At 69.5% G+C, this 57671-nt stretch carries 39 protein-coding genes, 1 tRNA gene and 2 pseudogenes (1 of these 42 running past the window's edge); 24 read left to right on the forward strand and 18 right to left on the reverse strand.

Annotation, left to right across the window (positions count from 1 at the left end):
- The first annotated feature begins 58 nt into the window (after nt 1-58).
- Nucleotides 59-535: a hypothetical protein gene (locus GCU69_RS11375; RefSeq protein ID WP_156205863.1), complete on the forward strand. Its 477-nt coding sequence runs from the start codon at nt 59-61 to the stop codon at nt 533-535.
- Between the two features lie 430 nt (nt 536-965).
- Here the strand turns inward: GCU69_RS11375 and GCU69_RS11380 are convergent, their stop codons facing one another.
- A complete protein-coding gene (locus tag GCU69_RS11380; protein WP_156205865.1) occupies nt 966-4058 on the reverse strand; it encodes an FG-GAP-like repeat-containing protein in 3093 nt (1030 codons plus the stop codon).
- A 698-nt stretch (nt 4059-4756) separates the two neighbouring features.
- Here GCU69_RS11380 and GCU69_RS11385 point away from each other — a divergent pair.
- The 6 genes from GCU69_RS11385 to GCU69_RS11410 all read left to right on the forward strand — a co-directional run bounded on the left by GCU69_RS11385 (nt 4757) and on the right by GCU69_RS11410 (nt 15187).
- Nucleotides 4757-10828, forward strand: coding sequence for an RHS repeat domain-containing protein (locus GCU69_RS11385; protein ID WP_235978410.1), 6072 nt, complete (start codon nt 4757-4759; stop codon nt 10826-10828).
- 1571 nt (nt 10829-12399) lie between these two features.
- Complete coding sequence (locus GCU69_RS11390) at nt 12400-12639, forward strand: hypothetical protein (RefSeq protein WP_156205869.1); 240 nt, start codon at nt 12400-12402, stop codon at nt 12637-12639.
- A gap of 507 nt (nt 12640-13146) precedes the next feature.
- Nucleotides 13147-13353, forward strand: a complete 207-nt coding sequence (locus GCU69_RS11395; RefSeq protein ID WP_156205870.1) for a hypothetical protein — start codon at nt 13147-13149, stop codon at nt 13351-13353.
- Nucleotides 13354-13593: 240 nt separating this feature from the next.
- Complete coding sequence (locus tag GCU69_RS11400) at nt 13594-14049, forward strand: hypothetical protein (protein ID WP_156205872.1); 456 nt, start codon at nt 13594-13596, stop codon at nt 14047-14049.
- 320 nt (nt 14050-14369) lie between these two features.
- A complete protein-coding gene (locus GCU69_RS11405; RefSeq protein WP_156205873.1) occupies nt 14370-14813 on the forward strand; it encodes a hypothetical protein in 444 nt (147 codons plus the stop codon).
- 104 nt (nt 14814-14917) lie between these two features.
- Nucleotides 14918-15187: a hypothetical protein gene (locus GCU69_RS11410; RefSeq protein WP_156205875.1), complete on the forward strand. Its 270-nt coding sequence runs from the start codon at nt 14918-14920 to the stop codon at nt 15185-15187.
- Nucleotides 15188-15300: 113 nt separating this feature from the next.
- Here GCU69_RS11410 and GCU69_RS11415 read toward each other — a convergent pair whose 3' ends face one another.
- From GCU69_RS11415 to GCU69_RS11465, 11 genes are all read right to left on the reverse strand, one after another.
- On the reverse strand, nt 15301-15603 hold the full coding sequence (locus tag GCU69_RS11415; protein ID WP_156205876.1) for a hypothetical protein: 303 nt from the start codon (nt 15601-15603) through the stop codon (nt 15301-15303).
- Nucleotides 15604-15819: 216 nt separating this feature from the next.
- Entirely contained in the window at nt 15820-16686 is an 867-nt protein-coding gene (locus GCU69_RS11420; RefSeq protein WP_170315826.1) for a MarR family transcriptional regulator, read from the reverse strand.
- Between the two features lie 384 nt (nt 16687-17070).
- Complete coding sequence (locus GCU69_RS11425) at nt 17071-17952, reverse strand: extensin (RefSeq protein ID WP_156205881.1); 882 nt, start codon at nt 17950-17952, stop codon at nt 17071-17073.
- Nucleotides 17949-18887, reverse strand: a complete 939-nt coding sequence (locus GCU69_RS11430) for a C40 family peptidase (protein ID WP_156205883.1) — start codon at nt 18885-18887, stop codon at nt 17949-17951. Before GCU69_RS11430 ends, GCU69_RS11425 begins: the two co-directional genes overlap by 4 nt.
- The gene (locus tag GCU69_RS11435) at nt 18884-19873 is read right to left on the reverse strand and encodes a replication-relaxation family protein (protein WP_156205884.1); all 990 of its coding nucleotides are present in this window, start codon (nt 19871-19873) and stop codon (nt 18884-18886) included. The genes GCU69_RS11430 and GCU69_RS11435 overlap by 4 nt, the downstream gene beginning before the upstream one ends.
- Nucleotides 19874-19910: 37 nt before the next feature.
- Nucleotides 19911-22307, reverse strand: coding sequence for a type IV secretory system conjugative DNA transfer family protein (locus tag GCU69_RS11440; RefSeq protein WP_156205886.1), 2397 nt, complete (start codon nt 22305-22307; stop codon nt 19911-19913).
- Nucleotides 22304-24169, reverse strand: a complete 1866-nt coding sequence (locus GCU69_RS11445; RefSeq protein WP_156205888.1) for a VirB4 family type IV secretion system protein — start codon at nt 24167-24169, stop codon at nt 22304-22306. Before GCU69_RS11445 ends, GCU69_RS11440 begins: the two co-directional genes overlap by 4 nt.
- Complete coding sequence (locus tag GCU69_RS11450; protein WP_156205890.1) at nt 24166-25113, reverse strand: PrgI family protein; 948 nt, start codon at nt 25111-25113, stop codon at nt 24166-24168. The genes GCU69_RS11445 and GCU69_RS11450 overlap by 4 nt, the downstream gene beginning before the upstream one ends.
- Before the next feature lie 6 nt (nt 25114-25119).
- On the reverse strand, nt 25120-26625 hold the full coding sequence (locus GCU69_RS11455; RefSeq protein ID WP_156205892.1) for a hypothetical protein: 1506 nt from the start codon (nt 26623-26625) through the stop codon (nt 25120-25122).
- A 371-nt stretch (nt 26626-26996) separates the two neighbouring features.
- Nucleotides 26997-27275: a pilin gene (locus tag GCU69_RS11460; protein WP_456243373.1), complete on the reverse strand. Its 279-nt coding sequence runs from the start codon at nt 27273-27275 to the stop codon at nt 26997-26999.
- A 430-nt stretch (nt 27276-27705) separates the two neighbouring features.
- Nucleotides 27706-28521, reverse strand: a complete 816-nt coding sequence (locus tag GCU69_RS11465; RefSeq protein ID WP_156205894.1) for a hypothetical protein — start codon at nt 28519-28521, stop codon at nt 27706-27708.
- A gap of 781 nt (nt 28522-29302) precedes the next feature.
- Here GCU69_RS11465 and GCU69_RS11470 point away from each other — a divergent pair.
- From GCU69_RS11470 to GCU69_RS34535, 6 genes and pseudogenes are all read left to right on the forward strand, one after another.
- Nucleotides 29303-29734: a GNAT family N-acetyltransferase gene (locus GCU69_RS11470; protein ID WP_156205895.1), complete on the forward strand. Its 432-nt coding sequence runs from the start codon at nt 29303-29305 to the stop codon at nt 29732-29734.
- 533 nt (nt 29735-30267) lie between these two features.
- Nucleotides 30268-32274, forward strand: a complete 2007-nt coding sequence (locus GCU69_RS11475; RefSeq protein ID WP_156205897.1) for an ATP-dependent nuclease — start codon at nt 30268-30270, stop codon at nt 32272-32274.
- Nucleotides 32275-32336: 62 nt separating this feature from the next.
- Entirely contained in the window at nt 32337-34265 is a 1929-nt protein-coding gene (locus GCU69_RS11480) for an ATP-dependent helicase (protein WP_170315828.1), read from the forward strand.
- A 574-nt stretch (nt 34266-34839) separates the two neighbouring features.
- Nucleotides 34840-35439: a hypothetical protein gene (locus GCU69_RS11485; protein WP_235978413.1), complete on the forward strand. Its 600-nt coding sequence runs from the start codon at nt 34840-34842 to the stop codon at nt 35437-35439.
- Between the two features lie 17 nt (nt 35440-35456).
- Nucleotides 35457-36440 (forward strand): TRM11 family SAM-dependent methyltransferase, encoded by a 984-nt coding sequence (locus tag GCU69_RS11490; protein ID WP_156205903.1) that lies wholly within the window; start codon nt 35457-35459, stop codon nt 36438-36440.
- A 1251-nt stretch (nt 36441-37691) separates the two neighbouring features.
- Nucleotides 37692-37919: pseudogene (locus GCU69_RS34535) on the forward strand (recombinase family protein); the annotation flags it as partial.
- Between the two features lie 639 nt (nt 37920-38558).
- Here GCU69_RS34535 and GCU69_RS34355 read toward each other — a convergent pair.
- Both GCU69_RS34355 and GCU69_RS11500 read right to left on the reverse strand, forming a co-directional pair.
- A complete protein-coding gene (locus GCU69_RS34355) occupies nt 38559-38690 on the reverse strand; it encodes a hypothetical protein (RefSeq protein ID WP_268969278.1) in 132 nt (43 codons plus the stop codon).
- Nucleotides 38691-38783: 93 nt separating this feature from the next.
- A tRNA-Arg gene (locus tag GCU69_RS11500) sits at nt 38784-38856 on the reverse strand.
- Nucleotides 38857-39221: 365 nt separating this feature from the next.
- Here GCU69_RS11500 and GCU69_RS11505 point away from each other — a divergent pair.
- The 11 genes and pseudogenes from GCU69_RS11505 (at nt 39222) to GCU69_RS11555 (ending at nt 53343) form a co-directional block, all read left to right on the forward strand.
- A complete protein-coding gene (locus GCU69_RS11505) occupies nt 39222-41003 on the forward strand; it encodes a dynamin family protein (protein ID WP_156205913.1) in 1782 nt (593 codons plus the stop codon).
- Between the two features lie 5 nt (nt 41004-41008).
- Nucleotides 41009-44086: a GTPase gene (locus tag GCU69_RS11510; protein WP_408055792.1), complete on the forward strand. Its 3078-nt coding sequence runs from the start codon at nt 41009-41011 to the stop codon at nt 44084-44086.
- A gap of 280 nt (nt 44087-44366) precedes the next feature.
- Entirely contained in the window at nt 44367-44888 is a 522-nt protein-coding gene (locus tag GCU69_RS11515; RefSeq protein WP_098751955.1) for a single-stranded DNA-binding protein, read from the forward strand.
- Nucleotides 44889-45176: 288 nt separating this feature from the next.
- Entirely contained in the window at nt 45177-46574 is a 1398-nt protein-coding gene (locus GCU69_RS11520) for a Cys-Gln thioester bond-forming surface protein (protein WP_098751954.1), read from the forward strand.
- A 230-nt stretch (nt 46575-46804) separates the two neighbouring features.
- Nucleotides 46805-48469 carry an energy-dependent translational throttle protein EttA gene (gene ettA, locus GCU69_RS11525; protein ID WP_098751953.1) on the forward strand — a complete coding sequence of 555 codons (1665 nt, stop codon included), beginning with the start codon at nt 46805-46807 and terminating at the stop codon, nt 48467-48469.
- A 3-nt stretch (nt 48470-48472) separates the two neighbouring features.
- Entirely contained in the window at nt 48473-48937 is a 465-nt protein-coding gene (locus GCU69_RS11530; protein WP_156205904.1) for an acyl-CoA thioesterase, read from the forward strand.
- Nucleotides 48934-49114 (forward strand): annotated as a pseudogene (locus GCU69_RS11535) (hypothetical protein); the annotation flags it as partial. The gene GCU69_RS11530 and the pseudogene GCU69_RS11535, both read left to right, overlap by 4 nt.
- A gap of 482 nt (nt 49115-49596) precedes the next feature.
- Nucleotides 49597-50223 carry a hypothetical protein gene (locus tag GCU69_RS11540; RefSeq protein WP_156205917.1) on the forward strand — a complete coding sequence of 209 codons (627 nt, stop codon included), beginning with the start codon at nt 49597-49599 and terminating at the stop codon, nt 50221-50223.
- Nucleotides 50224-50675: 452 nt separating this feature from the next.
- Nucleotides 50676-52040 (forward strand): sensor histidine kinase, encoded by a 1365-nt coding sequence (locus GCU69_RS11545; RefSeq protein ID WP_170315829.1) that lies wholly within the window; start codon nt 50676-50678, stop codon nt 52038-52040.
- The gene (locus GCU69_RS11550; RefSeq protein WP_098751949.1) at nt 51992-52645 is read left to right on the forward strand and encodes a response regulator transcription factor; all 654 of its coding nucleotides are present in this window, start codon (nt 51992-51994) and stop codon (nt 52643-52645) included. Before GCU69_RS11545 ends, GCU69_RS11550 begins: the two co-directional genes overlap by 49 nt.
- A 272-nt stretch (nt 52646-52917) precedes the next feature.
- Nucleotides 52918-53343: a VOC family protein gene (locus tag GCU69_RS11555; RefSeq protein ID WP_156205907.1), complete on the forward strand. Its 426-nt coding sequence runs from the start codon at nt 52918-52920 to the stop codon at nt 53341-53343.
- A gap of 239 nt (nt 53344-53582) precedes the next feature.
- Here the strand turns inward: GCU69_RS11555 and GCU69_RS11560 are convergent, their stop codons facing one another.
- The 4 genes from GCU69_RS11560 to GCU69_RS11575 form a co-directional block, all read right to left on the reverse strand.
- Nucleotides 53583-53987: a globin gene (locus GCU69_RS11560; RefSeq protein ID WP_098751947.1), complete on the reverse strand. Its 405-nt coding sequence runs from the start codon at nt 53985-53987 to the stop codon at nt 53583-53585.
- Nucleotides 53988-54063: 76 nt separating this feature from the next.
- Nucleotides 54064-55242 (reverse strand): FHA domain-containing protein, encoded by a 1179-nt coding sequence (locus GCU69_RS11565; RefSeq protein WP_156205908.1) that lies wholly within the window; start codon nt 55240-55242, stop codon nt 54064-54066.
- A 46-nt stretch (nt 55243-55288) separates the two neighbouring features.
- A complete protein-coding gene (locus tag GCU69_RS11570) occupies nt 55289-56653 on the reverse strand; it encodes a vWA domain-containing protein (protein ID WP_098751945.1) in 1365 nt (454 codons plus the stop codon).
- Between the two features lie 155 nt (nt 56654-56808).
- Nucleotides 56809-57671, reverse strand: the 3' portion of a protein-coding gene (locus GCU69_RS11575; RefSeq protein ID WP_408055793.1) for a PP2C family protein-serine/threonine phosphatase. The gene runs 457 nt beyond the window's last position; the window shows 863 of its 1320 coding nt (coding positions 458-1320); its start codon lies off the right edge, out of view; it ends in the stop codon at nt 56809-56811.

Consider the following 57671-nt stretch of genomic DNA (forward strand, 5'->3'; position numbering starts at 1 on the left):
GGGGCGGCACCCCCGGCCCAGGGCCCCAGCCGCCCCCACCACCAGGAGACGAGCCCCCATGAAGCTGTCACTCGCCGAACGCGCCCACGCAGCCGCCGTACACGTCCGCCGGAACATCGCGCTGAGCCCCTACAGCCCCTACCGCAGCGAAGAACACGCCCGTACCGCAGTACGGCTCGCCGCCGCCCTCGGCCTGGACCTCGACCAGATCACCGTCGCCCCCGACTGGCTGAGACGCCGCACCATCCCCGGCGAGCCCGTACTGGCCACCGCCACCTGCCCCGACAGCGGCGAGAAGTACGTCTTCCTCACCCGCCATCCCGCCTACGACACCGCCTTCGAACTCCTCGGCCCGTGCCCGGCCTGCGCAGCCCACGTCCCGCTCGCCACCATCCGACACCTGGCCGACCTCGGCAACCACCTGGCCCACCCGCCACTGACCGCAGAGGAACTCCCGCACACCGACACCCTCCCCGACACGTTCGCCCGCGACGAAGCCCACGCCCCCACCTGCCGATACGGCAGCACCACCTGAGCGTCGCCCACTCGTTCCACAACACGACGGAAGGAACCGCAATGACCGACACCGAACCTCACAACGGCACACAACCCCACGACGACCGGCCTTCACAGGGCACTACCCCAGACGAGGCCGGCAGCTTCCCGAATCCGGCCGACTCACAACGGCCGACTGAGGCGACCAACAGGAACCTGACCGCTCGGCCGCACGCACTTGACGGGCACGGCCGACTGGAGACCGCCGCCCGCTGCGGTGAAGCCGGAAGAAGTGCTTACGCATACAGGCGCCCATCGCCGCCCTGCCCGTGTGTATGCGGCACCGGTGGCTTCTGTGGCGGCTGTGGCCACGCGGGCTGCGGAGCACGTTGATGATCGCGGTATGCGAGTGAGGTGGCACCGGCGAACTGTCCGGTGCCATCCCTCCCCTCCAACTGTCGGATTCCGCCTCAGCTGATGGCCTGGTAGCCGCCCCAGCCGTCACTCACTTTGAACATGGAACCGTCGCCGCTTCCCATTTCGGTATAGGTCCACAGGGCGTCGTCGTCCCTGGTGAACCACAGGTCGTAGAACTGGCCGCTCTTGTCGGCGTCGCCGGGCGAGGTGATCAGTGGTGTTCCCGTGACCGTGAAGTTCAGACCGCTTGGGATCCTGGACGCCTGGTCGGCGAGCCCGTCACCGTCCGGCCCGGTGCCCCGGTATACGTACAGGTCGCCGGTGGTGCGGTCTCGGGAGCCGAGGTCGACCATGCCATCGTTGTTGGTGTCTCCCGGTGCGAAGAGGTCGTGCTCCTGCCAGCCGTCGGTGCCGATGAGGATGGGCTCGCGGTTGCTGTCGAGCCGGTTGTCCGCTGCGCCGTAGTACAGCCACAGGAGAGCGCCCTTCTTCACGAGAAGGTCCGGGTAACCGGGGATATCGATCGCACCATCGGCGTCCAGGTCGAGCGGCCCGTCGACGTCGCCGATGGCGAGTATCTGGTCGGCGTCTTGCCAGTGGTTGTTCTCGGGGTCGTAGACGGTGAGTTCTCTGCGGTCGCTGTCGTCGCCTGAGCAGTTTGTGCAGGCGAAGCCGTATCCGTTGTTGGGGTGAGCCCACAAGCGGTCGCCGTCTTCGGCGTCGCGGCGCAGTCCGATGAGGTCTTCGTAGCCGTCTCCCGTCCAGTCACCGCGGTGGGTGATTGGGGTGGCGTTCCAGGAGAAGTCCGAGGCAGGTTCGGGGTTCGCGGCTACGGTGCCGTCGCCTGCTCCGTAGTAGCGGTGGAGTGTGCCTGCCCCGTCGATGGCCCACAGATCGGGGTTGCCGTCCCCGTTGATGTCACCGGGGCTGTCTGCTTCGGCGGGGCCGTTGGCGTAGAAGAGGTACCCGGCTTGGTCCGAGCGGTTGCCGGCCTTGTCGAGGCTGCGGGTGTAGAGAACGTTCGCGCCGGCTGACGTGGGGGTGTAGGTGATGCTGGCGCTGCCGCCGCTGGTTTCTGGGGTGACGGTGCGGACGGTGGGGTCGGTGTCGGTCCAGTACTCGTACTTGGCCACGTCGGCGATGCCGCCGCTGGTGAAGGTGAAGGTGCCCTCGGTGCGGACCCGGCCGGTGGTCGACGGCCATCCTTCGCTGCCGTCGGGGAACTGGCTGGAGGTAACGCCTGGTGGAGTGCTCGGCCGGGTAGGGTCGAAGACGAAGCGGCAGCCCGGTGAGCCCTTGGTCGGATTCCAGTCCGAGTACAGCGTGCCGTCGTTGGCTTGGGCCTTCCAGGAGAAATTGCCGTTGGCGGTGCCGAGGTGCGGGGTCAGTGTGGCCTTGGTGACCTTGAGTCGGGCGACGGATCCTGAGGAGATGGACACTGACTTGTCGACGATCAGTGTCCCGTTGGGGTCGTCGTTGGGGTGGTGTCCCGTTGCCCACAGGTGGAACTTGACCGCCACGGTGCCGCCGTCGCGGTCACTGGCCTTCGCGTTCAGGTAGATGTCGGTGTTGCCGATCAGGCCGTACGGAGCCTTGTCACATCCGTCGCTGTTCTTGGTGCTCGGAGTGGTGTCCAGGCCGCTGGGCACTCCTGGGCGGGTGTTGTACTCCGTGGAGAACACGGCCGTCTTGGCACTGAACTTCTTCCATTCGTAGACGTCCGATTCGTTCGAGGCGGCCAGTTCGAAAGTGACGGTGTTCCACTCGTGCGAGGCGGCGTCCTTCGCCGCCTTGGTCACGTTGAAGGAGAGGTTTCCGGCAGGGCAGTCGCTGCTGTACCCCTTGGAGTCGGAGACGGTGTCCATTTCCTCCCGCCGGGTGGGGCGGTTGTTCCACGTCGTCGAGGAGCCGATGACCGCTGTGCGCCAGAGTTCGATGGGCTCGTTTCGGCAGGACCAGGACCAGGTGTTCTTGATCCGGAACGTTGACTTGGAAATGACCTTGTCGGTGCTCCAGAGGTTCTTGGTGTTCATGCGGAAGTAGGAGCGTGCGAGCCCGTTCGTATGGTCCTCGTAGCCTGCCCGGGCGGTGCCGGTCCCGAAGGAGCCGTCGGAGTTCTTCCAGCCGTTTCCGTTGAAGTAGGACGTGTTGGGATACGGCTTGTAGGCGATGGTCCAGGAGTAGCGGGAGCCGGAGACGGACGGGTCGATGTACACCGGGTACTGGGTCTCCTCGCCCCGCAGCACGTCCTGGTCGGGGGTGAGGGACAGCGTGTCACCGGCGATCTCGAGGCCCATCGCCGCGTCCCGCGCTCCGGGGGGAGGCGCGAACTCGTCTCCCGCTGGGGCTGACAGGGCTTCCCGGCTCTGTACACGTGTCTGACTCAAGGTGCCACTGGTATTGCTGTCCCACATCAGCGGGGTCGGCGCGGTGAAGATCTCCTGTCCGGCAGGGTCGGCCGCGGTGAGGTTGCCGTACTCGTCGGCATCGGCTGTGAGGCCGTCCGTCGTCAGACCGAAGTCGATCTCGTTGAGCGCGGGATCGGCGGCTGCCTCGGCCGTCTTGACTATGAGGAGTTGCCCGAATCCGGCCGACCCGGCTCTCAGCTTGAGGTCCACGTCGTTGAGCACGTCCGGGTAGGTGACGGTGTCGTCCTCCACCACGGGCTTGGGCAGCTCTCCCGGCCAGGTCCAGGACATGCTCCGCCCGTCCCGTACCACGGTCACGAGCGGGCCCTCTCCACCGCCGGAGAAGCGCACTCCGACCTCGGCTGCTTCCGGAGAGTAGGTACCGTCACCGTTCTCATGCAGCGTCGTGTCGATTTCAACGAGTTTGTTGTCCTTGTGGACCCACTGCGGTAGCGCGTAACTGTCCTGGGTGAAGGTGCCCGACGGGTTCGCGAACACCTGCGACGCCTCCGTCCGCTGTGACAGGACCTCGACCGGCTCTCCGGTTTCAGCGGCCTCAGCCAGGGCGCGTGTCTCTTCCGAGGTGGGCCGTGCCGTGTCGGCCGGTTCCTCGGCGGCAGCCGTTGCGGGCAGGACGGTGATCAGAGGCGCTGCCAACGCAAGGGCCAAGGTCGCGCGAATGAGACCGCGGCGTTGCCCACGTCGGCCTCCCAGCAAACTTCTCTGCAGGTTCTCCATCACGCGTCCTTTTCACTTCCTTTTCACGGACAGGGAAGTAGCCACGGCTGTAGACGGCCCGGAGGGAGGAAAGGTTGTACGGGGAAAAGAACCAATCAAGAAATCGCTTAAGTATCCTTAAATCCTATTGATTTCATTCGTCCATGTTTCAGCGCGAGTCGCTAACTGCCCAGCTCAGTAGCCATGGGCCAACGCGGCAGTGCGGTTGATTAGTGGCAAACCAGGGTAAAATATCAAGGTCGGTTACGGAATTATAAAGTCCCTCAAGCTCTTCTCGAATAAGTGCCGGAAGGGTGTTACGTTCACCGCTGCTTTGCGTTTGTCGTGAAGATCATGTGGGGGGAACGGTGATTGGTCCCGTGTCTGGCACGAACCATTCAGCAGTGCGTCGTGCCCGGAAAACCTGGCGTGGGACGCGACTGATCGCCACGACCCTGGTGGTCTACATGGTGGCCACGCTGCTGGGCGGCCCGGTGGCGGCTGCGGCAGAAGTGGAGCTGCGGAAGCTGCAGCAGCCGGAGCCGGTGCCGGTCTCCGTGGTTGAGGGTCGTGGGCTGCACAAGCCGGACCAGACCGCCAAGAACCGCTGGAAGCCCGACAGCAAAGCGAAGTGGCCTGCGCCTGGAACGGTGACAGCCCAGGTGCCGGCCGCGGGGCAGAAGACGAAGCGCGCCAGGGCGGGTTCGCTTGAGTTGTCAGTGGAAGACGCCGGAAAGAGCCGGGACAAGACTTCGAAATCGGCCGATGAAGTGCAGGTCCAGGTGCTGGACCGTGAGGCCGCGGAGACGGCCGGGGTGGACGGTGTGCTCATCGCCGTGCGGGGGCACGGCGATGAGGAGGGCAAGGACCGGGTCGGCGTCGAGTTGGACTATTCCGGTTTCGCGGGCATGTATGGCGGAGACTGGGCCTCCCGGCTGATGCTGCGCGAAGTCCCTGCCTGTGCCCTGACCACCCCGGAGGACACCAAGTGTGCTCCGGGCAAGGTCGTGAGCACCCGCAACGACCGGGAGAAGGGCACGCTCTCGGCTGAGGTGGAGACCGGCGTCGTCGAGGCCACAGTTGGTGAATCGGGAGATCCGGTCACACCGGCATCGCCGACGCAGCGTTCCCGTGCAGCAGGCACCATCACCTCCGGCACCACGCTGTTCGCCGTGACGGCGGCAGCTTCGGGGGCGACCGGTGACTTCACCGCCACCTCGCTGGCCCCGTCCGACAAGTGGGAGGCCGGCGGCTCATCGGGCGGCTTCTCCTGGACCTACGACATTGAAGCGCCCGGCGTGCCTGGTGGGCTGGAGCCCAGCCTCGGCCTGTCGTACTCCTCGCAGGCTGTGGACGGCCGCACGGCCGCGACCAACAACCAGGCGAACTGGATTGGTGACGGCTGGTCCCTGTCACCGGGGTCCATTGAGCGGCGCTATGTCGGCTGCGAGGACGACAAGAAGGACGGCAACAACCCGTCGCACAAGGTCGGTGACCAGTGCTGGAAGAAGGAGAACGCGACCCTGTCCCTGGGGGGATCGTCCAGCGAACTGGTCAAGGACGACGCCACGGGAGAGTGGCGGAAGAAGAACGACGACGGCACGAAGATCGCGCAGCTGAAGAGCAGCGAGCGCGGAAACGGTGACAACGACGGCGAGTACTGGCGCGTGACCGCCCCGGACGGCACCCGCTACTACTTCGGCTACAACCGGCTGCCCGGCTGGTCCGAGGGCAAAACCGAGACCAACTCGACTTGGACCGTACCCGTGTTCGGCAACCACTCCGGAGAGCCCTGCCGCGCCAGCGCGTTCAAAGACTCCTGGTGCCAGCAGGCCTGGCGGTGGAACCTGGACTACGTCGTCGACCCGCACTCCAACGCCATGGCCTACTACTGGGCGAAGGAGTCCAACCACTACCAGCGCAACATCGACTCCGCGTACAAGGGCACGCTCACCAGTTACATCCGCGGTGGTTACCTCAAGCGGGTCGAGTACGGGCTGCGGTCCGACGGTGTGTACGAGGACCAGGCCGTTGCCAAGGCGGAGTTCTCTGTAGCCGAGCGATGCCTGCCGACTGACACCTTCGACTGCGCCGCGGACAAGTTCACCGAGGCGAACGCCAAGAAGTGGCCGGACACGCCCTTCGACCAGTACTGCACGTCCGACGATGCCTGCGAGAGCAACTCCTCACCGTCGTACTTCACCCGCAAGCGGCTGACCGGCATCACCACCTCGGCGCTGGACGGCGGTGCGTATAAGAAAGTCGACTCCTGGGCGCTGAAGCACCAGTTCCCGTCCACCGGCGACGGCACCGACCCGGCACTGTGGCTGGCCTCGATCACCCGCACCGGTCACACCGCGGCAGACCCCATCACGCTTCCGCCGGTCACCTTCCGCGGCCAGCAGTTGCCGAACCGGGTCGAGGGCGCGGTCGACCCCGTCCCGGCGTACAACCGCTACCGCGTGTACGGCGTGGACACCGAAACCGGAAGCACTGTCGGCGTGACCTACTCGGCCCCCGAGTGCAAGGCCGGCAGCCTCCCCCAGGCAGCGTCGAACACCAAGCGCTGTTACCCGGTGATCTGGTCCCCGCCGGACGCCCCGGCCGAGGATTACGAGCCCTACCAGGACTGGTTCCACTCCTACGTGGTCACCCAGATCCTGGAGTCCGACAACACCGCAGGCGCCCCCGTGATGCGGACCGACTACTCCTACCTCGGCGGCCTCGCCTGGGCCAAGGGAGACGACGAATTCACCAAGGCCAAGCACCGCACCTACGGTGACCGCAAGGGATACGAACGCGTCCAGACCCGCACCGGCGACCCCGCCCAGGGCACCCAGACGCTCTCCGAGGCCCGTTACTTCCGCGGCATCAACGGTGCCGAGGTCGCCAACAGCGAAGGCAAGAAGGTCACCGACCACGAGGCGTTCGCCGGGATGACCCGCGAAACGGCCACCTACAACGGCTCCGGAGGCGACCTGATATCCGCCACCAGCCACATCCCCTGGCGCTCGGACGCGACAGCCTCCCACTCCCGCACGGCGGACGACCTGCCGACCGTGCACGCCTACCGGACCGAGACGAAGGAAGACCACACCCGCACCACGGTCGCGGGGGGATCCCTGCGGCGTACGGAGACCAGCCGTACCTTCGACTCCCACGGCTACGTCGTCTCCGCCTCCGAGACTGGAGACACCGCCAAGAGCGGCGACGAGGAGTGCACCACCACCTCCTACGCCCGCAACACGGACAAGAACATCCTGGGCCTGGTGGCCGAGTCCAAGACGGTCGCCAAGGCTTGCGGCACCACTGCGGATCTCCCCGGCGACCTCGTCTCCACGGACCGCTACTACTACGACGGCTCCACCACACTGGGCGCGGCCCCCGCCAAGGGCGACGAGACCCGCCGCGACGAGCATGACGGCGACGGCACCGGCTTCATCACCGTCAACACCGCCACCTACGACGCCTACGGTCGCCAGACCGCGGCCACTGACGCCTCCGGCGCCGAAACAGTCATCACCCGGACACCGGCGAGCGGGCAGCTGCCGAGCGAGACGGTCTCCACCAACACCCTCGGCCACACCACCACCGAGCACACCGACCCGCGCCGCGGCCTGACCCTCGCCACCGTCGACGCCAACGGCAAGCGCTCCGACATCGAATACGACGCGCTCGGCCGGAGCACCAAGGCCTGGGCGCCGGGCCACACCAAGGCCGACCACCCCGGCTCGCCGACCGTCCAGTACAGCTACCGGGTCTCCAAGACCGAGCCGAACGCCGTCACCACCAAGACGATCAACCACCAAGGTGAATACGACACCTCCCACACCTTGTACGACGGCCTGCTGCGGCCCCGCCAGACCCAGTCCCCGGCCATCGGAGACTCCGACGGGCGCGTGGTGACCGAGACGCTCTACGACACCCGCGGAAAGGCATGGAAGACCTACGGCGCCTACTACGCCTCCGGTAAGCCGTCGACGACCCTGGTGGCCGGCGACGAGACCAAGGTTCCGGCCGGTGTGGAGACCGTGTACGACGGTGCCGGACGCACCACCGCCTCCATCGCCCTGAAATTCGGCGACGAGACCAAGCGCACCACGACCGTCCACGGCGGCGACCGCACCACCGTCATCCCGCCCAAGGGCGGTACCGCGACCACCACCATCACCGACGCACTCGGCCGCAAGACCGAGGCGCGCACCTACACCAACGCCGACCGCACCGAGTACCAAGCCACCACCTATGCCTACAACAAGCACGGCAAACTGGCGAAGATGACCGACCCCGCCGACACGGTGTGGACCTGGACCTACGACGCCCGGGGCCGCCAGATCACGGCCGACGACCCCGACAAGGGCCTGACCGCCACGGCCTACGACCGCAGCGACCGCCCCACCAAGGTCACCGACGCCCGCGGGATCGAGCTGACCACCGTGTACGACGACCTGGGCCGCCAGAAGGAACTGCGGCAGGGGGAAACGCTGCGCGCGTCGTGGACCTACGACACCGTGGCCAAGGGCCACCTCACCGGGAGCACCAGCCACGTCGACGGCAAGACGTACAGCAACCGGATCAACAGTTACAACGACCAGTACCAGCCGACGTCCTCGACCACCACGCTCCCCGCAGACGCTGGCGCCGTGGCTGGCGAATACACCTGGACCTTCGGCTACAACGCGTACACCGGGGCCCAGGAGTGGATCAAGCACCCGGCCCTCGGCGGACTGCCCGGCGAACGCCAGACCACTGTCTTCGGCGAGGGCAACCTCCCTCAGAAGACCACCGCAGGACCGGTCGTGCTGGTCAACGCAACTTCCCACGACGTCTTCTCCCGCCCCGTACGCACCGAATACGGAGTCCTCGGCCGCAAGGTCTACCGGACACAGAACTGGGACGAACACACCGGCGCACTCACCCGCAGCACCATTGACGGCGACGTGGCCCTGCGGGTGGACGACACCCGCTACACCTACGACCCGGCCGGCAACGTCACCCGCATCTCCAGCACCTCCGGCCAAGACAACACAGCCCAGACCGACAACCAGTGCTTCACCACCGACGCCCTGCGGCGCATGACGGAAGCCTGGACCACCAGCAACCCCGCCGACGACTGCACTGCTGGCCCATCGTTGGCGACCGTGGGAGGCCGGGACGCCTACTGGCACTCCTACGCCTATGACATCGCCGGGAACCGCACGAAAGAGACCCAGCACGCCACAACCAGCGGCCTGTCCGACGTCACTCGCACCTACGCCCCGACCGGCGCGGGGGAGGACAACCCGCACTCGCTGCGCTCGGTCAGCACGACCGGCGGTGGAGACGACGGACAACAGGAGACCTTCGCCTACGACGACGCGGGCAACACCACCGAACGCACCGGCGGCGAACGGGACCAGAAGCTGACCTGGAGCCCGGAAGGCAACCTGGCCACCGTTACCGAGGACGGCAAGACCACCGAGTACCTCTACGACGCGGACGGCAACCGCCTCCTCGCCAAGAACGCCGACGGGTCCACTGTCGCCTACCTGCCCGGCGGCAACGAACTCACCGCCACCAGCACCGGCACCAAGACCGCGGCCCGCTACTACACCCACGGCGGGGAGACAGTCGCGGTGCGCACCAGCAACGGCTTCACCTTCCTCTTCGGCGACCGCCAGGGCACGGCGCTGATCGCCGTGGCGTGGGGCGCCGGCCAGGCGGTGACCCGGCGCAAGCAACTGCCCTTCGGCGGACCGCGCTCGAGCAGCAGCACCAGCTGGCCGGGCGACCGCGGTTTCGTCGGCGGCATCACCGACCCGACCGGCCTAACCCAACTCGGGGCCCGCGCTTATGATCCATCCTTGGGCCGCTTCCTGTCCGTCGATCCTCTCCTGTTGACGGACGATCCGACCCAGCACAACGCTTACGTGTACGGCAACAACAACGCCGCGACCTTCGCCGACCCCACTGGCGAGGCATACGAGGAATGCGTCAGCGGCCAGTACAGCTGCACCAACGGCCGCGGAGGTACCGGCGATCTCGAGAGGGTCGAGTTCGGCAAGAACTACGAGAAGGAAACCAAAGCCCGCGGCGGCACCATCTCTCCCAACTACATAATCCAGAAGAACACCGGCTACCGACACGTGTACACCAAGGGCAGCGGCGTCACCGCACCCACGGCAGCACAGCGAGCCCGCTCTGCCGAGATCGAGCGCCAGAAGCGGATCGAACGCGAACGCAAGGCCGCCGAAGCAAAGAAGAAGGCTAATGAGAAGGAAAGTGGTTATTGGGAAAGTCTAAAGAATGGACTTGGGACGGCTTGGGATCATACGGGCGGCAGGGTCGTCAGCGGTGTCGCAGAGGTCAGTAAGGCGGCAGGCGGATTCTTTGCTGATCATTGGAGAGGATTGGCTGAATTCGGAGTCTTTGTGGTTTGCGTTGCGTCTCTGGTGGGCTGCGTGATCGCCAGTGTCGCTATTGTCGGCGCCAAGTATGCTGCCGACTTGTCCACTGGCGGGACGGAGCGGGCCAATGAGCGTCTTGTTGGAAACGCTCGAGGAGCTGCCATCGGGATCGCTTTTGGTGCAGTCGGTGGTGCAGGAATGAGTGCCGCATGGAAGGGCTACTACCGCGCCACCGGGAAGGGTTCCGCACCTCTTGGTCGGCATTCGGCTCGCTATCTGAATGGAGGTGGCGGACGCCATGCTGCGAGACCGAACGCGGTAGCCAGCAGACTTATGTTCGCAGGAGGCGCCGGCCTTGGCCAGGCTGGGTGCGGCACCACGTACCATGCGCCAAGCTACTGCTGAACAGACCAGAGCGGTGCTGGGCCGAGAGGGGGCGAGTGAGAGATGGGGCGACGTCGTAAGACATCGACGTACGCGCACGGGAAAACGCAGGGTAGTTCTGTTATCACACGGAAGTGGACGCTTAGAACTTGGGAACGTCTTCTCTGTGCGGTTCCAGCGATCGCCCTTCTACTTCTCTCTTCGGTCGGGCTTAAGGAAGCCATCTCGGAGCGGCCGCAACTGTCTACCATCTCATTGGCGGTGCCGCTTGGATTCATTGTCGTAGGGGCGGGTTTGTTGGCCTTTGCAATGCGGTCGTCAATGGCCCTCACGGCCGATTACCTGATGGTGAGAAATGTTCTGAAATGGCGACGGATACCGCTAGCGCAAATAACGTCGGTAGAACCTGGATATTACGGCATGACAATCCTTTATACGCCAGGAAAAATATGGGTATGCCTTGCCTTCTACAAGTCCAATCCAGCCCGTTGGCTTAATCGACGAGTGCGGTCTGATTTCATAGCGGAAGAAATAATGGCCGCCGCCAGGGAAGCTCGGACGTCCGAGTGAGCAGAAGGCCGGCTGCGCGGCAGCAGTGAGGGGCCAAGCGGTGACGCATAGTAGTTGCAAGCGGCGCCCCGGGGCGTTGTAGTGGATGGCCACGTTCTGTCGGGTCTTGATCGTGATACAGCTGCCGGTCGATGAGACGCCATGCAAAAAGGCAAGGGGAACCACGGTTTGCGGGTTATCCGGATGTCAGGGCACCTGAAATGGCTGGAGCAGGAGACCTTGCACTAAATAAATGCGTAGTCCCTTCCGTTGGCGCCTCGGGTTACTGCCGACGCAGAGGAGATGCGCGAACGTGAGTGACGTTGTGCCATCGGTCTATGCTGTGATGAAAAAAGCAGCCATCAGCCAAGCTGCTTTCCGTGGGCTGGAGAAATCAAATCTGAGTCCTGAGGCAGATGTACGCGCAGTCTGGTGGTGGCGCGTGCGTGGGCTCTGGAGAGCAGGTAAACTGCTCCCGCTCCTCGGAGTGTTCGGCTTGGATGCAGGGGCTTGGGTACTGTCGATACAGCACCCGGATAAGAGCATCCCTGTATATATCTTCCTCCTGCCCTTGCTTACAGTTGTTTGGCTAGCGATAGCATTCCGTAGTTCCAGGCGGGCATGGAAAATGGCGCGAGAGGCGCGAAAAGTACCCAGTCACCGCGTGAGATATGTTCTGTTGCACAGTTATGCATCTGAGGCGCCATGGCTGGTCTTTTTCTCGTTGAGCGGCGGTGAGGATGACGAGCCCTTCGGAGCCGTCCCTTTGCGGTACGGGCCTCTGCGAGACCGTTACCGTCAACTTCCTTCCCCTGTCGGCGAGGCGCGGCTCACAGGGAACGTCGAAGACGGCTCTATCGTTGTACCCTGGATTTCAGGGCAGCCGGTGTGGCCGTCGGCTACGTTCAGAGGAATCGACATGTCCGATGCACTTTGCCTCCGTTCCGTGTCCGAGCTAGTGCGGCCGGAGTAACGGATTGCAGCACGCATGCCAAAATATTGGGTTCCTCGCTGCCCACGCCCGGGCTGATAATCTGGACCTGATGCTGGAGTTAGTGATCCTCGGAACGGCTGCCTCTTTGGTGGGTCTAACCCTCTGGAAAGACTGGCTTTCCGTCACGGATCTGTTTGTCCCTGACGATCCGAACGCAACGGATGCGTTGCGCTTGCGGCCCGTTATGCGCAGATTCGTCAAGGTGGGCGGTCTAATTTTCGCGACGGCTGGGTTTACGCTGCTCGCATCCTCGGTAGTTAAGCTTTTTGATCACATCCTAGGGGCATGATGGCGTTTCTCCTCTTCTTGTCGTTGTTTCTATAGATGCGCGCCACACAGGGATCGCGCGTGACGAGGATGAGTGATGTAGCGCCTCCGGGTACGGCACGATGGCTGAAGATGCCCGCAGTCAGGCGCCCTGCCGTGCGCCCGAGCAGCTCGACCTGGACACCGAAGCGGACGTGAAGCGCGGCGGGGTCGGTCGAGGCTCCTTGCGTTGGCTCCAGCCGGCGGTTGGTGCTGGAGTTGAGCGATTCGTGAGGGGAAGGGGGCAGCATGGTGTTTAGCCTGACTATTGGAGTCGCTCTCATTGCACTCGGCGTCTGCCTCATGGTTGATGTGAGAGGGGTCGCGGGGCGCATCTACGACTTCTATGCGTCGTTCATGAATCCCGGGAACGCCACCAGAGGCACAATACGTGTAGTGGGGGTTTTCATGACTCTCGTTGGCGTGGTGTGGGTGGTAGGGCCTTTGAACGGTACGTGGTTTAGCCGCTGAAAAAGGAGGAGTGAGTGGCTTGTTCCTGTTGATCGGTGGAATTGTATTGATCGGGTTTGGTATTTGCCTGGTCGGTGACGTCGGCGGAACGGCTACGCGAATCTTCGATTTCTTCGAGTCGTTCATGAACCCCGGGCGCGCCACGCCCACGACGCTGCGGATAGTCGGCGCATTTGTGCTGATTGTCGGTGCGGGGTGGTTTGCGGCCTCGTTTTCGGTCATGTAGACCGGCGGGCGAGGTCCATTTGGTGCTGAAGGGACCTCTTGGGGAAGATCGGTTCCGCAGTCTCGTTCGGGGCTCCTCCTTACGGGGCTGCGGATGCGATTGCCGCCGGCCCCGGCTCAGTATGGCGTTCAGAGATGACACTGGAGGACGCTGATGTTTCACACTCGACGCGGTGTCGACATCCTGCGGCGGCGTAGTGCGCCGGTCGGGGCGTATATCTACATCGCAGGAGTAGTTTCGATGATTGTAGTGTACGGGAAGGAGATGTGGGAGAAAAACCCTGCCGGGGAGATGGTTTTCTTTGGGGCCGCGCTGGTCGCGTCGATGAGGCTGGTATGGCGGGCTCTAGCGAGGGCCCGTGTGGAAATCCATAGGGAAGGCATCCTGGTGATCGGGATAGGCGCACGGTATTGGATCCCACTGCAGTCAGTCCGCCGCGTGGAAACCAGCAATGGTCTTTTGATTGAGACGCTAATTGGCGATGAGGTTCCAGTGTTCGCCTTTTCAAGTTCGCTCATCGACCGGGGAAGGACGGTTGAAGCCGCAGCAGCTGCCATACGCCAGTCTCTTCCCGAAAAGCGCCAACTTCGAGAAGCGGCAGATTCGGTGACGCGACGCATTGACTGGGCATGGGGCGACTTGGTAATTGTGCCCTTTATTCTTGCGGCGCCCGCAAGTCTCCTAAATCTTATCTGATTTATTGGCGTTGCATTCCTGGCACGACCACTCAAGGCTACGGAAAGGACCGGGGGACGCCGAACGGCCGGGCTACGCGGTCTGCCATGGGCGCGGACCGTAGCAGCACCGTACTCAACATTGGGGTAAACCGCCAGCTTTCATGGGGATTTTGTGGCGCTGGTAGTGCCAGCGCCCTATCGGGTAGGGGATGCTAGATGCCAGAATGGCCGACCAAAGCTGCCACAAATCGACCGGAAAAGCGTGTTCTTCGCCGTAAATCCTGGCCTCTGCTGGCTTGGACGACAATCTCTGCCATCTGGCTGATATATCTAGCGGGCATGATGGAATCGCTGGATCGCGGGCATTTTAACGATGCTTGGTTGGTGCTTGCGGTTTTCTGCACCGTGACAGCCGTGATTAGGCGCATCACCAGTTGCCGTGTTGTGCTTGTGCCGGGGCAAGTCTTGATAGAAAATCCACTCAGTTCCTACGTAATTCCGGTCGAGTTCATCAGCGAGGTCGAGATGTCCTCGGGGGGCGGTCTCAAGATAGAGACATTTCGCGGGGAAAAAATACGCCCGCTGGTGTTCGCCGGGTCGGTGATAGATGCTTACTTCAAGACCACTGAGCGGGCCATTGTGGAGATTAGAAGGATGCTAGGTGGAAACGCAGCAGCACCGCCTGAGAACCCTCAGGTGCAGCATAAATTTCGGTGGTGCTGGTCCGCCGACGTCCCCCTATTTCTGGGGATCTTTGCGGGGGCCTGGACTGTTGTATCCTGATTGATGACGAGCGCGAGCCATCTCTGGAGTCGCCGTCGCGCGCAACTTGGCGATAGCGATAATGGAGTCCGGTTTCCCCGGGTTGCTGTAGGAAGTGCTATGGAATGACGTCCAGTATTCAAGTCGTCGCAGCTGCACAGTCCGACGGGTATATGTTTCGCCTCTTTTGGGGACTGGTTGTAACCCCGATCGGCTTGATCCTCGCCTGCGATTACCGAAACGCCTCAATTCGCCTGTTCGATTTCATTGAGAGTCATACCCCAGGTGGAGCCGGTTCGGCTTCACACAACCTGCTTCGAGTGTTCGGGGCGATTTTGGGGCTGGTCGGTCTTAGCACCTCAATTTTTGCAGCCTACAAGATTATTTTCGGCTGACTGAGGGATTCGTCGTGGAGCGGCATGATTTTAGGGATCGTAACGCGCCGACGTGACCGGTCGGAATGTCTGGCCGTGGATGTGCCGGAGCAGGTGCTGTCAACCGAGCGTGTTCAGACTTTGTTGACGCACGTCTTCGGGACGAAGCCGCCTCGGACCAGGTACCACCACTTGCCCCACTCGCCGCAGGCCCGGAATTGGTTGCTCCAGGTCATCCGGCAGCTCTTGCTCTTGGCTCCGCGCTTGAGGTGCCCGACGACTTTCGAGCGCGGGTCCGGGTCGTATCGGACAGCCACGTTCTGGCGGGCCTTGATGGTGATGCAGTCGCGGGCGGACGGGGCTGCCGTTGCTGTCGCGGTCGGGCCGAGCAGAGAGGCCGTCAGGAGCAGGCCGGCTGCTGTTGCAAGAGCGCGCACGCGAATCCTCCCAAAGTGGATGTCTTCTCTCGCGGGGAAACGGGTAGTCGCCGGACCGGTCACGCGGGCTGTTGCGAGATCCGTCCATTGGCGTAGTGCCTGTGCAGCGGTTTCGCGGCCCGCCGTGTGGCGCTGGTTCGCGGCGGTCGTACGGACGGCAAGGGCCGGTGGCGGCACCCTCCCGTAACGGGGTGTCGCCACCGGCCCTCGTGACGTCTACTCGGTGGTTGTGGTGGAGGTCCGCCGGAAGGTGCGGGGCTTGTCGCTTACCTGCTCGGCGATGCCCTGGTTGACGAGCTTCTCCAGGGCGTTGGCGATGGCGCCCGAGGACTTTTCGATGACGCGGCTGATCTTGGTGGCGGTGAACGCTTCACCGGGGTGTGCCGCAAGGTGCTCGATGACCATTTGCCGCAGCGCTCCGGGCGCGAGTCGCTTCTTCTCGCCGGGCGGGGTGATGACCCCTGTCGGTGCAGCCCGGTTCTCGGTGCTGGCCGCAACGGGTGCGCTGTTCTCTTCTGTGGTCTTGCCCGCGTGGAGGAGAGGGGTGCTTGCGTCGTTGTCCTTGCCGTCGGTCTGCGCGGTGCCCTGCGGCTTGGGCTCCAGCGATGTGTCGGTCACCTGGGTCGTGGTGATGATCGTGTCCTCGTCGGCTGGGGCTGCGGACGCTTCGGGCGTCTTGTCGTCGACCGTGGCGTCCTCGTCCTCCGAACGGTTGCCGTCCGGCTCCGAGGCGTGGGCGGCGGACGTCTCCGGGCGGGTACTCACGGTCTGCTGGCAGTTTCCAGTGTCGCCGCCGTCTTCGCGGGTCGGCGCCGGGTGCCAGCGGTCCGGGGTACGGCGTGGTCCGTCGTGGCCTCCCGGGGTGCGTACGGCCAGGCCGAGCTTCTCGAGCGTGGTCAGGGCCTTTCCGGCGGTGGAGCGGCCGAGACCTGCGGCGAGGGCGAGTTCGGCGGCCGTGACGGGGTCGGTGTGGTGGGCCAGTTCGGTGTAGATCGCTGCGGGGGCGCCGGTCAGGCCGGTCAGCGGTTCGGGGGCGGGCGTGGACGGGAGGGTGCGGATGCCGCCGGGGTTGGTGTCGGACATGAGGGAACCTCGTTTCCGGGAGTGCATCGGGTGGGTGAGGTCCCCGGCCGGGGTGCGGGCCCGCGAGTGCGGGCCGCGGATGTTCGCCGGGCGCGTGCGCACCGCGTGGGTCCCGGGCGGACAGGGCCGTGGCGCGAGCGGGTTCACGGTGCTCCGGGGACCCGCTCGGTCCGTCGGCCACGACCATGGACGCTCGGACCGTGTGGGAAGTCAAGCGGCGCCATGGAGATCCGATCGGGCCTGGTGAGAGTTGGTGCCGCGGTCTCCGTATCCGCGCGGGTGAGGGATCGTCACGCCGATCGGCGAGCGGTGTTGCGGGCGGGGCCGTGACCGGTGGCCGATCGGCTGTGCTGGTCGGCAGATCGTTCGCTCGGCCGGGGCCGATCAGTCGGCGGGGGACGGCGGGTCGGAGCGGTGAGCCAGGAGCTGCTCGTGGATCTGCCGTGCTCGCCGTGGGCCGATGCGCAGATCCGTGCGCAGCCGCCAGATGCTCGCCGGTTTCCCGGTGGCGGCGCGGGCTGCGGCGTCCAATGCCACCGCACGCGGCCATACGTCGGTGTCTGTCGGCCTGTCGTGGGTTGGCTGGGGTGTTGGGGCCGGGGGCGGGGTGTCGGGCGTGTGGTCGCCGACGTCGGGCTCGGGGCGAGAATCGCCGCTGGTGGCGGACGCGGCGGCTGGGGACGATCGACGATCGGGACTCTCGCCCGCATCCCGATCGGTCAGCGGATCGTGGTCGGCGGGTTCCGGATCGATCGGTCTCTCGGGTGGTCGCCGTGTCGGGATCGGCGGTGCTGCGGGCCCGTCCGGGTTCGGCGGGCCGGTCCGGTCGAGCAGGTCGCTCACGGTTCTTCGGTACGCGGCGATCGTTTCCGTCAGCGCGATCAGCAGCAGGGCCGGTGTCAGGTGCAGCAGAACAGCTGCCGGATCGGCTCGCCGGGGCCAGCCGATCCGGCCGTCGGGCCACAGCGACTCCCAGGTGTTCATGAGCGCAGCAGTGCACCCGGCGCTCCAGCGCAGCGCGGTTGACCAGGCCGGTGGGCGGACGCCCCAGGAAGCCAGGCGGGCGTCGACGTAGAGGACTCCGGCCAGCGCGGTGCCGATCATCGGGTCCAGGAGGATGGCGATGGGCAGCGGAACGTCGTGGCTGGTGGCGAAGCGGGTGACGTTGACCGTGGTGAAGACCAGGGCCAGGAGGGCGACGGCGCACAGCACCCAGGTCATGGCCCGGAGCAGTTCGACGGCCTCGCGGGGTGCGATGTGCTTCACCGGGTTCCCCCTCCTCGGGCCGCGGGTCGGGTGGCGCCCTGGAAGGAGGGGGCGTTCGTGCGGGCGGGCGCTTCGCGGACGGTCGCGCCCGGGCGCGGGGCGTCGATGGCCTTGCCATTGCCGGTGTAGATCGAGACGTGGGTGATGTTGCTGGGGCTGGGGCCGAAGAAGAGCAGGTCGCCCGGTGCCAGTCGTTTGTCCCTCGGGAGGCGGGGGCCGGCGTCGTACTGGGCCTGCGCGACGCGGGGGATGCTGATCCGCGCAGCGCGGTAGGCGGCCCGGGTGAGCCCAGAGCAGTCGAAGCCGCCCTCGGCGGGCCCGTCGCCACCCCAGACGTACGGGGTGCCGATCTGGGATCGGGCGAAGGCAACCGCGGTGGCGGCGGCTCCGGTGGGCGCCGGTGCTGCGGCTGCGTAGCGGTCTGCGATCTTGAGGACTTGGTTCACGTAGGCGTTGGAGTGGTTGTAGTGCCAGATGGCCCGCCGCAGGTCCTTGCCGTTCCGGGCGCCGTTGGCGCACAGCAGGCGGGCCGCGGCGTACACGGCGTCGACCGGGTCCCAGGGGGTGGGTGGGCGCTTCCCTCCGGGCGGTACGGGGTGCGCGTAGGCGCTGAAGGTGGAGGGCAGGAACTGCATCGGCCCCACAGCGCCGGCTGAGGAGATCATGGTGGGGTGGCGTGAGTGGTCGGTCTCGACCTTGCCGATCGCTGCGAGGACGGTCCAGGAGAGCCCTGGGCATTCGGGGGCGGCCCGGCGGTAGAGGGCGAGCAGGTGGGGCGGGATGTCGCTGAGGGCGTGGTTGCTCGGGGATGCCGACACGCCGCTGCCGGACAGCAGGCTCCCGATGATCGCGATGACGGCGATCACGAATAACAGCGGTACGGCCAGGACGCCGCAGCCGATGCCGGTGGCCGCTTTGGTGAGCGATGAGCTCATGCCGGGGCCCCGGGGGCGGGTGGCAGGGGCGGGACGGGGAGGGTGAGGGCGGTGTCGGCGTCGGTCGGCTCCAGGCCGGAGGCGGGGCTGAGGTGGGGCCAGCGGGCGGCGAGTTGCGTCAGGCCGGTACGTCCGGAGCCGCCGGGCTGGAGCGGGATCCACCAGGGGCCCCACGGACTGGTGGTCGTGAAGTCCGCGGACGAGGTGGCCACGTTCAGCTCCAGGTCGCGCGCGGGCCCGGCCAACCGGCGGCGCAGCGCCTGGTCGCGGGAGTGGGTCCGGGTGTGGATGAGCAGGGCCGGCCGAGTGCCGGTTGCCGTGTGGAAGGCGGCGTAGCCGGTGAGTTTTGCCTCGACGCGGCCCAGTGCCTGGCTGCCGGTGTCGTATTCGAGGAAGAACGGCAGGACCTGGTCGCCGTCGTGCCAGTGTGCGTAGGCGTCGGGGCGGACGATGTCGCCCCAGCGGCGGGCGCAGGAGTTCTCCGACAGCCACATCGTCAGCCCTGCGGTCGGCGAGGTGCGGACTCGGGCGGCGAGTTGGGTGAGGAGTTCGTTGACGCCGAGGTCGTGGCCGAGGGCGGGGGAGTAGGCGATGCGCCCGGTGTGGCTGGGCCGCCAACCGAGGTCGGACAGGCTGCAGCCGGCGTGGGCGGCGAGCAGGGCGGCGCCTGCCGGGCCGAGGGTGTAGTGCTCTGGCGAAGAGCCGGTCTGGGTCAAGGGGCGGAAGGAGTCGAGGACGGCATGGACGTGCAGGGTGCGCAGGCGGCGCTGTGCTGAGCGGGGTGAGGTGTAGGCCAGGCTCGCGATCTGGTGCGTGGTCAGGACTCGGTGTTCGTGGATCATCCGGGTCAGCCACAGGTCGCGGCAGGTGAGGATACGGGTGAGGGCTGCCACGTCGGTGTGCCGGGCGGGGCGGCGGCGGGTGGTGGCGGCGCGGGCGGTGTATCGGGAGCCGGGGCCGGAGGCGGGGCGGGGGAGTGCGGGCATGACGGGTCACCACCAGGGGTGTGCGGAGGGCTGGGCTTCAGGAGGTGGCCGCCCGCGGCCCGGTGCGGGAGGCCGCCGCTGTTCGCAGGGCGGCGGCTCGGCCGGGCACAGGAGCGGGCAAGGGCCGGGTGGAGAGAGTGAAGGCGGGGGATTCCGCGCCGCCGGTCAGGAGGTGTGCGGCGGCTTGGTAGGGGCCGAGGTGGGCGAGGTCGTGGGCGGCCAGGGTGGGCAGGGTGTGGCGTTCGAGGGCATTGGCGTCTTCGGGGGAGGCGTTGAAGAAGATCTTGTTGCGGGCGTTGGCGGAGATGCCTTCGCGCAGGTCGCGGGGGAGCTGGGCGAGGTGCTGGTGGGCCAGGAGCATGGACAGGCGGTAGCCGCGGGCCTCGGCGAGCATGTCTTCCAGGGGGTAGGGGAGGGTGAGGAAGTTGTGGGCCTCGTCGATGCTCAGGGTGGCGTCGACCCGCTGGTGTTCGGGGGTGCGGGCGCGGGCGGCGGCGGCCTGCCAGGTGCCGGCGACGATGAAGGAGCCGAGCAGGCGGGCGGTCTCCTCGCCGAGTGCTCCTTTGGGGAGGCGGGCGAGGAGGATGCCGCCGTCCAGGGTCTGGCCGAGGTCGAAGGTGGAGGCGCCGGCGGCGATGGAGCGGCGGGCGAAGTCGCGCAGGAGGAAGGCGCGCAGTTTGTTCATCACTGGGCCGACCACCGCTGCGCGGGAGGGTTCGGACATTGATTCGTACCAGGCCCAGAAGCCCCGGAGCACGGGGTCTTTCAGGGCGGGGATGATGCGCAGCCGGTAGGCGCTCTCGCCCAGGAGCCGGGGGACGTCGGCGAGGGTGACCAGTTGGCGGGTGCGGTCGCGGTGCTTGAGCAGGGTCAGGCAGGCCGCTCGCATCACGTCGTCGGTCCGCGGGCCCCAGAAGGCGGTGAAGATGCGGCGGAAGATGCCGGTGATGTTGTCGACGACGACGTCGATGTCCGTGCCGTCGAGGACGTTCAGGCAGGGCGGGATGTGCTGGTCGTCGGGGTCGATGAGGACGAGCCGGTCGGCGCAGGTGTCGGGGAGGCGGTCGAGGAGGTCGGTGACGAGGTCGCCCTTGGGGTCGATGACGATGACGCCCCGGTGGTTGCGGACGTCGTCCAGGGCAAGGTTGGCGATGAGGGTGGACTTTCCAGAGCCTGTCGCGCCCATGACATGGAGGTGGTGGCGGGCGTCGGTGACCGCGAGGCCGACGTCGCGGCGGGCGCCGGTGTCGGACCGGCCCAGCGGTTTCACCCCGTTTCCCGGAGCGGGCTCGGCGACCGAGGGCGGCGGAAGAACCGAGCGGGCTCCGGCCCGTTGGAGGCCTGGTGCGTCCGGCTCCAGGGGGAGGTGGGCGAGCGCGGCGAGTTCGGGAACGGAGAGCAGCGCGGACCGGGAGGGGAAGGTCCGGTCGCTGAGACGCGGCTCGGGACGGGGGAGGCGGGTGCGTACCAGGTAGTTGCGGTCGGCGTACAGACCGAAGGCGGAGGCCAGGGCGTGTGCCCGGCCGCGGGCAGTGTCCTGGGCACGCTCCGCCTTGGGGGAACAGGTGGCCGCGTAGGTGATGACGCACTGCCAGTGCGATCCGGACAGCTTGACTGCCGCCTGCCGGACCGCTGCGCTGTGCTCCGGATCCTGCTTTCCCGTGGCTGTGGGCTGGGCGCGGTGGAAGAGGAGTGCGGTCAGCGCGGGCAGGCGGCCGGGGGTGCGCCCGGCTTTGAGCCGGCGGGCCTGACGGCGGGCTCGCCGCAGAGCGCTTCCGGTGGCAGGCCGGGCCAGGATCTGTACGCACGCGGATTCGTCTTCTCCCAGCCCGGTGGCGGCTTGGAGCAGCGCGCGCAGAGGGTCGGTCGCATGGTCGGTACGTAGCGGAAGGACGATCGGGCGGGCCGGCCGGAGGCGCCCGGCGGTGACGCGGTGCCCCGGAGGCAGAAGTGGCGGTGGTTCAAGGGCGCGGGTGTGTCCGCCGGGCCAGGCGGCCTCGACAGCGCGGCGCACCAGCCCCAGCGGCACTGTGCCCGGTGTCCAGAGCCGGACCTTGAGGCCCGTGGGCGACCAGGCGTATTCGAAGGCGAGGTGTGGCTGCCCTGTAGTGATCCGGCGCCACCACGGACGCAGGAGGCCCGAGAGCTGGGCCCAGAGGACTTCGCCGCCTTTGGGCGCGACGCAGGGCGGGGCGAGGATTTCGACACATCGTGCCCCGTCGGCCATGCGTCGCTGACGCCACTGGTGCAGGCGTCGCCGAAGCCCGTAGCCGCCGGCCAGCGCGAGCGCCAAGGACGGCAGGAGGAGCGGCGCGTGCGGTACGAACCAGGCGACCGCTTCGCGCCCGATGACGGCTGTGAAGCCGCCCGGGTCGGTGAGGAAGTCCACCAGTGGCCCGCCCGGCGGTGACCCGGTGAGTGGTGCGCGAGTCACGGGCGCCCCTCCGCGCCGTTATTGGGTAGCTCGTCGTGGTGGAAGTCGTCGGCGTCGGTGGCTTCTGTGGGGCGGTCCAGGAGCTGGTCGGCCAGTTCACGCGGGTCGGTGGTGATCACTTCGTGTTCGCCCGGCGCTGCGACGCTGATCAGGGCCACTTTGTGCCGGCGGTCGCCGGTCGACAACAGTGCCTCGCCGCGGCCCGCGGGCAGCAGGAACTCCCGCTCGCCGTGACAGAGGTGGAAGTTCTCGCTGATCGTGTCGATGGCTTGCGGGGCTTGGCGCAGCAGGACCTGGGTGGCGGCGTTGGAGACGATGGCCCGTCCGAGCGGGGAGGCGAGGACGTCGTCGGCGTCCTGGGTGACCACGGCCAGGCCGGTCCAGTATTTGCGGGCTGCCTTGGCCATGCGGAACAGGAACTGGGCACCGGCCCCGTCGCGCATCAGCAGCCACGCCTCGTCCACCACGACCAGATGCCGGCGGCGGTCTGCGCGATGGGCGACTTGCCGCCAGATCGCGTCCAGGGCGAGCAGCATGGCCGGGGCCTTGACCTCGTCGGGAAGCTGGCGGAGCGCGAAGACCACCAAATGCCCGCTGGCGGAGCAGGTGCTGGAGCCGTTGAACAGGTGGGCGTGCGAACCGGTGGTGTACGGGGTCAGGCGATCGGCGAGATCCGCCGCCGTGCCGCTGCCGTCCGCGGCCAGGACAGCGGTGAGGTCGTCGAGCCGGGGTGGGGTGCGCTGCCAGGTGCGCACGTCGGGGGTGATCCCGGCGCGTGCGTACGCGGCCATGATCGCCCGGTCCAGGACAGCCTTCTCCGCCGTGGTCGCCTCGGTGCCCAGCAAGAGGGCCAGGAACGTGTGGAGGAACAGGACGCGCCGGGTCAGGACGTCCTGCGCGTCATCCGTCGCCGGCGGGAGGTCGAACGGGTTGAGGCAGACGCCGTCGGCGCCGGGCGCGATTACCTCCCCGCCGACGGTTTCCGCCAGGCGGACGTACTCGTTCTCGGGATCGATCACCGAGGCCGTTACACCGGTGAACAGCAGCCGCAGCAGTTCCAGCTTGGCCAGGTAGGACTTGCCGGCGCCCGAGCGGGCCAGAGTGATGGAGTTGTAGTTGTCCTGGGCGAAGCGGTCCCACAGCACCGGGGCGCCGGAGACGGCGTTGAGTCCGTACAGCACGCCCTGTGGAGTGCCGTTCGTGTCGGTCGAAATCGGCAGGTCCGGACTGGCGAAGGGGAAGCAGGTGGCGAGGGCGGCGGTGTCGAACGAGCGGCGGATCTTCAGCGTGTCGATGCCGAGGGGGAGGGTGGCCAGCCAACCGGGCAGCGCCCGATAAGTGGTCGGGGCCACCGTCATCAGCAGCGACTCGGCCGTCGCTCGGACGGCTGCGGCCTGTTCGGCGAGAGTGTCCTCGTCGGGGGCGTGCACGGTCAGGTACAGGGCGACGTGGAAGAGCTTCCCCTCGCCGCGGGCGATGCGGTAGGCGAGCTCGGCGGCGTCCGCGGCGGCGGCCTCGACTTCCGGATCGTCCAGGCGTCCCTTGTCGAGACCGGCACGGCGGCCGGACTCCAGGCGCGCCCGCTGCTTCTTGAGTCCGGCGGCGGCCACCGGGTTGGGCACGGGCTCGATGTGCAGGGCGATGTCGAGGTGGCCGGGGAAGTTCAGCAGCGGGGCCAGCCAGCCGGGGGTCACCTCGGCGGGATATCCGGTCACCACCAGCGTGCAGGCCAGGTGGCCGCCGACGGCCAGGGTACGGGCGTGCACCTCGATGGCCTCGGGGCCGACCGCGTCGAGCAGTTCCGCACCGTCGAGGGACGGAGGCTGGGTCGTAGGGCGGCGGCCCGTGAAGAGTCGGGTCATGCGGAGTCACCTTCCGATGGGCCGCCGGGGCCGGCGGGGAAGTCGGGGTTGCAGGCCGCGCGCATCACGTCAGTGCTCTGCTCGGCGTCCAGGGGCGTGACGGCGATCTCGGCGGAGGCCAGTGCACGGGCGGCCTCGTCGAGGCGCTGGAGCGCGCGTCCCTCACCGGTGCTTCGTCGCATGCCGCGCGCCGGTGCCTCCTCGCGGGCGGCCAGCAGGACCTGCCGTCCGAGCAGGTTGTCGCCCATGGGCAGCTCGGCGAGGAAGTCGGCATGGGCGCGGGCGGCCCGCTCCAGCGCAGGGTGCGGCAGTCCCGCGGCACCGAGCTGCAGGGCGTCGGCGAGCGGGGCCAGATCGATGCGGTGGCAGCGCACCAGTACCTGGGTGGGGCCGGTGAGGGAGTTCAGCCAGCGGGCGCAGGATGCGGACAGAGCCTGTTGTTCGGCCGCGGAGCGCAGCTCGAAGTTGACCGTGGAGCACGTCGCCACAGCGGTCTTGCCGTCCTCACCCAGGTCGAGCACACCCTCCGGTGTCATGCCGTCGTAGAGGGCGGGCATCGGCGCCGGGGGCGGCCCCGCGGCCCGTGCCCAGTGAGCGGGGACGGCTGTGGGCAAGGGCGGGACGCCTTCAGGCGCGTGGACCCGGCGTTTGGAGGTGCGGGCGTGGGAGAGGGCAGCGAGCAGGAAGCGGTCCAGGCCGATGCCCTCTCGCCGGCCGAGCGCGAGAGCGGCCACAGCCCCCGCGACGGGCACGACCAAGACCAGGTAGGTGAGCGGCGCCATGACGGGGCGGGCCGCCCACCAGCCGCCGTACAGCACCAGGGCCGCGACGGCCAGGACGGCGGTCTGCCGGGCGGTGAACGGGCCCAGCAACTGGTCGGGTCGAGAGATGTCGGCGGGGATGCGTGTGGCGTACGGAGCGTCAGCATCGTCGGGGCTGTTCATGGGTGGTCATCTCCCGGGTGGTTCGAGGGGCAACCGAAGCTGCATGGGACGCGGCGGGCGCATGCGTACGCGCTCGGCGCGAATGGGAAGCGTCATCTGGCGTGTACGAGGTGTTGGTGCCGGGCGGCCCGGTGCCGGTGTCGCCGACGGGGTGGGAGCCGACGGCCGAGAGGCCGGGACGCGCTCGGCCCGGACGGGTAGCCACAGCTGCGTCGGTCTGGACGGTCGGGCGGGCAGGCGCTGGACGGTCATCGGGAGAGCGAGCTGCCGTGTCCGGCGGGCTTGGGCTGGATGGATCACGGAGCGGGGGCCTTTCGGCGGGGCGGGCGAGGTGGCGACGGCTCGCCGCACGCGGCGCGCGGGCGGGGCAGCGTGTCCGGCGGGCGCGCCAGCGGTACGGGTCCGGGCGGCAGAACGGCCGAGACCGGGACCGCCACGGGCCGGCGACGCCGGGTCGGTGGCTCGACCACCCCCACCACGTCTGGGAGCGGGACCCGGCGGACGAAGCCCTGATCTTCCGCCGCGTCCGGGGCGACCACCTCCGCTTCCCGGGCCTCCGCCACCTCCTCGGCCGAATCCGGCTCGGCCGCCTCCAGCACCGCCACCGGGACGGCGCCTGAGGAGGCTCACGCCGGGCAGGTAGGTGTCCATGAGCCGGTACATCGCCGCGTGCTTGAGCATCCGCACCGGGGCCGGCGTGTGCGGGCTGCTGACCGGGGTGCCGCGCAGCACGACCTGCATGGTCCAGCCGGGGATCTTGAACAGCACCCAGAACAAGGCGAGACCGGCAAGCATGGTGCCCAACTGGTCCATCTTCGGGATGCCCAGGGCGGCGGCGCCAGGAGCGAAGAAGAGCTTCAAGCCCAGCACGAAGGTCGTCGACTGCGCGATCTGCACCACCATGCACCCGCCCAGGCCCCGCCACCACAGCCGTGCGACCGGGTCGGTGAGCGGATGGGCGTGGCAGGCCAGGGCCAGCGGCCCGCAGACGGCCAGCAGCGCCATCACGGCGATGCGCACCATGAAGCCGATCAGGACCGCCACCACGAGGGCGAGCATCAGCAGAGCCAGGAACAGTTGGTACAGCTTGAACGCGGGGCCGTCGAAAAGCGCGAGCGGGATGGCGCGTTCGACCAGTCCGTGCCCGGCATCGGACATCTCGGTATCCGTGATCGCGTGCGCGAGGGCGTTCGACAAGCCGATGGCCTTGCCCATCACGGTCAGGGACGAGGCGGCTGCGACCATTCCCACCAGCAGACGCGGCACGACTTGTTTGAGGGCATAGCGGTTCTGCATGGTCTCGTGACCCATGACGGTGAGGCCGCCCGCGGTCACGAAGAGCACGTAGATCCCGACCGTGATCCCCAGCGTCGCCGTCCACAGCCTTCTGACGTCGGCGTGCCCGGTGACGTCGGGGGTCGCCAGGAGCGTGTCGGCGAGGAACGCGCGGACCGGCTTCATGATCTGCTCGATCAGCATGCCGAGGAACGAGGAGACCGCGTCCACGACCATGCCGGGGATGTCGAAGAGGCCACCGAAGACCTCGGCGTCGGGGGGCTCGCAGGAGAAGCCTTCGACCTCGCACGCCGGAGGCGTCGGACCGGGAGCCGGTTCCCGTGGCGGGGACGGGTCGCTGTCGGGTGCGGGAGGGTCCGGAGCGGGTGTCGGCCCGGGGGCGGGCTCCGGCTCTTCTTCCGGTGCGGGCTCGGGCGCAGGGCCGGGCTGCGGTTCTGGCCGAGGCTCCGGATCCGCAGGGGCCGACGGAATCCGAGCCGCCGTGTGCGCGATTGCGGTGTCGGTCGTCGGCAGGCCGAGGACGAGGAAGACCAAAGCGAAGAGCAGCACGGGCAGAGCTCGGCCGGCGGATCGTTTCGCGCGGGCCATCAGCCGTCTCCCGCTCCGACGATGCCTTTCAGCACGGTTACGACGACCGGGGCGAGGATCGCCAGGCCGTATCCGATGGCCGAGGCTTTCAGCGCCCGCTTGGCCGCCTCGACTTCCCCCGGATCACCTCCGGCCATCAGATAACGCAGACCGCCGAAGGTGAGGAACAAGGTGGCCAGTCCCGCGAGGAGACCGACCACCCAGTTCCGCAGGTTGTTGATCACGGTGGGGATGTCCGCGACGGCCCACCCCCGGGAAGTACCTGCCAGGAGCAGCAAGGCAGCGCAGAGCACGGTGAGACCGCCCCTGACCGCCCAGGTACCGGTAGCGGCCACCCGGGACCGGCGTCGGCGATCAAGCCTTGCGGGCATGGCAGGCCACCTCCAGCGGCACAGCAAAAAGGGAGAGCGGGTCAGAAAAGCGGGGAACAGCGGTGTGCGGGATGACGCAGTGGGGTGAGCACGAATCCCTCGACCGGGGCCGTCCTCCTGACGGGCAGCGGGAACGAGGTCCTCGGGTGTCAGCACGAGACGGTGTGCTCACCCCACGCGGCACAGGACCCGGTGAAACGTCCGACGGGCCCGGTTCGGCAGCCGCCGCCGGACACCTGGATGGCGCCCGGGGGGACTGCTCACCGGGGATAGAGATTCACGGCACCGAAATTGACGTATCGCGCCGGGACGTCCCCCGTCTGGGTCACTACTCGCGTCAGCGCAGTCGGTCCCGGAGGTGCTTGGCGAGACGCTGCTCAGCGACGGCGCGGTGGCGGTAGAGCTGACGCACGCTCACACCCCGCTCGACCGCCAGGCGCTGCATCGGCTCGCCCCGCAACCGCGTGCGAGCGATCAGCCGGGCCTCGGCCAGGCCGACGACATCAGTGCTGACCGCCTGGGCCAGCACCGCGTACTCGTCCCCCGCCTCACCGGGTTCGGTGGCGGGAGTCGAATTCCAGCACTCAGCATGGCTCCCGGAAGATGCGAGTCGGCCGACGTACGCGGTCAGCGTTCCGCTCTCCCGCTCGGCGCGCCGACGCGCGGCGTACACCAGCCGGTGCACCGCACGGTCGGCTGCGGCGAACAGCTCCCGCCCCACATCAGCGGTGTCCACGTCCACAACCGGCACAGCGGCGGCGACCGCGGCGAGGGCTTCCTGCTCGACTTCCGCCCGCTCCACATGGGCCGGGCGCGCCAACCGGGCCAGCATCCGACGCAGAACCGGTACGGCCATGGCGACCGCCACCGTGTCCCACGGCCGGCCGATTCGCTGAGCCCGGCGAACCACCTCGCGCCAGGTCTGTGCGCGCAGCGCAGGTGAGGTGGCGGGGTAAGCAAGGCGGACCCGCACCTGATCGACGGTCAGCACGGGCTGCTCCGGGTCCTCGCAGACCAGGTGCGCGGGGAGCGTCAGGGGGACGGGAGCGGTGCCGAGCGCGAGGAAGGACGCTTCCAAGGCCCCCAGCGGCGAGCGGCCGGCGGGGTGCGTACAGGCGACGCGGTGGCGGGAAGGACGTGCGGTGGAGTGCATGGCAGATGCTCCTTGCGGGGCGCGGTGGACAACGTCTGCTCCACCGCTGTCACCCCGCCGTGCCACGCCCGGGCCGCCGCCGCGCGAACACCGGTTCCCTGGCCCGGTCCGTGCGATGGCTCGTAACCGGACCGCCCTGGCTGAGCAGCACGTTTGCCGAGTCCCTGAGACCGGATTCGAACCTAAGAATTTCTCGTCCCGCTCCTGCTGGGCGGCCGGCTTGTGCCGAAAACCGCGAGCGTCGCCAGTGAAGATCAAGGGACAGCAGATGCGTGCCACCGAGGAGACAACCGCTGGCTCGCAGGGGAGATCGGCGCTGGGAGTCAGCCGAAGCCCGACGCGGATGGGGTGGCGCGCCCGGGGACACCCGACGGAGACTTCTTCGTGCTCGCCGATGGCACGCTGCGTTCCCTCGCAGCACCCCAATGGAGTGATCATCACGGCACCACGGGATCTCGTTGCCTCGGTGATGGGGCCCTCCACCTCGGCTGGCCAGCCCGGCGACTACCAGGCCTCACCCGGGGAGGAAGAACAACGGACATGCGGCCCGGCGGTGGTTCGTAGGTGGCTCGCCACTGGCTCGATAGCCGCTGACCAGCGAAAATGCTGGCCGATACCCATAGGTTAGGGGTTGTCCCGTACCGATCGTCAGGTATGCCGAGACATGCCAGGTGGCAACCGGCCAAGGCTGGCTGAAGCAGGGTGACCGGTCCCACCTGGGGCGGTGGGCCTCCGATGCGCTGGCTGCCTGGAAGCGGCGCCCAGAACTACCATCATGATCATGATTACGCGCAGGAAAGACGGCTACGAGGTCGATACCAATCCGGACCGCCTCGACATCGACTTGGTCCACCACTGGCTTTCGACCGACGCCTTCTGGGCCCTGGGCCGCAGCCGCGAAACAGTCGAGCAGTCCATCCGCGCTTCTCTCAACTTCGGCCTCTATGGCGTCAACGGCGCCCAGAGCGGCTACGCACGCGTGGTCACCGACTTGACGACCTTCGCCTGGCTCTGCGACGTCTACGTCGACCCAACGCACCGCGGCATGGGGCTCGGTACCTGGCTGGCCGCCGTGATCCGTGACCATCTGGAGCCTTACAAACCCAAGCGAATTCTTCTGTCAACGCTCGATGCCCACGAGGTCTACGCCAAGGTCGGTTTCGTCCCCTTCCCGGATCCCCAAAAGCTGATGATCATGAAACACGTTCAGTGAGTGCTCGTACCTGCTCCTGGATACGGCTACGCCGTCATTTCTCGTGAACATCAGCGAGCCCATGGATCGCCAACCGCTGCCGAAGCTGATCTCTACCATCCAATCGAGGCGCTTGACAGCGAACCCAGTCGTACGGGGTGAGCACGCTGCGGGTGCTGTACGGCCATACCAGCTGGAGCGAACGGGACCATGCCATACGTCGAGGTGCCGGGAATTCCACACGCGAGCGTTGGCGAAACCCCCTGTTGGACTGCGCGACGGCCAAGTTCGAGGACGCGGTTCCGGTAGGGCTGTTTCCGTGGTCAAGGGGTGCGCGCGGTTTCCAGGGCATCGGGCTGGTACTGGGCGGCGCCTACCCAACAGCGTACTGTTCCGTCCCGCTCGCGAGCTGTCGCTTCGCCGGAGGATGTGGGGGGAAACTGGGCCTCAAGAGGGCATCTCTGCCATAGCATGGTGCCGCCTCTTTGGCAGGTCGCCAAGGCATGGGATGAGCGTCACTGCCAGGAGTACTTCGCCGATGAACCAGGAGAACGATGCAGCTTCGTCGCCTTCGTATCCGGAGCTTCCGCAACTTCAGGGACCTGGTCATAGATCCGTTCCCAACGCCGACTGTGATCGTCGGCGAGAATGGTGCAGGCAAGAGCAACTTGCTCCACGCCCTGCGACTGGTTCTTGATCCAGATCTGCCAGACCGGCGCCGGGAGCTGCTGTCGGAGGATATCCACGACGGCTCTCCCACCCTGGCCGAGGGGGCGGAGGTCACTGTGGAAATCGAACTCTGCGGCTTTGAGGACGATCCCGATGCGCGGAGCGAACTCGACGGGGCCATCGTGAGCGTGGATCCGCTTACGGCCCGGCTCACATACCTGTTCCGGCCGAAGCAATCGGCGGCGCTCCTATTGGGTGAGGAGGAGGAGGCCCAGCCGCTGACACCGAACGACTACGAATGGACCATCTTCGGCGGCACGGACCCGAGCAACAGCATGCTCGGCGCGAAGAAATATGCCGCATTGTCGGTTCTGCCAGCACTGCGGGATGCCGAGAGCGACTTCGCGCGCCCAGACCGCAGCCCTCTGACGAGACTGCTGCGCGAGCTTCCCCCATCACAGACCAGCATCGATAAGACACTGGAGGCGATACGCAACGCGCGAGAGGATCTCGGCCGCGATTCCAACGTCCAGCGTGTCGCCGACCTGATTCGGGCGCGCGTGACCACCATGGCCGGACCCCGGCTGAACCTCGATCCGTCACTGGCTTTCATCGGGCGCGATGAAGATCTGCTGCGCAGCATCCGGTTGTTCATCGACCCATCTGCCGCTAGGGGCGTTGACCGGACCTCAACGGGCACCGCCAACGTGCTCTACCTGGGGCTCCTGCTGGAGTGGCTGGGCCTGCGCCGGGGGGCCCTAAATGGCGAGGACACCCTGCTGGCGGTCGAGGAACCAGAGGCCCATCTACACCCCACCTTGCAGCGGCACCTTTTTGCCCACCTACTCGCCCAGTCCAACCGCCTGCTGCTGACTACCCACAGTCCGCATATCGCCGCTGTAACCCCGCTGCCCAGCCTGGTGCTCTTGCTAGATGGCGTTGCTGGGTCCGAGGCGCGTGTCATGTCCTCCGACCTACTCACGGCGCCCGAGCGAGTGGACCTGCAGCGGTACCTCAACGTCAACCGGGCAGAACTGCTCTTCGCACAAGGCGTCGTTCTAGTTGAAGGGATCGCTGAGACCTATGTCTTGCCTGCACTCGCCCGATCTGCCGGGTTCAACCTTGACGCCCACGGCATCGTCGTCGCCAGCATCGACGGAACGGATTTTGCTCCCTACGCAAAACTTCTGGGCCCCTCCGGTTTCAACCGCCCCTTCAGTGTCCTGACCGACGGCGACGCCGTCGACACCGAGAACAAGGAGAAGTACCGGCGCGAACTGGGCCTGAAGCGTGCCCTCGACCTGTTGACGGTCCTCGCCGACGCAGACACGGCCGATACGTATGAGGAAGCTTTGGGCGTTCTACAGGAACAGAACCTTCCGGGCACCGGAGGTTCGCGGATGGGGCGCAAGGATCTTGTCACCACCGCCGCGGGCTTCGGCATCTTCGTGGGCCCGGACACCCTGGAGACCGACCTTGCACCGCTGCTGGGCAAGGAGATGAAAGCCACATTCAACGAACTCGCTAACGGGCGGAGACGTCGCGAGAACTTCGCCAAGGCCGTGGATCAGGTCTCTGCTGGATCTTCTACCGCCCCCCAGCGCGACGCCATCGTCTCCCGTATCGAGCGGGATCCTGTCAGCAAGGGCCGCTTCGCCCAGCGGCTTGCAACCCACGTCGAGCAACTCGATCTACCCACTCAGATCCGGAAATTGCTCAGTGTCTCCGCTGAACAAGCCGTTAGCCAGGCAGACCTGCTGGGTCTGCCTGGCTGCGGACCGCTGCTGGCGCTCCTGGACGATCTGCGCCGCCGCTACGAGAATCTGCCCCTGGTCCCCACCCTTGAAGAGACCAGTGGATCCTTTCCTGGCGAGCAGGGGACGAGTACATGATCTCTGCTCCACCCGTCCGTGAGCCAGCGGCAGGCACCTTCACTCCGCCCCCGGAACACACCGTGCAGCTGAAACCGGCCCCGGCATCGCTCCGGCTACCACCGGCCCTGGCCCAGGAGATCGCCGATCTGCATCCGCGACAACGCCAGGCCGTGCACCATCAAGGCAACCTGGTTCTCGTGGCTGGCCCAGGTGCGGGGAAGACACGCACTCTCGTGGCCCGCGTCGGCCAACTTCTGGCGACTACCAGTCCTCACCGCGGGGTCGCCGCGATCACCTACACCGATGCAGCAGCCGCCGAAGTCAGCACCCGACTGCGAATCCTGGGCATGCGCCCCGGCCGCCGCCTGGCCAGCCGCACCGTGCACGCCTTCTGCCTACACCACATTCTGCGGCCGTACGCACGATTCACTACCGTGCCGTACGCCGACGACCTGCCTGTTCTCAGCGATACCGAAGCCAACAAACTCTGGGCCCAAGCCACGTACACGGCCGGCCTGCCGGTGAAGGACAAGCCAGAAGCTCTGCTAACCAAGATCCGGCGTCTCATGGCCGCCGGACATAACCTGCAGGGCTACCAGCGCCAATACGTGAATGCCGTACACCTCTACGAGCATTCTCTGATCGACCGCGGATGCTGGGACTTCGACGCCATGCCAGGCCGAGCACTGGCTGTACTCCGGGCCAGCGAGCCCGCCCGCGACATGCTCTCAGCCCGATTCCCCCACCTCGTCGTCGACGAATATCAAGATCTCAATCCCGTGCTGCACTCCGTGGTCACCGAACTCCTCATGGCCGGAGTCCATGTGACCGCCGTCGGCGACCCCGACCAAACCATGTACGCCTTCCAGGGCGCCGACATCCGATACTTCAAGGAACTCCACGAGCGAGATGACTTCACCACCGTCCAGCTACTGGTGAACTTCCGTAGCGGCAGAAACCTGGTGGCCGCAGGCCGCGGCGTGCTGGGCAGAGACCCCGGCTACAGAGCCGATCCGGATCAGGAAGCACCCGGAACCGTCACCCTCGAACGAATCTCTGATGAAGACGACAGAGATCTCGTTGACCACGCGCAACGCACCGTCGACGTCATTCGCCAGCGAATCGCAGCAGGCACCTTGCCCGAAGATATTGCCGTGCTCTATCCGGGCAACAAGAACCTCCTAGAGCACCTCATCAAGGCCCTCCAAACTGCCGACCTGCCCTGCGACATGGAGCGCACCCGCAAGATCCCCAGCGGACCTCTCGCCGACTTCGTCTCCGCCTGCACCGCTCGCCGACTGGCCGGCCCTGTACCCGGTCCTGAGGACCTGCCGCCGCATGCTCCTGATGGCGAGGCTGGAGGTGCCACGGATTCGCCGTCGGAGCCCAAACGGCGGCGGACGTCGGCGCAACAGGCCAAAACTGTCCGAGAACTAGCTTCCACATGGCATCACCGCCGACAGGCCGCGGGTATCACCCTGGAGGAGGAAACACCGCGCAGCCTTGCCCGGGATCTCCTGACACTGCTCGATGCCCCCGACCGCGAAGCCGCGGAGGATGACACGACGGCCTTCCTCGACCGCCTCCTCGCGCACCTCAGTGTCGACCAGCTAGCCAGCCTCGCTCCCGATCTTCGAGACCAGCAAGCACCGAGTGATTTCCGAACTGCGGCGGCAAGCGGCCTGACAATGGCGGAACTTGCCGGCGAACGTGCCCCCGGACGCATCGTGCTGACTACTTACCACAGCGCCAAGGGCCGAGAATTCTCGGTCGTAGTCCTTCCCGGCCTGGTCGACGGCCTCATGCCCTTCTACTTCGCGAACCAAAACCTGCCGACCAGATCCCTCGAGGAGCAACGCCGTAACTTCTATGTCGCAGTCACCCGGGCCCAGGACGAAGTCGTGCTTATAGCCGGTGACCGCTTCACCGACCCGTACCACGGCGTACGAATCGAAGGACGATCCCAGTTCGTCGACGACATCCTCAACCAGGCATCGAACTCGTTCTGAATCCCACGCTCGGCCAGGCAGCCGCCAGGTCAGTCTGATGCAGTGGGGCAGGTCAAGGTGTCACCTGTTCGTGCAGCAGTCCCCAAGGCCCTCGACGCGGAGCGAGCGCGGGAAGGGTGCGTTCTGGAAGACGCCGGAGATCGTCGCGTGGGCGAAGGCCGGGCGTTCGCCTGGATCGACGACGAGATTACCAATGCGGCGCGTCTGGGTGAACGAGCATCACAGTGGCCCCGCTCTCCTCCACCGGGTCGATCCCCGCTGCGGTCTCACCAGCAACGACATCGCCACACTCACAGCATGGGCGACCGAGCTGTGCTGACTCATAGTCAGCCTGCAGCTGACTGCGACGCCGTTCCGCACGATCAGTGCGGGACAGCCTTTGGGCACGCGTGACCTCCGATGTCACGGCGCATTGGCGAAGAACGAACCTCCGCGGGAATGACAATCCCCGTCCTGTTGAGTCCCTATTGCTTGTGTCAGCACCAGACGGCTTCGATTCCCCCCTTCCGGGTGCCAAGCACCCATGCCCACCGCGTCCCCGCGTGGCCGAGGCCCCGCCCACCCCAGCGCTTCGTTGCCGACCACCATCTGGCTCCCCGGCCGTGACCAGAGGGAGGCTGCGCCCGCCCCTGGCAGTGTCCTGCCCGAGTGGGCGATCGAGAAGATCGGTACGCACCTCATCCCGCGCCTCGACAGGACGCCCGCCCCTCTGGTCAAGGTCTCCGTTCGGGACACCGAGCCGGGCATGGACGCCCGTATGGCGAGCGAGACCCGCGCGAGCAGCCCGAGCTGTGGAGGGCTAACCCTGCTCGCCGAGCTCCACCCCGATTCCCTCCCTGCCCCCGCAGCGCCCGCCCCAGCGCCTGTCGGCGAGATGCCCGGGGCGATGGAGGACGGCTGGCCCGGGTTCTTCCACCGCGCTCACCGGTTGCTCCCCACCGACGGTCTGCTCCTGCTCGCCGCCCGCCAGCGCCGGGACGCCGGCGTACTCACCGACCCGCTCGGCTCGCTCGTCGCCTGCGCCCGCACCGCCGGCTTCCGCTACCTGCAACACATCGTCGTCGCCCACGCCCACCCCGTCGACGACCGCCTGGTACCGGCTCCGCCCGCGGACGCCTGCCTCGGCGTCACCCACAGCGATCTGATCGTCCTCTCCTCGATCGGCCACGCCTGAACCCAGGAGGTCTCACCGTGCCCTGCCCCGACTCGGTGTGGAACACCGCACCCACCTCCGCCCCCGCCCAGCGCAAAGGCCGCTACGTTCCCGGATCAGCCGCCCACCCCGCCAAAATGCTCCCCGCCATCGCCGCCCACGCCATCCGCACCTACACCCACCCCGGCGACCTGGTCCTCGACCCGATGTGCGGCATCGGCACGACCCTCGTCGAAGCCCTCCACCTGGGCCGCAACGCCCTCGGCATCGAGTACGAACGGCAGTGGGCCAACCTCGCCCGGCTCAACACGGCCTGTGCCGAGCATGAAAACGGCGGCACCGCGACCGGCGCCGTCCACTGCGGCGACGCCCGAACCCTGACCGCCCTCGTCCCCGCCGGCCTCCACGGCACGGCCGACCTGGTGATCACCTCACCGCCGTACGGCTCCAGCGTCCACGGCCAGGTCCGCTCCACCCGGGAGACCGGCGAACGCGGCGTCGTCAAGAAGGACTACCGCTACAGCCAGGACCCCGCCAACCTCGCTCACGTCTCCACCGACCAGCTCCCGGAGGCCTTCACGGAGATTCTCGCCGAGTGCCGCAACATGCTCCGCCCCGGAGGCACCGCCGTGGTCACCACCCGCCCCTGGCGCGAACACGGTGAACTCATCGACCTGCCCTCCGCTGTGCTCGCCGCCGGCCGGGCCGCCGGACTCACACCCGCCGAACGCTGCGTCGCCCTCCTCGCAGGCATCCGCGACAGCCGACTCGTGGCCCGCCCCTCGTTCTTCCAGATGAAGAACGTCCGCGACGCCCGCCGCCTCGGCATTCCGCTCTGTGTGGTTCAGCACGAGGACGTCCTGGTCTTCACGCGGCCTGAGACCTCCGGGACGACAAGCGAATGCCGTCGCGCCGCACGGCGAAGCGGAACGTGCGCGGGCCGGCCTGAAGGCGAGACAAGCCGTTCGGGCGCCCTGCGTTGCCGCACGTGCAGCAGAGGACACGGTCATGGCCGCCGCTGACCTCCGGACCGGACCACGGTGCTCCGGCGCGGACGTCCTCGACCTCGGTGAGCAAGCCGCCGTTCCGCTTCAAGCTGGGCACCCCATGGAGGGCGTCTCCGGTGCCAGTCTCGCCTCCCAGGACCTGCCACCGGAGTGCCGCCCGCGAGCGGCGGATGGGCCGTGAACCCCAGGCCCTCCGGCCACGCCGATGTGCGTGGGCCCAGCCTTGACGACACCCCCGAGATGGAGCGTCCATGGTCGTCGGCCAGCGGCACACGACCGGACACCACGGACGTATCACGTGAACGAGCTTCGTGGCGAAAGTCGTTGTCTGTGACCGGCCGATGCGTCGTGATCGACGGCAGCGACGGTGAGGCACTCCAACAGCGCCAGATCGCCGCGATCCGCCGAGCCCTGGCTTGGCTCGCCTCCCACCCCGAGAGGGGGCGGTGCGACGTAGACACGGAGTAGCGGTGGCTCGACGGCCACTGTCGACGGAGAAAGGTATAAGTCGAAATGTCCACGGCCAGAGCAGCGGTCGGCGCCGTCACACCCTCGCTCCCCGGAACACCGTGGTCGCCGATAAAGTCGGACCAGCCAGCCCCGCAAAGCACGGTAGCGGTGGCCTGGCTGGGCCGCACCTCCACCGAGGACGCGCAGGACCCGACGCTTTCTCTTCCTCGCCAGTTGCGCAACGCCCGGGCCGCGCTGCCGCCCGGCTGGATGATTGTTGCGCACTTCTACGATGTCGAATCGGGTCGCAAGGACCCGGACGCCCGCGGATACAGCCGGGCTCACGAACGCTTCAACGTCCCGATCCCCCGAGACGGCGGCATCGCCGACCTTCTCGAAGAGGCCAAGAGCCCTGACCGGCGCTTCGCCGCCGTGCTCTGCGAGTCGATCGAACGCGTCGCGCGCCGCACCTACTTCGGCACGAAGATCGAGCACGAGTTGGAGCAGACCGGCGTCGCGCTGTGTGCAGCTGACGAACCGATCCTCACCGACAGCCGCGCCAAACGGGCCACCCCGACCTTGACCCGACGAGTCAAGCAGGCTGTCTCCGAGTGGTACGTCCTGCAGATGCTGGAGCTGTCCTGGGACGGCTTCGTCGAGCACACCGAGCAGGGCTGGAACGTCGGCAAACCACCCTACGGTTATCTCGCCCAGCGTGTCCCGCACCCCGTACCCGCCAAACGCGAGCAGGGGCTGACGAAGCATCGCCTCGTCCCCGACCCGGCGCGCGGGCCTGTCGTCACCGAGATCTTCCGCATGCGAGTCCTGCGGAGACTCAGCTATCGAAGAATCGCTGATGAACTGAACGCCGACTTGCACACGTACCCGCCACCCCAGCCCAACCGGGCCGACACGACCAAGCACCGCTGGACCGCCTCCGCGGTCCGCTCCATCCTGGAAAATCCCAAGTACACGGGCTACCAGGTGTGGAACCGCAAAGCCCGTAAGAAGCGCGGCAACCGCGCCAACCCCGTAAGCGAGTGGGTCTGGTCGCCCAGACCCACCCATGAACCTCTCGTGACGCGGCAGCTCTTCGACGCCGCCTGGCCTGCGGCCTTCACGCACCCGGGCGTCAAGAAGGAGAGGGTGGCCAGTGCCGCTGCCTCCCCGGACCGGTTCTATGTTCTGCGTTCTTTTCTGTTCTGCGCGCTTTGCGATCACCGGATGTACGGCAAGGAGAGCAAGGGACGCTCCTACTACGCCTGTCAGCCCAAGAAGGACCAGCACCAGGACGCCGACTGGTACGCCTCCCACCCCAAGGCCGTCTGGATCGGCGAGCGCGCCATGCTCGGAGCCATTCACAGCTTCTTCGAAGAGCGGGTCTTCGGTCCGCAGCGCCGCCAGCTCCTCGAAGTAGCCACGGCCACGACTACGGCGACCGTCCCCGACCGCTCCGCCGACCTCCAACGCCACCAGAAGGAGGCGGAGGATCTTGCCCGCCGCAAGGAACTCCTCCTTGACCAGTTGGCCACTGCCGCGGATGACGGTGATCCCGAGACCGCGGCAGAGTTCCGCAAGGGTGTCCGCAAGCGCTTCGACGCAACCGAGCGCCAGCGCCGCGAAGTCCTCGCCAAGCTGGAGGCATGCCGTGCGGAAACGGCTCCCGGGGGTCAGGGTGACCCTTCACTCCTGGAAGCGATCCCGCAGCTCCGTTTCCGGTTCGCCGAGCTTCCCGTCACGCTGCAGCGCGAGCTCTTCGACGCCTTCCAGCTCCGTGTCCGCTACGACGGGCGCGACCGGGGCGTGCAGCTGCAAGTCACGATCTTCGCAGCCGCCACCCCGGATCTCGTTCGCTTGGTGGAACGGGCGGCCAATGCCGCCCGGGCTGTCGACCAGCCCATAGAAGGGCGCCCCCGGCAGGACTCGAACCTGCGGCCAAGTGCTTAGAAGGCACCTGCTCTATCCACTGAGCTACGGGGGCCGGACGGCGGCCTCGGCTGCCTGGAGCCCCGGTTGCCGGCGGATCGGACCGTCCGGGCAGGCTCCACCTGCCCGTGGGGATCGGCTGATCCGTGGCCTTGCCGGGACAAGGATAGGGCTCCTTGTGTCTCCTCCCGGTAGCTTCACCGCGGCGACACGTTGTGGGGGTTCGGTGAAGCGGGTCCGATAATCGCAGGCGGGTACGAATCTTGCACCGTTTTTCGCGCCTGGGGCGACGCATGTTGTGCACTCGTTATGCCTGAGGCGCAGGACGTCACAGAGGTATCACACGCCCGCCCCGGCGCGCAGAGCGGCTATAAGCTTCAAAAAGCACATGAAATTGGGCATTCTTCGCATGTGGCGACTTTGGATGCACAGCCCCGACTGATCGACGCACTGTCCGCACTGCGCGACCGTGTCGCCGCCGCACGCTTCCCGCTTGCCCTTCCGGGCGCGGACCGTGCCCGGCGGGACCGGGCCGAGCTGCTCGCACAGCTCGACGACTACCTGATGCCCCGGCTCAGGGACCCCGGCGCGCCGCTGCTCGCCGTCATCGGCGGGTCGACCGGCGCCGGCAAGTCGACGCTCGTCAACTCTCTGGTCGGCCGGCCCGTCAGCGTGGCCGGGGTGCTGCGGCCGACCACCCGCACGCCCGTTCTCGTATGCCATCCCGGCGACCGGCGCTGGTTCGACGGCCGGCGGGTGCTGCCCGGGCTGGTCCGGAGCCGGCTGCCGGGGCCGGGCGGGGCTCCGGCGGGCGGCGAGCCGTTCGGCTACGAGGCCGACGACACCTCCGGGCGCGAGGCCGGCTCCGCCCACGACGGTTCCGCCCACGACGCCCCGGGCTACGACGGTTCCGCCCACGACGGCCCGGGCTACGACGGTTCCGCTCACGACGGCCCGGGCTACGACGGCCCCGGCTACGGCAGCGATCCGCGCGACCCGGCCGACGGCGCCCCGGAGGCGGCCCTCCGGATCGAGACCGCCGACAGCCTCCCGCCCGGCCTCGCCCTTCTCGACGCGCCGGACATCGACTCCCTGGTGACCCGCAACCGCGACCTCGCCGCCCAGCTGATCTGCGCCGCCGACGTCTGGGTGCTGGTCACCACCGCGACCCGTTACGCCGACGCGGTCCCCTGGCACCTGCTGCGCTCGGCGAAGGAGTACGACGCGACCCTCGTCACCGTCCTCGACCGTGTGCCCCACCAGGTGGTGGCGGACGTCTCCCGGCAGTACGGCACGCTCCTGGAGCGCGCCGGGCTCGGGGACGTGCCCCGCTTCACCATCCCCGAGCTTCCCGAGTCCGCCGGTGACGGCGGCGGGCTGCTGCCCGCCACCGCCGTCGCCGGGCTGCGCGCCTGGCTCACCCAGCGCGCCGAGGACCCGGCAGCCCGTACCGTCGCCGCCGCACGCACCGTCAGCGGCGTCCTCGCCTCGCTGGACGTCCGGGTTCCGGCGCTCGCCTCGGCGGCCGCCGCCCAGTACGCCGCCACCACCCGGCTGACCCAGTGCGTCGAGCACGCGTTCGGCCGGGCGCGCGAACGGGTCCGGAGGGACATCACCACCGGCTCCGTGCTCGCGGGCGACGCCCTCGCCCGCTGGCGCGGCTTCCCCCGGCACAGCGGCCCCGGGGAACTCCTCGACGCCTGCGCCGACTGCCTCGGCGCCCTGCTCTGCTGCGCCGTCGCGGGCGCCGACGAATGGGTCCGGGACACCTGGCGGCGCGACCGTGCCGTGGGCGCCGGGCCGCTGCCCGAGATGGCCGCCCAGGCGTCCCGTGCCCCGCACCGCATCGGCGTGGCCGTACGGCACTGGGTGCGCTGCGTCGAGGAACTCGCCGACGAGGAGGCCCGAGCCGCCGACCGCCCCGGCACCGCCGACCCCGACCGTGCCGCCGCGCTGCTCGCCGCCGCGCTGATCGGCGGCGGCCGGGCCCGTGAGGCCGCCGGGCAGCTCGCCGAGGAACTCGGCACGCAGGGCGCGCTCCGGATGCGCGCCCGCGGCGGCCGGCTGCTGGACGACTGCCTGGAGCGCGCGCTGACCGGCGAGCGCGACCGCCGCCTCGTACCGCTCGAAGCCCTCGACATGACCCCCGATCAGCAGACCCGGCTGATCGCCGCGCTGTCCGTACTGCAGAAGGAGAGGTGACCGGCGTGACCACCACCACCGCCGCCGACCGGCCGGAGGACGCCGACCGCCCGCACACCGGTACGGAACTCGTGTCCGACGACCGCACGGAGCCCGCCGGGCCCGCCGAGCCTGCCGGGCCCGCCGAGCCTGCCGGGCCCGCCGGGCCCGGGGCTTCCGCCGAACCGGGCGGGCCGGACGAGCCGGCGGACCGGTCCGGGCAGGTACCGGGGGCCGCGCTGCCGACCGCCCGTACGGAGGACGCCGCGGTCCCCCGGGCCGGGGCGCGGGACGGGGAGGCGGCCGGACGCGCGCCCGTACCCGTACCCGTACCGGACGAAGCCCCGGAGGCCCCCGCCGCGCTGGCCGGCCCGGAGCGACAGGCGGTCCCTCCCGCCGCGCCCGTGGCCAGGGGAACGGCCCCGCTCTCCCCGCCCGAAGACGTGCGCTCGGACGACGTCCGGGGCGGCGATGCCCGATCCGGCGGTGTCCGGGTCGACGGCGTCCGATCCGACGGCGTCCGGGCAGGCGGCGACCGGGCCGACGGTTCGCGAGCCGACGGTTTCGGAGCCGCAGACGCCCGTACCGCAGACAACCGGGTCACAGACATCCGTACCGCAGACGCCCGTACCGCAGACGTCCGCGCCGAACGCGCCCCGCTCGTACGGGACGGCGAGCCCGGCGGCCGCACCGCCGAGCCGGCACCGGCCGGCCACGGCACGGCCGGAGACCGCGCCTCCCGCACCCCGGACGGGCTTCCGTCACAGGGCCCGGCGGCACAGGGCCTGTCGGCACAGGACCCGGCAGCACAGGGCCTGTCGGCACAGGATCCCGCGGAAGCGGAGCCGGAATCGGAACGGGCACCGGAACCAGAACCGGAACCGGGCGGGGACGAGGACGCGCCTGTGCCGGAGCCCGGATCCGCCGGTGCGGAGGTTCCTCCGCTCCCGGAGGACGGCCCCGTGGCGAAGGAGCGGAAGCCCTGGGACGACGGGCTCATCGCCCGCCGGGCCCCCGAGGACGCGGACGCCCGCGCCGACCGCGCCGCGGAGTGGTGGCGGGCCGACTTCCGCCCCGGCAGCACCGCCGGGGCCGCGGAGGGCGCCCGCTCCGGACCCGACGGACGTTCCGGCGGCACCGCCCGCGACGGCGGGGGCCGCGGCAAGGACACCACCGCTGCGGAGGCGCCCCGGAGGACCACGTTCAACCGGGCGCTGCGGATCCGGCTCGACGCGCTCCGGGAACTCGTCGGCCTCTCCCGCACCCGGCTCGACCCCGGCAGCCTCACCGAGGCGGGGCACGTCCTCGAAGAAGCCGTCGCACGCCGCCGGCTCTCCCTCGACCACACCGTGGTCGCGCTCGCCGGCGCGAGCGGCAGCGGCAAGTCCACCCTCTTCAACGCCCTCGCCGGAGCCCCCCTCTCGGAGGCGGGCGTACGCCGCCCGACCACCTCCGAACCCCTGGCGTGCACCTGGTCGGAGGGCGCCGACGGGCTGCTGGACCGGCTCGGCGTGCCGCCCCGGCTGCGCCGCCGCTCCTCGGACACCTATCTGCCGGGCAGCGGGCCGGAGTACGCGGCCGAGCAGGGCGCGTCCGGCGGCGGCCACGACCTGAGCGGGCTCGTCCTGGTCGACCTGCCCGACCACGACTCGGCGGTGCCCGGGCACCGCGAGCAGGTGGACCGGCTGCTGGAGCTCGTCGACGCCGTCGTCTGGGTCGTCGATCCGGAGAAGTACGCGGACGCGGTGCTGCACGAGCGGTACCTGCGGCCGCTCGCCGCGTACGACGAGGTCACGTTCGTGGTGCTCAACCAGACCGACCGGCTGCCCGGGGACGCCGCCGACAAGGTCCTGGACGATCTGCGGCGGCTGCTCGACGAGGACGGCCTGGCCCTGGGCGAGCACGGCGAGCCCGGCGCCGCGGTGCTGGGGGTGTCGGCGCTGACCGGGGACGGCGTGGGTGAACTGCGCGAACAGCTCGCCCGGTTCACCGCCGGGCGCGGGGCGGCGGAGAACCGGCTGGCCGCCGACGTGGACGGAGCGGCGGCGCGGCTGGCCCCGGTGTGCCTGGCGGACGGCTGGACGGGGCTGTCGGCCTGGACCCGGGAGGAGTTCGAGAGCCGGCTGGCCGAGTCCGTCGGCGCGGTGGCCGCCGGGCAGGCGGCGGAACGGGAGTGGCAGCGGCAGGCGGAACTGGCGTACGGGGCGCCATGGGTCCAGCTGCGCGGCTGGCTGGCGCGCAGGCGCGCGGCCGCGGCGGCACCCCGGGAGCCCGGTGCGGAGTCCGGTACGGCGCCCGGCACGGAGTCCGGTACGGAGTCCGGTACGGCGTCTGCGATCCCGTCCGGGGACACGTCCGGGGACACGTCCGGGGGCGAGCACGGGACGGACGCCGGGACCGGCATCCGGAACAGTATCCGGAGCGACATCCGGAGCGACATTCGGAGCGGCATCCGGACGGGTATGGGGGCGGACGGCATCGGGACGGACGCCCCGGGGGCCGGTACGGGCGCGGGTGCCCGCGCCGGTTCCGAGGCGGACACCGGGACCGGCGCGGTTCCGGAGCCCCGGACCTCCCGTGCCGTGGTCGAGCAGGCCGTACGGACCGTCGCCGGGGACGCCGCGGCCGGACTGCCGGACCCGTGGGCGCGGGCGGTGCGCGACGCCGCCGTACGCGGTGCCGAGCGGCTGCCGGACGCGCTGGACGAGGTCGCGGCCGCACGCGCGGCGGACAGTTGCCGGCCGACCGGGCCGGGCTGGTGGGCGGTGGCCTCGGTGGCGCAGGGGCTGATGCTGGCGCTCCAGGCGGGCGCGGCCGTGTGGCTGGTGATGTCGGTGGCCGCCGGGCCCGGCGCCGACTGGCGGACCCCGGCGCTGCTGATGGCGGCCGGGGTCGCGGGAGGCCCCGTGCTGGCCTGGGCGTGCCGGCTCGCGGCCCGGGGACCGGCGCGGGCCTACGGCCAGGAGGCGGAACGGCGGCTGCGGGACGCGGCGGCCGCCTGCGGACGGTCCCGGGTGCTGGAACCGGTGGCCGCGGAACTGCTGCGCTACCGCGAGGCACGCATCCAGTACACGGTCGCGGCGGGTGACACGGCCTGCGTTTGACCCCCGGCAGCGGGCGTGGCCGGTACCTGACCGGACACCCGACAGGACAGCCGGCTCACCCGCGCGGGTGGGCCGGTTTTCCACAACCCGTGGGTACTCCACAGGCCGCTGCGGGGATCCGCCGCTCGCGGCAGTCTGTGCTCAGCGCCGGGAACGACCGGCCGAAGCCGCCGGCCCCCTCGGGAGGACCGACGGCGGAGCAGGCAGAGAAACGGGGCCGGGCCTGGCGGACAGGCCCGGCGGACCGGGCAACAGCGAGCGGAGCAAGGGGGAGCCCCGGATGAACGAGACGATGCTGACGGTGGTGGGCAACGCGGCGACGCGGGTCGAGTCCTGGACCACGGGGGAAGGGGGCAGCGTGGCGCGTTTCCGGCTGGCGGCGACGGTGCGCCGCCGGGACCGGGAGAGCGGAGCCTGGACCGACGGGCCCACCAGCTTCTACACGGTCTGGGCGCGGCGGGCGCTGGCCGCGAATCTGACGGCCTCGGTGGCGGTGGGGGAGCCGCTCGTGGTGCACGGGAGGCTGCGGGTGCGCGAGACCGAACACCAGGGACAGCGCCGGGTGTCGGCGGACATCGACGCGACCGCGGTGGGCCACGACCTGTCCCGGGGCACATCGGCCTTCCGCCGCGGTGCGCGCCCCCAGCGGGACACGGCCGTGCCGCCGCCCGCGGAAGTCCCGGCGCCCGCGGAAGTCCCGACGCCGGCCCGGCAGCCCGCGGAGGCCCGGCAGCCCGTGGAGGGTGACGCGGTTCTGTCACAGCCGGCGGCCGGCCTCACGGCCGCTGCCCCGGCGCCGTGAGCGGAGGTGCCGTGAAGATCCGCCCGGAAGGGGTTTGGTGTGACTCGCGACGCTGGGGAGGGCATCGTGCGAATGGGGTCGGTATGCCCCCCGCATCCATGCTGACTTGTCGATAATCCCAGGTCAAAAACGCTGTCAGGCATAACGATTGGGAGTCGGAACTGCTACCGGACCGTACGGCCGGGGACCGGCTCGAACTTCCTTCCTAAGATCCGTGGGTACTCACGGGGGTCACAGGTTTGCACAGCGAGGCGTCTCCCCAAGTCCGCCTCGCCCGGAGGGGAATTCATGATTTCTGTACGCAGGCGGGCTTCCCGCCTCGCCGCCGCGGCCCTGGTCTCGGGCCTGGTCGCGGCCGGTGCGATGACGACCGCCGCACCGGCCGCCGCCGACGACACCGTGCCGCACACGGGTGGTGCGACCGCCACTCTCGACGGCCTGAAGACCTTCGACGGCGCGATCATCCACCACAAGAACGGCAAGGACCAGAAGATCGGTGCCGGTCTCTTCGGGATGACCGTCGACAACGGCGGCAGCCTGCAGACCTACTGCATCGACATCGCCAACCCCACCCAGGAGAAGGCGAAGTACCAGGAGAAGTCCTGGAACGAGACCTCGCTGCACAACAACGCGGACGCCGGCAAGATCCGCTGGATCCTGCAGAACTCCTACCCGCAGGTCAACGACCTTGCCGCGCTCGCCAAGAGCGCCGGCGCGGGCGCCCTCACGGAGAAGACCGCCGCCGCCGGCACCCAGGTCGCCATCTGGCGCTTCTCGGACCACGCGGACGTGACCGCCGAGAACGCCGAGGCGGAGAAGCTCGCCGACTACCTCGAGAAGGCCGCGCAGAACCTCGAGGAGCCGAAGGCGTCGCTCAGCCTCGACCCGCCCGCGGTCTCCGGCAAGCCCGGTGACCGGCTCGGCCCGATCAAGGTGAACACCAACGCGGACAGCGTCACCGTCGAGGCGGCCGGTGCCGCGAGCGGCGTCCAGGTCGTCGACAAGGACGGCAAGGCGGTCACCAGCGCGGCGAACGGCAGCGAGCTGTTCTTCGACGTGCCGGCCGACGCCCCGGCCGGTTCCGCCGCCGCGACGGTGAAGGCCACCACCAAGGTCGAGGTCGGTCGCGCGTTCGCCAGCGAGAGCAAGAGCCAGACCCAGATCCTGGCCGGTTCCAGCGAGAGCACCGTGACCGCCACCGCCACCGCCGAGTGGGCCAAGGCGGGACCGGTCCCGGCCGTGTCGGCGGAGAAGAACTGCTCCGCGGGCGGCGTGGACATCACCGCCTCGAACAAGGGCGACGAGCCGTTCACCTTCGAGCTCGGCGGCCAGAAGCACACCATCGAAGCCGGCAAGTCCGAGACCGTCACCATCCCGGTGAAGGAGGACCAGCCGTACGAGTTCACGATCACCGGCCCGAACGGCTTCGAAAAGAAGTTCTCCGGTGTCCTGGACTGTGAGACCACCGGCACCGGCGGCGGCGAGCCGTCCTCCGAGCCGAGCCCGGCCACGGCCGGCGGGTCCGCGGGCGGCGACGACACCACCGGCGGCGAGGGCGACCTGGCCGAGACCGGCAGCAGCAGCGCCACCCCGATGATCGCCGGCATCGCCGGTGCCCTGGTCCTGGTCGGCGGTGCCGCCGTCTTCCTGGTCCGCCGCAAGAAGGGTGCCGCCGCGGGCGAGTGACCCGCACCGCGAGCACCAGGACTGCCGCTGAACGGGGCGCCACCTGTCGCACCCTCCGCGACAATCCGTGACGTACCGTGACGAAGGGCCGGAGCCTCAGGGTTCCGGCCCTTCGCCGTGCCCCGACAACACGTTTTCGCCCAGGCACGCCCGTACGGCAAGATGGATGTATCTGCCCTCACGCGGCGGAGCCGCACATTGGCCCTTCTCGATCTGCCGGACGGTTTCTCTTGGCTGAGTTCATCTACACCATGCGCAAGGCGCGCAAGGCGCACGGCGACAAGGTGATCCTCGACGATGTGACGACGAGCTTCTACCCGGGAGCGAAGATCGGTGTCGTCGGTCCGAACGGCGCCGGCAAGTCGACCATCCTGAAGATCATGGCGGGGCTGGAGCAGCCGTCCAACGGCGACGCGTTCCTCACCCCCGGTTACACCGTCGGCATCCTCCTCCAGGAGCCGCCGCTGGACGAGACGAAGACCGTGCTGGAGAACGTCCAGGACGGCGTCGCCGAGACCAAGGGCAAGCTCGACCGGTTCAACGAGATCGCCGAGCAGATGGCGACCGACTACTCCGACGAACTGCTGACGGAGATGGGCAAGCTCCAGGAGGAGCTGGACCACGCGAACGCCTGGGACCTCGACGCCCAGCTGGAGCAGGCCATGGACGCCCTGGGCTGCCCGCCCGGCGACTCGGCCGTGACCACCCTCTCCGGTGGTGAGAAGCGCCGCGTCGCGCTCTGCAAGCTGCTGCTGGAGGCCCCCGACCTGCTGCTGCTGGACGAGCCCACCAACCACCTGGACGCCGAGTCCGTACAGTGGCTGGAGCAGCACCTGGAGAAGTACGCCGGCACCGTCGTCGCCGTCACCCACGACCGGTACTTCCTCGACAACGTCGCCCAGTGGATCTGCGAGGTCGACCGCGGCCGGCTCTACCCGTACGAGGGCAACTACTCCAAGTACCTGGAGACCAAGCAGGCCCGGCTGAAGGTCGAGGGCCAGAAGGACGCCAAGCGCGCCAAGCGGCTCAAGGACGAGCTGGAGTGGGTCCGCTCCAACGCCAAGGGCCGGCAGGCCAAGTCCAAGGCCCGTCTCGCCCGCTACGAGGAGATGGCCGCCGAGGCGGAGAAGACCCGGAAGCTGGACTTCGAGGAGATCCAGATCCCGCCGGGCCCGCGCCTGGGCAACGTCGTCGTCGAGGTGGAGAACCTCTCCAAGGCGTTCGGTGACAAGGTCCTCATCGACGACCTCTCCTTCACCCTGCCGCGCAACGGCATCGTCGGCATCATCGGCCCGAACGGCGCCGGCAAGACGACGCTGTTCAAGATGATCCAGGGGCTGGAGGAGGCGGACTCCGGCAAGATCAAGGTCGGCGACACCGTCAAGATCTCGTACGTCGACCAGACCCGCGCCAACATCGACCCGAAGAAGACGCTGTGGGCCGTCGTCTCCGACGAGCTGGACTACATCAACGTCGGCCAGGTCGAGATGCCCTCCCGCGCCTATGTGAGCGCGTTCGGCTTCAAGGGCCCGGACCAGCAGAAGCCCGCGGGCGTGCTCTCCGGCGGTGAGCGCAACCGGCTGAACCTCGCGCTCACCCTCAAGCAGGGCGGCAACCTGCTGCTCCTCGACGAGCCGACCAACGACCTCGACGTGGAGACCCTCTCCTCGCTGGAGAACGCCCTGCTGGAGTTCCCCGGCTGCGCCGTGGTCGTCTCCCACGACCGCTGGTTCCTCGACCGCGTCGCGACGCACATCCTCGCGTACGAGGGCGACTCCAAGTGGTTCTGGTTCGAGGGCAACTTCGAGTCGTACGAGAAGAACAAGGTCGAGCGGCTCGGCGCCGACGCCGCCCGTCCGCACCGCGCCACGCACAAGAAGCTGACCCGGGGCTGACGCGTGCGACACGTTTACTCCTGCCCCCTGCGCTGGTCGGACATGGATGCCTTCGGCCACGTCAACAACGTGGTCTTCCTCCGCTATCTGGAGGAGGCGCGCATCGACTTCATGTTCCGGCTGGCGCCGGGGGACGGCAGCACCTCGTTCACCGGGGGCTCCGTCGTGGCACGCCACGAGATCGACTACATACGGCCCCTCGTCCACCGGCACGAGCCGGTCACCGTCGAGACCTGGGTGACGAAGCTCGGGGCCGCCTCGATGACCGTCGCGTACGAGATCAAGGACGAGGAGCAGGTGTACGTCCGGGCCTCGACGGTCGTGGTGCCGTACAACCTCGCCGAAGGCCGGCCGCGCCGGATCAGCGCCGAGGAGCGGGACTTCCTGCTGCGGTACTTCGACGACGGCACCGGTGACGCGGACGGCGCCGGGAACCCGGGCAAGACCGGGGAGGCCGTCGCCGCATGACGGCGCTGCGCCTCGTCGACGCCCGGGAGGCGGCGGACCTCGCCGCCTTCCTGGCCCGGCTGATCCACTACGACCGGGCGGCAGCCGTGCGCGTCCAGGCGGGCGGCGGGGTGCTGGCGGTCTTCGGCCGCCCGGCCCCCTTCGAGGTGCTGGCCGTACGCACGGCCCGCCTCGCCGACGCGACCGTGCCCGATGCGGCCTCCCCGCCCGCGGCCGTCTCCCCGCCCCGGGCCGCCTCCCCGCCCCGGGCCGCCTCCCCGCCCGGGGCCGCCTCGGCTCCGGGTGCCGGTCCCGTTTCGGGGCCGGATTCCGTTTCGGGTTCCGGTCACGCTCCGGGGCCGGATTCCGCTCGGGGCTCCGGTGCCGCTCCCGAGCCGGACTCCGCTCCGGGCTCCGGTGCCGCTCCGGCCTCGGACTCCGCTCCGGCCTCGGACTCCGCTCCGGGCTCCGGTGCCGCTCCGGCCTCGGACTCCGCTCCGGGCTCCGGTGCCGCTCCGGCCTCGGACTCCGCTCCGGCCTCGGACTCCGCTCCGGGCTCCGAGGGAGCTACGGGCGCCGGTCCCGCCCCGGGTGCCGTCTCCCCGGCCGCAGCCCGTTCCGGCTCCGGACCGGCGGCCGGGCTCGACGTCACCGTCTCGGCGGGACAGCTCGCCGACGCGATCGACGCCGCGGTGGCGGTGGCCCGCGGCGGCCCGTCCGGCGCTGTCCCCGCTGTCTCCGGCGCTCCCGCTGTCTCCGGCGCTCCCGCCGTCTCCGGTGCCCCCGGCACCGCGGACGCCCCGGCCGGTGGCGCGGCAGCAGCCGTCGTCACCGTGCCGGAAGCCGTGACCGGCCCGCCGTGGGCCGGGGTCCTGCCGCCGCGCGGCGGCTGGCGCCGGGTGCCCGGACTGCCCGGGCCGGAGGCCCTGCACCGTACGATCGCCGCCGCCGTGGCCGAGTTCCGGGAGCGGGACGCCGCGCTGCCCGGGGAACGTCGTACCCGCGCGGAGCGCGACCGCATCGGCCGGGAGATCTGGTCCCGCACGCTGGGGGACACCGGGCTGCCGCTGCGCGCCGCGCACGCCGCCCAGTCGCTCGGCTTCCTCCGCCCGGTCCGCGCCCGCGCCGCCGCGGTCGCGGTGCCCGGAGGCCCGGCCGCCCCCGGCGGCACGACACCGGCCACCGAGCCGGCCCCGGAGGCCCCGGTGCTGCTGGCCGCGGCCGGCTGGTTGAGGCTGCGCACCCCGTACGGCTCGATCGTGGTCCGCAGCGGCGGCCTGCCGGGGCTGAGCGTCACCCCGGCTTGAGCGTCACCGCGGCGTGAGCGTCACCGCGGCGTGAGCGTCACCGCGGCTCGAGGGCCACTCCGCCTGAGCGGCACCCGGGTATGCGGGGTGGTGCTCCGGCACTCCCGCCCGGCTCACGAGTGAGACCGGCTCGGGCAGGTTGGCGTGCGGGGCCGGCTCTCGTGGGACGGACTTCGAGTGTGCTGGCCGGCAGCGCGTGCGATTGCACCACGCGTGCGAGTCCCACGGCGTGCGAGCCCATGCGTGCGAGTCCCATCGCGTACGAGTCCCACCGCGTGCGAGTTCCACCGCGTACGAGTCCCGTCGTGTACGAGATCCACCAGGTGCGGGTCACGCCGCGGGTACGGCCGGCCGCGTGCGCGAGCAGGCCGGCCCGGGGTGGGGCCAGACCCACCGTGGCCGGGGGGCTTCGGGGAGTCCCCAACTCGCCCGTGCAGCCGCAGAATCGGGGCATGGCGATGAAGGTGACCCGGCAGTGGGCGCGGCGCGGCTTCGGACGGCTCGCGGAGCGGTGCGGTGCCGTGGGACGGGGTGTCGTCGAGGCACACCACAGCAGCGAGGCGATGTTCGCGGGCCTGGCCACCACCGTCGCGCTGCTGCTCTCGGCGACCGGCCTCGTCTTCTTCGGGCCGCCGGCCGTCGACCACTACGCGCGCAGGGCGGCCAACCTCCGCCGGAGGCGGCTGGCCGAGGTCTCCGGCAGACCGGTGCCGGAGCCGTACGCCCCGCTGCCCGAGGTGCAGCCGGTACCGGGCGTCGGCTACCGGCTGCGCCGCACCGTCCGCAAGAAGCGGCCCAGCCTGCTCCGGCGCAAGGTGGAGGGCTACTCCGCCGACCCGGCGACCTGGCGCGACCTGGCCTGGCTGCTGCTCAGCCCGCTGCTGATGCTGCTCGCGATCCTGCCGTTGTTCCTCATCCTGTGCGGCCTCTTCGCTCTGCTGCTGCCGGGGCTGCTGGACGGCTTCCCGGCCAACCCGCCCTGGTACGGCTCCTGGCCCGACACCCCGGGCGCCGCCCTGGCCGTCGGCGGAGCGACGGTCGCGCTGGGGCTCTGGATCGCGGAGCCCGTGCTCCGGCTGCACGACGGGATCTCCGAGGTGCTGCTGCGGCCGACCGAGAAGGCCCAGCTGTCGCGGCGCGTGCGGGAGCTGGCCGAGACCCGTACCGAGGCGGTCGACGCGCAGGCCGCCGAGCTGCGCCGGATCGAGCGGGACCTGCACGACGGGGTGCAGGCCCGGCTGATCGCCGTAGGGCTGCATCTGGGCGTGATCGAGCAGCTGGCCGGGACGGACCCGGAGGCGGTGAAGGCGATGGCGGCGCAGGCGCGGGAGGCCTCCGAGAAGGCGCTCGCCGAGCTGCGCGCGCTGGTGCGCGGCATCCATCCGCCGGTGCTCGCCGAACGGGGCCTGGTCGACGCGCTGCGGGCGGTGGCCGTCGACAGCCCGCTGGAGACCGAGGTCACGGCCGACCTGCCGGGCGAGCCGCCCGCGCCGGTACGGACCGCCGTGTACTTCGCGGTGTGCGAACTGCTCGCCAACGCGGCCAAGCACGCCGAGGCGGCCCGGGTGTGGATCGACCTGCACACCGCCGAGCCCGGCTCGCCCCGGGAGGCGCTCCGGGTCACGGTGACGGACGACGGACGCGGCGGCGCCCGCTTCGCCGACGGCGGAGGACTGCGCGGGATCGAGCGCAGGCTCGCTACCTTCGACGGTGTCCTCGCCCTCAACAGCCCGCAGGGCGGCCCGACTCTGCTGACCTTGGAGATACCGTGCGCGTTGTCCTCGCGGAGGACCTCTACCTCCTCAGAGAAGGCCTGACCCGGCTGCTGGAGGCCCACGGCTTCGAGATCGCGGCCGCCGTGGGCAGCGGGCCGGAGCTGGCCCGGGCGCTGCGCGTGGAACGGCCGGACGTGGCGGTGGTCGACGTCCGGCTGCCGCCGACGTTCACCGACGAGGGCCTTCAGGTCTCCCTCGAAGCACGCCGGGAACGCCCCGGTCTGCCGGTGCTCGTCCTCTCCCAGCACATCGTGCAGCTGTACGCGCGTGAGCTGCTGGCCGACGGGACGGGCGGCGTGGGCTATCTGCTGAAGGACCGGGTGTTCGACGCCGGACAGTTCACCGACGCGGTCCGACGGGTCGCCGGAGGAGGTACCGCGATGGATCCCGAGGTGATCGCCAAGCTGCTGGCGAGCAACGCCCGCGACGAGCCGCTGGGCCGGCTCACCCCGCGCGAGCAGCAGGTGCTGGAACTCATGGCGGAGGGCCGGTCGAACGCCGCGATAGCCCGTGAGCTGGTGCTCAGCGACGGGGCCGTCAGCAAGTACACCACCAGCATCTTCGGCAAGCTGGACCTGGCGCCGTCGGAGGACGACAACCGGCGGGTGCGGGCCGTGCTCGCCTATCTGAGCGGCAGGGGCGCCTGAACGGCGGGACCTCCCGAGCGGCGGGACCGCTTGACGGCGGGACCGTCCGAGCGGAGGTCGCGCCCGAGCGGCGGGACCGTCCGAGCGGAGGTCGCGCCCGAGCGGCGGGACTGTCCAAGTGGAGGCGTTCGAGCGGCGGGGTGGTTCGAGCAGTCCGTACGAGCGGCGGAACCGTCCGAGCAGCAGTCCGTACGAGTGGCCGCGAGCGGACCGAGTGGCGGGAACGGCCCGGACCGGGCGCGGCCGGGCGGGGCGTGCGGCACAGTGGGCGCATGACTGTGGACGAGGACAACCCGCTGGCCGGGGCTCGCGTGGCGACCCGGCTTCCCGCCCAGGACCTGGACCGGGCACGGCGCTTCTACGCCGACAAGCTCGGTCTGCGGCCCGTGGACGAGCGGCCCGGCGGGCTGCTGTACCGGTGCGGGAACGCCGAGTTCGCGCTGTTCCGGTCGACGGGGGCCTCGTCCGGCGCCTTCACGCAGATGGCGTTCGAGGTCGACGACATCGAGGCCGTGGTGGCCGGGCTCCGTCGGCGCGGTGTGGTGTTCGAAGAGGTCGACGTGCCGGGGTTCCGCACCAGCGGCGGGATCGCCGAGACCGACGGGAACTATCCGAGCAAGGGCGCCCGGGGCGAACGCGGCGTGTGGTTCCGGGACAGCGAGGGCAACATGCTCGGCGTCGGCGAGCCGGTCGTCTGAACACACCGCCCCGACCGGGACCGCCGCCCCGGCCGGAACCAGCGACGCTCCCGGAATCGGTGACGCTCCCAGGTTCGGCGGCTCCCGGGAGCGGCCGACGCTGCCGGAACGGGTGATACGAGCACACGCCTCACCGGCCGGGCCGCCCGGCCGGACCGGCGGCGCCGCTCCGTATCCCCGGCGTCGGCCCGAACCTCCGGCGTCGGCCCGAACCCCCGGCGCCGACCCCCGGACCAGCTCTAGTCCTCGGTGTTGATCATCGAGTTGGCGGCGAAGACCAGGTAGTTCCAGAGCTGTTCCTCGTGCTCCTTCGCCAGCCCCAGCTCGTCCACCGCCACCCGCATGTGGTGCAGCCACGCGTCGTGCGCCGCCCGGTCGACCCGGAACGGCACGTGCCGCATCCGCAGCCGCGGATGGCCGCGCTGCTCACCGTAGGTGCGGGGACCGCCCCAGTACTGGATGAGGAAAAGGGTGAGCCGCTCCTCGGCCGGGCCCAGATCCTCCTCCGGGTACATCGGCCGCAGCAGCGGGTCCTCGGCGACGCCTTCGTAGAAGCGGTGCACCAGCTTGCGGAAGGTCGGCTCCCCGCCGACCTGCTCGTAGAAAGTCTGCTCCTGCACCGTTCCGCGCGGAATCCTGTTCACTCCACCATGCTCTCAGACGGACCGGCCGAGCCCCCGGTCCCGGGACCGGGGAGGGCCGGATACGGACGTGGGCCGGTCAGCCGCGGCGGACCGTGATGGTGGTCCAGGCCCCGACGTGGACCCGGTCGCCCTCCTGGAGCGGGACCGGCACGAAGGGCTGGATCGGGTCCTCGGCGCCGTTGATCGTGGTGCCGTTCGTCGAGTCCTGGTCGATCACCGACCAGCCGCCGCCCGGCTGCTGGACCAGCATCGCGTGCTGGTGCGAGACGCCCGGGTCCTCCGGCGGTCGGGACAGGTCGATGTCGGGAGACTCGCCGGTGCTGTGCCGCCGGCGGCCGATGGTCATCTGCGGGCCGGTGAGCTGGAGCTGCTGCTCCGGGGAGTACGCCGGGAGGTTCAGCCCGGCTGCCTCCGGGCCGCTGCGGGTCATCATCGCGGTGAAGTACTCGCGGTCCGGGCCCACCACGGCGATCCAGTCCCCGCCCTGCGGGTGCTGCGGCTCCTGCGCGTGCGGCACCTGCGGATGCGGCCCCTGCTGCGCCGCGGGCGGCGGCAGCGTCCAGTCGTCGTCGTAGCGCCCGGGCTGCGGCGGCTGCCCGGGGTGCTGCCCCATGTGCTGCCCGTGCTGGGGCGGCGGACCCTGCGGGGGACCCTGGGGCGGTCCCTGCGGGGGGCCCTGCGGCGGCGGGAACGCCCCCGGCTGCTGCGGCGGATACGGCGCCTGGGACTGCGGTGCCTGCGGTGGCGCGGCCTGCCGGCCCCCGGCCTGCTGCTCCGGCACCAGCGGTTCGGCCGGGCGGTTCATCTGGGAGGGCCGGGAACTCTGGTAGTCGAAGTTCTGCGGCGGCTGCGTGTGCTGCGGCTGCTGGAAGGCGGGCGGCAGCAGGCTCTGGCCCGGCTGGGACGGCGGCGGCGGGGTGAACGTCGTCGGGGTGTGCGTCAGGAAGTTGTACCGGCACTCCTCGCAGAACGGCGCCATCGCCTCGCGCGGGGTGCCGCACTGCGGGCACATCTCCGTGTGCGGGACGTACGGGGCGGGCGGCGGCTCCTGCTGCTGGTGAGGCGGCTGGGGCGTCTGCGGGGCCGGATATCCGTAGCCGCCCCGGGTGCCGGGGGCGCCCTGCGGGTTCGCCGGCACGGCGCCGGGCATTCCGGGCGGGGGAGGAGGCGGTGGCACGGCACCGGCCATCCGGTGTCCGCAGACCTCGCACCAGTCGTCGGACCCCGACTGGTGACCGTTCGGGCAGGTCGACATGTCGGTGCTTCCCCCTCTCACCTCGGCCCCTCCGGACCGTTCCGTGTCACTTCTTGACGCGTACCGTCTTCGTGGAACGCGTCTCCAGTGTCATCTCGTCCGCTTCCGCGACCTTCGCTTTGAGTCGCACAGTACCCGCCGCGGCATCCACGACGTCCACCACCTTCGCAAGCAATTTCGCCGTCTCGTCGTTGCCCGAGGCGTCCGCGAGCTGTACGGCCCGGCCCAGCCTGGCCGTCGCGCCGTCCAGGTCACCCGCCTTGCGGGCGTCCAGTCCCTGCTGGATGACCCGGGCCAGCTCCGCCTGCCCGGTGTAGTGCGCGACCTGCGCGTTGATCGAGGTCGAGGCGGCCGTGTCGTCGGTCCACACGGCGCGCACCAGCCCCTGGGCCAGCGTCTCCGGGGTGCCGCCGTCCGGCCGCGGGAGGACCAGCGAGACGCGGGCGGCCAGCATTTCCTGGCCGACATCCGCCGCCGGCACCTTGACACACACGTGGTAGTCGCGGGACTCGTCACCCCAGGAACCGGTCGGGTAGTCACCGGCCCGGGGCCCGGCCGGGGTCCGGCGGCCGGTGAGCGTCTCGACGGACGGGGCGACCTGCTTGACGAAGCCGATCTCCGTACCGACCGGCGTCCACAGCCGCAGCGCGACGTCCGCGACCTCCTTGCCCATCGCGTTCTCCATCATCCGGCGGAAGTCCTCCGTCAGGCCCGCCGGGTCCGCGACGATGTCGGCCGAGCCGAGCAGCGCCGACGCGACGGCGGTGACCTCCTTGACCTCCCAGTCCGTGCCGACGCCCCGGGCGTCGCAGGTGAAGCGCCCGGCACAGGCGTCCAGCGCGGCCCGCAGGTCCTCGGGGGACTCGTGCTCGTTGCGGCCGTCGGTCAGCAGGATGCCGTGCCGGATCGACACGTCCGCGCCGGCGAGGAGCCGGTCCGCGAGCCGGAGCCAGGTGCCGATGGCGGTGCCGCCGCCCGCGGTCAGCCCGCGCAGCGACTGCAGGGCCTCCCCGCGGCTGTCCGGGTCGGCGACGGCCAGCCGCCCGCCGCCCGGATACACCTCCCGGGCCCGGTGCGTGCCGGCGACGACGGCGAACGCGACCCCGTCCCGGAGGCTGCTGATCGCCGCCGCGGTCGCGTCCCGCGCGTTGCGCATCTTGGCCGGCGGGTAGTCCATCGAACCGGAGCAGTCGACCATCAGTACGACGGCGGCGTCGGGACCGCTCTCCCGGGTCCAGGTATGAGCCGGGTCCGCGGCGCCGGGCGGCAGCCGCAGCCGGCCGGTGGTCCCGCCCCCCGTGGCGGTGACGGTGACGATCGCGTTGACCTCCCGGCCGCCCGCGGGAAGGAACTCGTTCTGGTGGACCTCGACGGCGAAGCGGGGCACATCCGACTTCGAGAAGTTGGCCATCTGATCCGCTCCTCGGCACTTCGTCTGACGTCTGGGCGGTACGGACAGGACAAGGTGCGGGGGCTCCGGAACGGCTCCCCCCGTGGCACCGCCGCCTCCTGCCGCGGCGGCGCCCGGTTGCGGAGGACCGTGATCCGTGTTTCAAGTTCCTTGCGTCAGGCCGATCCTGCCCCGGCCGGAGAACCGGGGAACGGCAGCACCGCCACTGTTACGTTGTCGTGGCCCCCGCCGTCCAGGGCGAAGCCGACGAGGGCCTGCGCGCCGTGCAGCGGCCGGGAGCGCGCGTCGGCCGGCACGGCCAGGGCCATGTCCTCGGCGGCCTCCGCGTAGTTCCACAGGCCGTCGGTGCACACCACCAGCACACCGGGCTCCCCGGGCGCGCAGGAGGCGGTGTGCGGGTCGAGTTCGTACGCGTCGGCGCCCAGCCAGCCGGTGATCGCGTGCGCCCGGGGGTCCGCGTAGGCCTCCGCCTCCGACATCAGGCCGTTGACCACCATCTGCGCGGCCCACGAGTCGTCCTCGGTGAGCCGCCGCGCCGGGAGCGTGCGGTCGTCGGGCACCCAGTACGCGCGGCTGTCGCCGATCCAGCCCACCGTGAGCGTGTCGCCGGCGGCGACCGCCGCGACGATCGTGCAGGCCGGGGCGTTCATGTGCGGCTGCTGCCCGCCGGGGGCGCGCTCCGCGGAGCCGGCCAGGGAGTTGACGGCCTCACCGGCGGTGAGCACCGCCTCGTGCAGCGCCTTGCCCGGCGGGGTGCCGGCGGGCAGCGCGTCGAGGAGCGACGCGCCCGCGGCCTCTGCCGCCGCCGCGGAAGCCTCGTCCGGCCGGGAGGAGGAGGAGACGCCGTCGCAGACCACCGCGACGACGGCCGGGGCGCCGTCCGGCAGCGCGGTCGTCGACAGGGTGAACGCGTCCTCGTTGCGGTGGTGCCGCAGCCCGCGGTCGGTGACGGCGGCCACCAGGTCCAGGTCCCGTTCCATGTGGTCGCGCTCGCGGGGCTGGGCGTGGCCGCAGTTCT

It is taken from the genome of Streptomyces lycii (assembly GCF_009735685.1).
GTDB classification, from domain to species: domain Bacteria; phylum Actinomycetota; class Actinomycetes; order Streptomycetales; family Streptomycetaceae; genus Streptomyces; species Streptomyces lycii.

Coding starts and splice junctions, on each gene's coding strand:
- GCU69_RS11375 (WP_156205863.1), top strand. CDS start 59: ATGAAGCTGTCACTCGCCGAACGCGCCCACGCAGCCGCCGTACACGTC.
- GCU69_RS11380 (WP_156205865.1), bottom strand. CDS start 4,058: ATGGAGAACCTGCAGAGAAGTTTGCTGGGAGGCCGACGTGGGCAACGC.
- GCU69_RS11390 (WP_156205869.1), top strand. CDS start 12,400: ATGCTGGAGTTAGTGATCCTCGGAACGGCTGCCTCTTTGGTGGGTCTA.
- GCU69_RS11400 (WP_156205872.1), top strand. CDS start 13,594: ATGATTGTAGTGTACGGGAAGGAGATGTGGGAGAAAAACCCTGCCGGG.
- GCU69_RS11405 (WP_156205873.1), top strand. CDS start 14,370: ATGATGGAATCGCTGGATCGCGGGCATTTTAACGATGCTTGGTTGGTG.
- GCU69_RS11410 (WP_156205875.1), top strand. CDS start 14,918: ATGACGTCCAGTATTCAAGTCGTCGCAGCTGCACAGTCCGACGGGTAT.
- GCU69_RS11420 (WP_170315826.1), bottom strand. CDS start 16,686: ATGTCCGACACCAACCCCGGCGGCATCCGCACCCTCCCGTCCACGCCC.
- GCU69_RS11430 (WP_156205883.1), bottom strand. CDS start 18,887: ATGAGCTCATCGCTCACCAAAGCGGCCACCGGCATCGGCTGCGGCGTC.
- GCU69_RS11435 (WP_156205884.1), bottom strand. CDS start 19,873: ATGCCCGCACTCCCCCGCCCCGCCTCCGGCCCCGGCTCCCGATACACC.
- GCU69_RS11445 (WP_156205888.1), bottom strand. CDS start 24,169: ATGACCCGACTCTTCACGGGCCGCCGCCCTACGACCCAGCCTCCGTCC.
- GCU69_RS11450 (WP_156205890.1), bottom strand. CDS start 25,113: ATGAACAGCCCCGACGATGCTGACGCTCCGTACGCCACACGCATCCCC.
- GCU69_RS11455 (WP_156205892.1), bottom strand. CDS start 26,625: ATGGTCGTGGACGCGGTCTCCTCGTTCCTCGGCATGCTGATCGAGCAG.
- GCU69_RS11465 (WP_156205894.1), bottom strand. CDS start 28,521: ATGCACTCCACCGCACGTCCTTCCCGCCACCGCGTCGCCTGTACGCAC.
- GCU69_RS11470 (WP_156205895.1), top strand. CDS start 29,303: ATGATTACGCGCAGGAAAGACGGCTACGAGGTCGATACCAATCCGGAC.
- GCU69_RS11475 (WP_156205897.1), top strand. CDS start 30,268: ATGCAGCTTCGTCGCCTTCGTATCCGGAGCTTCCGCAACTTCAGGGAC.
- GCU69_RS11515 (WP_098751955.1), top strand. CDS start 44,367: ATGAACGAGACGATGCTGACGGTGGTGGGCAACGCGGCGACGCGGGTC.
- GCU69_RS11520 (WP_098751954.1), top strand. CDS start 45,177: ATGATTTCTGTACGCAGGCGGGCTTCCCGCCTCGCCGCCGCGGCCCTG.
- GCU69_RS11545 (WP_170315829.1), top strand. CDS start 50,676: ATGGCGATGAAGGTGACCCGGCAGTGGGCGCGGCGCGGCTTCGGACGG.
- GCU69_RS11555 (WP_156205907.1), top strand. CDS start 52,918: ATGACTGTGGACGAGGACAACCCGCTGGCCGGGGCTCGCGTGGCGACC.
- GCU69_RS11565 (WP_156205908.1), bottom strand. CDS start 55,242: ATGTCGACCTGCCCGAACGGTCACCAGTCGGGGTCCGACGACTGGTGC.
- GCU69_RS11570 (WP_098751945.1), bottom strand. CDS start 56,653: ATGGCCAACTTCTCGAAGTCGGATGTGCCCCGCTTCGCCGTCGAGGTC.